The sequence below is a fragment of the Campylobacter mucosalis genome, from assembly GCF_013372205.1.
Classification (GTDB): Bacteria; Campylobacterota; Campylobacteria; order Campylobacterales; family Campylobacteraceae; genus Campylobacter_A; species Campylobacter_A mucosalis.
On sequence record NZ_CP053831.1, the window covers coordinates 1,384,116 to 1,441,786 of the forward strand.

59 protein-coding genes (2 of these 59 cut by a window edge) are annotated in these 57,671 nt (G+C 37.9%); 39 read left to right on the top strand and 20 right to left on the bottom strand.

The window, feature by feature from the left end; all coding sequences use genetic code 11:
* The 16 genes from atpA to ttdB form a co-directional block, all read left to right on the top strand.
* Nucleotides 1-1,331, top strand: partial view of a F0F1 ATP synthase subunit alpha gene (atpA, locus tag CMCT_RS07190; RefSeq protein ID WP_034968601.1) — the 3' portion only. 187 nt of this gene lie to the left of the window's left edge; 1,331 of the gene's 1,518 nt are visible here — the last part of the coding sequence; the start codon falls outside the window, past its left edge; its stop codon occupies nucleotides 1,329-1,331.
* 9 nt (nucleotides 1,332-1,340) lie between these two features.
* Complete coding sequence (gene atpG, locus CMCT_RS07195; protein ID WP_034968599.1) at nucleotides 1,341-2,228, top strand: ATP synthase F1 subunit gamma; 888 nt, start codon at nucleotides 1,341-1,343, stop codon at nucleotides 2,226-2,228.
* An 18-nt stretch (nucleotides 2,229-2,246) separates the two neighbouring features.
* Nucleotides 2,247-3,644, top strand: coding sequence for a F0F1 ATP synthase subunit beta (atpD, locus tag CMCT_RS07200; RefSeq protein WP_034968597.1), 1,398 nt, complete (start codon nucleotides 2,247-2,249; stop codon nucleotides 3,642-3,644).
* Nucleotides 3,645-3,655: 11 nt separating this feature from the next.
* Nucleotides 3,656-4,045, top strand: a complete 390-nt coding sequence (gene atpC, locus CMCT_RS07205; protein ID WP_034968595.1) for an ATP synthase F1 subunit epsilon — start codon at nucleotides 3,656-3,658, stop codon at nucleotides 4,043-4,045.
* Nucleotides 4,046-4,621: a MotA/TolQ/ExbB proton channel family protein gene (locus CMCT_RS07210; protein ID WP_082198650.1), complete on the top strand. Its 576-nt coding sequence runs from the start codon at nucleotides 4,046-4,048 to the stop codon at nucleotides 4,619-4,621.
* A 5-nt stretch (nucleotides 4,622-4,626) separates the two neighbouring features.
* The gene (locus CMCT_RS07215) at nucleotides 4,627-5,019 is read left to right on the top strand and encodes a biopolymer transporter ExbD (RefSeq protein ID WP_034968592.1); all 393 of its coding nucleotides are present in this window, start codon (nucleotides 4,627-4,629) and stop codon (nucleotides 5,017-5,019) included.
* A gap of 94 nt (nucleotides 5,020-5,113) precedes the next feature.
* Nucleotides 5,114-5,908 carry a TonB C-terminal domain-containing protein gene (locus CMCT_RS07220; RefSeq protein WP_244948641.1) on the top strand — a complete coding sequence of 265 codons (795 nt, stop codon included), beginning with the start codon at nucleotides 5,114-5,116 and terminating at the stop codon, nucleotides 5,906-5,908.
* A gap of 17 nt (nucleotides 5,909-5,925) precedes the next feature.
* The gene (gene tolB, locus CMCT_RS07225; RefSeq protein WP_176325087.1) at nucleotides 5,926-7,188 is read left to right on the top strand and encodes a Tol-Pal system protein TolB; all 1,263 of its coding nucleotides are present in this window, start codon (nucleotides 5,926-5,928) and stop codon (nucleotides 7,186-7,188) included.
* Between the two features lie 53 nt (nucleotides 7,189-7,241).
* Nucleotides 7,242-7,739, top strand: coding sequence for an OmpA family protein (locus tag CMCT_RS07230; protein WP_034968590.1), 498 nt, complete (start codon nucleotides 7,242-7,244; stop codon nucleotides 7,737-7,739).
* Nucleotides 7,740-7,742: 3 nt separating this feature from the next.
* Nucleotides 7,743-8,582, top strand: coding sequence for a tol-pal system YbgF family protein (locus tag CMCT_RS07235; RefSeq protein WP_171993460.1), 840 nt, complete (start codon nucleotides 7,743-7,745; stop codon nucleotides 8,580-8,582).
* Nucleotides 8,583-8,672: 90 nt separating this feature from the next.
* Nucleotides 8,673-9,299: an FKBP-type peptidyl-prolyl cis-trans isomerase gene (locus CMCT_RS07240; RefSeq protein ID WP_034968587.1), complete on the top strand. Its 627-nt coding sequence runs from the start codon at nucleotides 8,673-8,675 to the stop codon at nucleotides 9,297-9,299.
* Between the two features lie 9 nt (nucleotides 9,300-9,308).
* Nucleotides 9,309-10,235, top strand: coding sequence for an ACP S-malonyltransferase (gene fabD / locus CMCT_RS07245; protein ID WP_034968586.1), 927 nt, complete (start codon nucleotides 9,309-9,311; stop codon nucleotides 10,233-10,235).
* Nucleotides 10,232-10,915 (top strand): 5'-methylthioadenosine/adenosylhomocysteine nucleosidase, encoded by a 684-nt coding sequence (locus CMCT_RS07250; RefSeq protein ID WP_034968583.1) that lies wholly within the window; start codon nucleotides 10,232-10,234, stop codon nucleotides 10,913-10,915. The genes fabD and CMCT_RS07250 overlap by 4 nt, the downstream gene beginning before the upstream one ends.
* Nucleotides 10,912-11,673 carry a tRNA 2-thiocytidine biosynthesis TtcA family protein gene (locus CMCT_RS07255; protein WP_034968581.1) on the top strand — a complete coding sequence of 254 codons (762 nt, stop codon included), beginning with the start codon at nucleotides 10,912-10,914 and terminating at the stop codon, nucleotides 11,671-11,673. Before CMCT_RS07250 ends, CMCT_RS07255 begins: the two co-directional genes overlap by 4 nt.
* Nucleotides 11,674-11,755: 82 nt before the next feature.
* A complete protein-coding gene (gene ttdA / locus CMCT_RS07260; protein WP_034968578.1) occupies nucleotides 11,756-12,652 on the top strand; it encodes a L(+)-tartrate dehydratase subunit alpha in 897 nt (298 codons plus the stop codon).
* A complete protein-coding gene (gene ttdB / locus CMCT_RS07265; protein WP_034968575.1) occupies nucleotides 12,645-13,256 on the top strand; it encodes a L(+)-tartrate dehydratase subunit beta in 612 nt (203 codons plus the stop codon). Before ttdA ends, ttdB begins: the two co-directional genes overlap by 8 nt.
* Before the next feature lie 39 nt (nucleotides 13,257-13,295).
* Here the strand turns inward: ttdB and CMCT_RS07270 are convergent, their stop codons facing one another.
* From CMCT_RS07270 to dba, 5 genes are all read right to left on the bottom strand, one after another.
* A complete protein-coding gene (locus CMCT_RS07270) occupies nucleotides 13,296-13,958 on the bottom strand; it encodes a glycosyltransferase family 25 protein (RefSeq protein ID WP_034968573.1) in 663 nt (220 codons plus the stop codon).
* Nucleotides 13,942-14,064 carry a hypothetical protein gene (locus CMCT_RS09470; RefSeq protein ID WP_280525192.1) on the bottom strand — a complete coding sequence of 41 codons (123 nt, stop codon included), beginning with the start codon at nucleotides 14,062-14,064 and terminating at the stop codon, nucleotides 13,942-13,944. Before CMCT_RS09470 ends, CMCT_RS07270 begins: the two co-directional genes overlap by 17 nt.
* Nucleotides 14,061-16,877 carry an excinuclease ABC subunit UvrA gene (gene uvrA, locus CMCT_RS07275; protein WP_034968570.1) on the bottom strand — a complete coding sequence of 939 codons (2,817 nt, stop codon included), beginning with the start codon at nucleotides 16,875-16,877 and terminating at the stop codon, nucleotides 14,061-14,063. The genes CMCT_RS09470 and uvrA overlap by 4 nt, the downstream gene beginning before the upstream one ends.
* A gap of 82 nt (nucleotides 16,878-16,959) precedes the next feature.
* Nucleotides 16,960-18,474 (bottom strand): disulfide bond formation protein DsbI, encoded by a 1,515-nt coding sequence (gene dsbI / locus CMCT_RS07280; protein WP_034968567.1) that lies wholly within the window; start codon nucleotides 18,472-18,474, stop codon nucleotides 16,960-16,962.
* A 9-nt stretch (nucleotides 18,475-18,483) separates the two neighbouring features.
* The gene (gene dba, locus CMCT_RS07285; RefSeq protein ID WP_034968564.1) at nucleotides 18,484-18,651 is read right to left on the bottom strand and encodes a disulfide bond formation protein Dba; all 168 of its coding nucleotides are present in this window, start codon (nucleotides 18,649-18,651) and stop codon (nucleotides 18,484-18,486) included.
* A 160-nt stretch (nucleotides 18,652-18,811) separates the two neighbouring features.
* Between dba and CMCT_RS07290 the strand changes: the two genes are divergently transcribed.
* The 10 genes from CMCT_RS07290 to CMCT_RS07335 all read left to right on the top strand — a co-directional run bounded on the left by CMCT_RS07290 (nucleotide 18,812) and on the right by CMCT_RS07335 (nucleotide 25,944).
* Complete coding sequence (locus CMCT_RS07290) at nucleotides 18,812-20,395, top strand: class I SAM-dependent methyltransferase (protein WP_034968562.1); 1,584 nt, start codon at nucleotides 18,812-18,814, stop codon at nucleotides 20,393-20,395.
* 87 nt (nucleotides 20,396-20,482) lie between these two features.
* Nucleotides 20,483-20,767 carry a 4Fe-4S binding protein gene (locus CMCT_RS07295; RefSeq protein ID WP_034968559.1) on the top strand — a complete coding sequence of 95 codons (285 nt, stop codon included), beginning with the start codon at nucleotides 20,483-20,485 and terminating at the stop codon, nucleotides 20,765-20,767.
* 95 nt (nucleotides 20,768-20,862) lie between these two features.
* Nucleotides 20,863-21,276: a nucleoside-diphosphate kinase gene (gene ndk, locus CMCT_RS07300; RefSeq protein ID WP_034968557.1), complete on the top strand. Its 414-nt coding sequence runs from the start codon at nucleotides 20,863-20,865 to the stop codon at nucleotides 21,274-21,276.
* A gap of 16 nt (nucleotides 21,277-21,292) precedes the next feature.
* The gene (locus CMCT_RS07305) at nucleotides 21,293-21,649 is read left to right on the top strand and encodes a DUF177 domain-containing protein (RefSeq protein WP_034968554.1); all 357 of its coding nucleotides are present in this window, start codon (nucleotides 21,293-21,295) and stop codon (nucleotides 21,647-21,649) included.
* A gap of 11 nt (nucleotides 21,650-21,660) precedes the next feature.
* On the top strand, nucleotides 21,661-21,807 hold the full coding sequence (gene rpmF / locus CMCT_RS07310) for a 50S ribosomal protein L32 (protein ID WP_034968553.1): 147 nt from the start codon (nucleotides 21,661-21,663) through the stop codon (nucleotides 21,805-21,807).
* A complete protein-coding gene (gene plsX / locus CMCT_RS07315) occupies nucleotides 21,807-22,799 on the top strand; it encodes a phosphate acyltransferase PlsX (protein WP_034968550.1) in 993 nt (330 codons plus the stop codon). The genes rpmF and plsX overlap by 1 nt, the downstream gene beginning before the upstream one ends.
* A 1-nt stretch (nucleotide 22,800) precedes the next feature.
* A complete protein-coding gene (locus CMCT_RS07320; protein WP_176325088.1) occupies nucleotides 22,801-23,808 on the top strand; it encodes a beta-ketoacyl-ACP synthase III in 1,008 nt (335 codons plus the stop codon).
* Nucleotides 23,809-23,942: 134 nt separating this feature from the next.
* A complete protein-coding gene (locus tag CMCT_RS07325; RefSeq protein WP_034968549.1) occupies nucleotides 23,943-24,182 on the top strand; it encodes a DUF2470 domain-containing protein in 240 nt (79 codons plus the stop codon).
* Between the two features lie 41 nt (nucleotides 24,183-24,223).
* Nucleotides 24,224-25,447 (top strand): radical SAM protein, encoded by a 1,224-nt coding sequence (locus CMCT_RS07330; protein WP_034968546.1) that lies wholly within the window; start codon nucleotides 24,224-24,226, stop codon nucleotides 25,445-25,447.
* Nucleotides 25,444-25,944: a flavodoxin family protein gene (locus CMCT_RS07335; protein WP_034968543.1), complete on the top strand. Its 501-nt coding sequence runs from the start codon at nucleotides 25,444-25,446 to the stop codon at nucleotides 25,942-25,944. The genes CMCT_RS07330 and CMCT_RS07335 overlap by 4 nt, the downstream gene beginning before the upstream one ends.
* A 9-nt stretch (nucleotides 25,945-25,953) precedes the next feature.
* Here CMCT_RS07335 and recO read toward each other — a convergent pair whose 3' ends face one another.
* The 10 genes from recO to CMCT_RS07385 form a co-directional block, all read right to left on the bottom strand.
* Complete coding sequence (gene recO / locus CMCT_RS07340; protein WP_034968541.1) at nucleotides 25,954-26,568, bottom strand: recombination protein RecO; 615 nt, start codon at nucleotides 26,566-26,568, stop codon at nucleotides 25,954-25,956.
* The gene (locus CMCT_RS07345; RefSeq protein ID WP_034968539.1) at nucleotides 26,568-27,488 is read right to left on the bottom strand and encodes a tRNA dihydrouridine synthase; all 921 of its coding nucleotides are present in this window, start codon (nucleotides 27,486-27,488) and stop codon (nucleotides 26,568-26,570) included. Before CMCT_RS07345 ends, recO begins: the two co-directional genes overlap by 1 nt.
* Complete coding sequence (locus CMCT_RS07350) at nucleotides 27,485-28,486, bottom strand: hypothetical protein (RefSeq protein WP_034968537.1); 1,002 nt, start codon at nucleotides 28,484-28,486, stop codon at nucleotides 27,485-27,487. Before CMCT_RS07350 ends, CMCT_RS07345 begins: the two co-directional genes overlap by 4 nt.
* A 15-nt stretch (nucleotides 28,487-28,501) precedes the next feature.
* Complete coding sequence (gene dksA / locus CMCT_RS07355; protein ID WP_034968534.1) at nucleotides 28,502-28,858, bottom strand: RNA polymerase-binding protein DksA; 357 nt, start codon at nucleotides 28,856-28,858, stop codon at nucleotides 28,502-28,504.
* Between the two features lie 8 nt (nucleotides 28,859-28,866).
* Nucleotides 28,867-29,325: a 23S rRNA (pseudouridine(1915)-N(3))-methyltransferase RlmH gene (locus tag CMCT_RS07360; RefSeq protein WP_034968532.1), complete on the bottom strand. Its 459-nt coding sequence runs from the start codon at nucleotides 29,323-29,325 to the stop codon at nucleotides 28,867-28,869.
* Between the two features lie 4 nt (nucleotides 29,326-29,329).
* On the bottom strand, nucleotides 29,330-30,178 hold the full coding sequence (accD, locus tag CMCT_RS07365) for an acetyl-CoA carboxylase, carboxyltransferase subunit beta (protein WP_034968530.1): 849 nt from the start codon (nucleotides 30,176-30,178) through the stop codon (nucleotides 29,330-29,332).
* Nucleotides 30,179-30,246: 68 nt separating this feature from the next.
* On the bottom strand, nucleotides 30,247-31,587 hold the full coding sequence (locus tag CMCT_RS07370; protein WP_176325089.1) for a glutamate synthase subunit beta: 1,341 nt from the start codon (nucleotides 31,585-31,587) through the stop codon (nucleotides 30,247-30,249).
* Entirely contained in the window at nucleotides 31,588-36,000 is a 4,413-nt protein-coding gene (gene gltB, locus CMCT_RS07375) for a glutamate synthase large subunit (RefSeq protein ID WP_034968529.1), read from the bottom strand. It lies immediately after the preceding gene.
* Between the two features lie 190 nt (nucleotides 36,001-36,190).
* On the bottom strand, nucleotides 36,191-36,883 hold the full coding sequence (locus CMCT_RS07380; RefSeq protein WP_034968527.1) for a TorD/DmsD family molecular chaperone: 693 nt from the start codon (nucleotides 36,881-36,883) through the stop codon (nucleotides 36,191-36,193).
* A complete protein-coding gene (locus CMCT_RS07385; RefSeq protein ID WP_034968526.1) occupies nucleotides 36,876-38,546 on the bottom strand; it encodes a 4Fe-4S dicluster domain-containing protein in 1,671 nt (556 codons plus the stop codon). Before CMCT_RS07385 ends, CMCT_RS07380 begins: the two co-directional genes overlap by 8 nt.
* Nucleotides 38,547-38,670: 124 nt before the next feature.
* On the opposite strand from CMCT_RS07385, the gene selA reads away from it, so the two are divergent.
* Genes selA through nspC form a run of 4 tightly spaced genes read left to right on the top strand, consistent with a single transcriptional unit; the run spans nucleotide 38,671 to nucleotide 43,721 of the window.
* Nucleotides 38,671-39,996: an L-seryl-tRNA(Sec) selenium transferase gene (selA, locus tag CMCT_RS07390; protein WP_034968524.1), complete on the top strand. Its 1,326-nt coding sequence runs from the start codon at nucleotides 38,671-38,673 to the stop codon at nucleotides 39,994-39,996.
* A complete protein-coding gene (gene selB / locus CMCT_RS07395; RefSeq protein WP_171993445.1) occupies nucleotides 39,993-41,807 on the top strand; it encodes a selenocysteine-specific translation elongation factor in 1,815 nt (604 codons plus the stop codon). Before selA ends, selB begins: the two co-directional genes overlap by 4 nt.
* Before the next feature lie 52 nt (nucleotides 41,808-41,859).
* Complete coding sequence (locus CMCT_RS07400; protein ID WP_034968522.1) at nucleotides 41,860-42,573, top strand: thioredoxin fold domain-containing protein; 714 nt, start codon at nucleotides 41,860-41,862, stop codon at nucleotides 42,571-42,573.
* A gap of 14 nt (nucleotides 42,574-42,587) precedes the next feature.
* Nucleotides 42,588-43,721 carry a carboxynorspermidine decarboxylase gene (gene nspC / locus CMCT_RS07405; protein ID WP_034968520.1) on the top strand — a complete coding sequence of 378 codons (1,134 nt, stop codon included), beginning with the start codon at nucleotides 42,588-42,590 and terminating at the stop codon, nucleotides 43,719-43,721.
* 8 nt (nucleotides 43,722-43,729) lie between these two features.
* Here the strand turns inward: nspC and CMCT_RS07410 are convergent, their stop codons facing one another.
* Nucleotides 43,730-45,028: an MFS transporter gene (locus CMCT_RS07410; RefSeq protein WP_034968518.1), complete on the bottom strand. Its 1,299-nt coding sequence runs from the start codon at nucleotides 45,026-45,028 to the stop codon at nucleotides 43,730-43,732.
* An 87-nt stretch (nucleotides 45,029-45,115) separates the two neighbouring features.
* Here CMCT_RS07410 and CMCT_RS07415 point away from each other — a divergent pair, with 87 nt between their 5' ends.
* From CMCT_RS07415 to CMCT_RS07430, 4 genes are all read left to right on the top strand, one after another.
* Nucleotides 45,116-45,733: a non-canonical purine NTP pyrophosphatase gene (locus CMCT_RS07415; RefSeq protein ID WP_034968516.1), complete on the top strand. Its 618-nt coding sequence runs from the start codon at nucleotides 45,116-45,118 to the stop codon at nucleotides 45,731-45,733.
* Nucleotides 45,723-46,847: a BaiN/RdsA family NAD(P)/FAD-dependent oxidoreductase gene (locus CMCT_RS07420; RefSeq protein ID WP_034968514.1), complete on the top strand. Its 1,125-nt coding sequence runs from the start codon at nucleotides 45,723-45,725 to the stop codon at nucleotides 46,845-46,847. The genes CMCT_RS07415 and CMCT_RS07420 overlap by 11 nt, the downstream gene beginning before the upstream one ends.
* A gap of 120 nt (nucleotides 46,848-46,967) precedes the next feature.
* Nucleotides 46,968-49,457, top strand: coding sequence for a molybdopterin-dependent oxidoreductase (locus tag CMCT_RS07425; protein WP_176325090.1), 2,490 nt, complete (start codon nucleotides 46,968-46,970; stop codon nucleotides 49,455-49,457).
* A 44-nt stretch (nucleotides 49,458-49,501) separates the two neighbouring features.
* Nucleotides 49,502-50,056, top strand: a complete 555-nt coding sequence (locus tag CMCT_RS07430) for a hypothetical protein (protein ID WP_176325091.1) — start codon at nucleotides 49,502-49,504, stop codon at nucleotides 50,054-50,056.
* Nucleotides 50,057-50,094: 38 nt separating this feature from the next.
* Here CMCT_RS07430 and CMCT_RS07435 read toward each other — a convergent pair whose 3' ends face one another.
* Nucleotides 50,095-51,291 (bottom strand): molybdopterin molybdotransferase MoeA, encoded by a 1,197-nt coding sequence (locus CMCT_RS07435; protein WP_034968511.1) that lies wholly within the window; start codon nucleotides 51,289-51,291, stop codon nucleotides 50,095-50,097.
* A 139-nt stretch (nucleotides 51,292-51,430) separates the two neighbouring features.
* On the opposite strand from CMCT_RS07435, the gene yedE reads away from it, so the two are divergent.
* Nucleotides 51,431-52,492 carry a YedE family putative selenium transporter gene (gene yedE, locus CMCT_RS07440; protein ID WP_034968509.1) on the top strand — a complete coding sequence of 354 codons (1,062 nt, stop codon included), beginning with the start codon at nucleotides 51,431-51,433 and terminating at the stop codon, nucleotides 52,490-52,492.
* 33 nt (nucleotides 52,493-52,525) lie between these two features.
* On the opposite strand, the gene CMCT_RS07445 is transcribed toward yedE, so the two are convergent.
* The 3 genes from CMCT_RS07445 to CMCT_RS07455 are packed head-to-tail and all read right to left on the bottom strand — an operon-like array spanning nucleotide 52,526 to nucleotide 54,023.
* Nucleotides 52,526-52,960 (bottom strand): molybdopterin synthase catalytic subunit, encoded by a 435-nt coding sequence (locus tag CMCT_RS07445; protein ID WP_034968506.1) that lies wholly within the window; start codon nucleotides 52,958-52,960, stop codon nucleotides 52,526-52,528.
* Between the two features lie 2 nt (nucleotides 52,961-52,962).
* Nucleotides 52,963-53,190 carry a MoaD/ThiS family protein gene (locus CMCT_RS07450; RefSeq protein ID WP_034968503.1) on the bottom strand — a complete coding sequence of 76 codons (228 nt, stop codon included), beginning with the start codon at nucleotides 53,188-53,190 and terminating at the stop codon, nucleotides 52,963-52,965.
* Complete coding sequence (locus CMCT_RS07455) at nucleotides 53,187-54,023, bottom strand: peptidylprolyl isomerase (RefSeq protein ID WP_034968501.1); 837 nt, start codon at nucleotides 54,021-54,023, stop codon at nucleotides 53,187-53,189. The genes CMCT_RS07450 and CMCT_RS07455 overlap by 4 nt, the downstream gene beginning before the upstream one ends.
* Nucleotides 54,024-54,095: 72 nt before the next feature.
* Between CMCT_RS07455 and gltX the strand changes: the two genes are divergently transcribed.
* The 4 genes in view from gltX to CMCT_RS07475 are tightly spaced (at most 8 nt apart) and all read left to right on the top strand, a layout consistent with a single transcriptional unit that may run on beyond the window.
* Nucleotides 54,096-55,475 (top strand): glutamate--tRNA ligase, encoded by a 1,380-nt coding sequence (gene gltX, locus CMCT_RS07460; protein ID WP_034968498.1) that lies wholly within the window; start codon nucleotides 54,096-54,098, stop codon nucleotides 55,473-55,475.
* Nucleotides 55,472-56,725: a malic enzyme-like NAD(P)-binding protein gene (locus CMCT_RS07465; RefSeq protein ID WP_034968495.1), complete on the top strand. Its 1,254-nt coding sequence runs from the start codon at nucleotides 55,472-55,474 to the stop codon at nucleotides 56,723-56,725. Before gltX ends, CMCT_RS07465 begins: the two co-directional genes overlap by 4 nt.
* Complete coding sequence (upp, locus tag CMCT_RS07470) at nucleotides 56,725-57,348, top strand: uracil phosphoribosyltransferase (protein WP_034968493.1); 624 nt, start codon at nucleotides 56,725-56,727, stop codon at nucleotides 57,346-57,348. The genes CMCT_RS07465 and upp overlap by 1 nt, the downstream gene beginning before the upstream one ends.
* Nucleotides 57,349-57,356: 8 nt before the next feature.
* Nucleotides 57,357-57,671: the 5' end (the start) of a dihydrolipoyl dehydrogenase family protein gene (locus CMCT_RS07475; protein WP_034968490.1), read on the top strand. 996 nt of this gene lie beyond the right edge of the window; only the first 315 of its 1,311 coding nucleotides appear in the window; it begins with the start codon at nucleotides 57,357-57,359; its stop codon lies off the right edge, out of view.

Consider the following 57,671-nt stretch of genomic DNA (forward strand, 5'->3'; position numbering starts at 1 on the left):
GTATGGCTCTTAACCTTGAAGAGAGTAGTGTAGGTATCGTTATTCTTGGCAAAACAAGCAACATTACAGAGGGAAGCTCTGTTAAACGTCTTAAAAAACTACTTCGTGTGCCAGTAGGTGACGCACTTATCGGACGTGTTGTAAATGCACTTGGTGAGCCAATAGACGCAAAAGGGCCTATTGAGGCTACTGAAACTCGCTTCGTTGAGGAAAAAGCTAAAGGTATTATGGCTAGAAAATCTGTTCACGAGCCACTTCAAACTGGCATTAAAGCGATTGACGCACTTGTGCCAATCGGTAGAGGTCAGCGTGAGTTAATCATAGGCGACCGCCAAACAGGTAAAACAACTGTTGCTATAGATACTATCATCAATCAAAGAGGTCAAGATGTTGTTTGTATCTATGTTGCTATCGGTCAAAAACAATCAACAGTCGCTCAGGTTGTAAAAAAACTTGAAGAGTATGGTGCTATGGACTATACTATCGTTGTAAATGCTGGTGCGTCTGATACAGCAGCACTTCAGTATCTAGCACCTTACGCTGGTGTAACAATGGGTGAGTATTTCCGCGATAACTCACGCCACGCACTTATAATATATGATGATCTATCAAAACACGCTGTTGCATATCGTGAGATGTCGCTTATTCTTCGCCGCCCACCAGGTCGAGAGGCATATCCTGGTGACGTTTTCTACCTACACTCAAGACTACTTGAAAGAGCAAGTAAGCTAAATGACGAGCTAGGTGCTGGTTCTTTAACAGCTCTACCTATCATCGAAACACAAGCGGGTGACGTTTCAGCGTATATTCCAACAAACGTTATATCTATTACAGACGGACAAATTTTCCTTGAAACCGATCTATTTAACTCAGGTATTCGTCCAGCTATTAACGTTGGCCTTTCAGTATCTCGTGTTGGTGGTGCTGCACAAATTAAAGCTACAAAACAAGTTTCAGGTAACCTAAGACTTGACCTAGCTCAATACCGCGAACTTCAAGCGTTTGCTCAGTTTGCAAGCGACCTTGATGAAAGCTCAAGAAAACAACTAGAGCGTGGTCAGAAGATGGTTGAAGTTCTAAAACAGCCGCCATATAGCCCACTTGCAGTAGAAAATCAAGTATTAATAATATTTGCTGGTGCAAAAGGCTATTTAGACGATGTTCCAACAACGAGTGTTACGAAATTTGAGGCAGAGCTTTATCCTTACATAGAGGCTAAATACCCTGAAATTTTTGAGCAAATTAGAACAAAAAAAGCACTTGATAAAGAAGCTGAAGAGCTATTACATAAAGCATTGAAAGACTATAAAGCGACTTTTTCTGCTAACTAAGGGCTAAATATGTCAAATTTAAAAGATATAAAACGAAATATCAAGAGTGTCAAAAATACACAAAAGACCACTCGTGCCATGAAACTTGTCTCTACCGCAAAGCTTAGAAAAGCGGAAGAGGCAGCACGTAAATCTCGTGTGTATGCACTTAAGATAAACGAAGTCCTTTCAGAGATAGCATATAAAATCAACCAGTATGGCTCGGTAGCAAATGAGAGCAAATTTTTTGATACCAACAAAAACATAGAAAAGGTTGATATTATATTTGTTACTGCAGATAAGGGACTTTGTGGTGGATTTAACGTTCAAACTATCAAAAACGTAAGAAGAATGATAGAGGAATTTAAATCCAAAAAAATCAAGGTGCGTTTGCGCGCAGTTGGCAAAAAAGGGATTGAATTTTTCAATTTTCAAGGCATTGATCTGCTTGAGACATACATAGGCACAAGCTCATCGCCAACCTATGAAAAAGCTCAAAATATTATACAAGATGCCATAAATGATTTTGTAAATGGTGCAACAGATAAGATCATACTTATACACAATGGCTATAAAAATATGATTTCTCAAGAGATCAGAATAAACGATATAGCACCTATTGAGCCACCAAAAGTTGATCAAATTCAGACAAATTCCCTAATGGAATTTGAACCTGAAGATAACAATGCTCAAATTTTAGACGAACTTTTGAAGAAGTATTTTGAGTATAGTATGTACTATTCGCTTATTGACTCTCTTGCAGCTGAGCATAGCTCAAGAATGCAAGCGATGGATAATGCAACAAATAACGCAAAAGAACGTGTAAAACAACTAAATCTTGCTTACAACAAAGCAAGACAAGAATCTATCACCACTGAGCTTATCGAGATTATCAGTGGCGTTGAATCAATGAAGTAAGAAAACAAAGGAGTATAAATGAAAGGTATTATTAGCCAAGTTATGGGGCCTGTCGTTGATGTTGATTTTAACGACTATCTCCCTAAAATTAACGAAGCTATCGAAGTTTTTTTCGAAGTTGAGGGCAAAAAAAATAGACTAGTTCTTGAGGTTGCTGCCCACCTAGGAGACAACAGAGTTAGAACAATTGCTATGGATATGAGCGAAGGTTTAACTCGTGGTCTTGAAGCTAAAGCACTTGGAGCACCTATTAGTGTTCCAGTTGGCGAGAAGGTTTTGGGTAGAATTTTTAACGTCGTTGGTGAACTTATTGACGAGGGCGAAAATATCAATTTTGACAAACACTGGTCAATTCACAGAGATCCGCCAGCATTTGAAGAACAAAGCACAAAGAGCGAAATTTTTGAAACCGGCATTAAGGTTGTTGATCTTCTTGCACCTTATGCAAAGGGCGGTAAAGTTGGACTATTTGGCGGTGCTGGTGTTGGTAAAACGGTTATTATTATGGAGCTTATCCATAACGTTGCGTTTAAACATAGCGGTTATTCTGTATTTGCGGGTGTTGGCGAGAGAACACGCGAAGGTAATGACCTTTATCACGAGATGAAAGAGTCAAATGTTTTGGATAAAGTTGCCCTATGCTACGGACAAATGAACGAGCCACCAGGAGCAAGAAATCGTATCGCACTAACTGGTCTTACAATGGCTGAGTATTTTAGAGATGAAATGGGTCTTGACGTGCTTATGTTTATAGATAATATCTTTAGATTTTCACAATCAGGTGCCGAAATGTCAGCACTTTTAGGACGTATTCCATCAGCCGTTGGTTATCAGCCAACTCTAGCAAGTGAAATGGGTAAATTTCAAGAGAGAATCACATCAACTAAAAAAGGCTCAATTACATCAGTTCAAGCCGTTTATGTTCCAGCTGACGACCTTACCGACCCAGCACCAGCGACCGTTTTTGCTCACCTTGACGCAACAACCGTTCTAAACAGAGCTATTGCAGAAAAGGGTATTTATCCGGCGGTTGACCCACTTGATTCTACTTCACGTATGCTTGATCCGCAAATTTTAGGCGAAGATCACTACAAGGTAGCACGTGGCGTTCAAGCAGTTTTACAAAAGTATAAAGATTTGCAAGACATCATAGCAATTCTTGGTATGGACGAGCTTAGTGAAGAGGATAAAGTAACTGTTGATAGAGCTAGAAAGATCGAAAGATTCCTATCTCAGCCATTCTTCGTTGCAGAAGTATTTACAGGAAGCCCTGGCAAATACGTAACTCTTGAGGAGAGTATAGCTGGATTTAAGGGGATTTTAGAAGGCAAATATGACCACTTGCCAGAAGCAGCATTTTATATGGTTGGTGGCATAGACGAAGCGATAGCCAAGGCTGAAAAACTTAAAGCTTAAAAGGAAGCACAATGAATACAATGCATCTTGAAATAGTGACCCCTCAAGGTAAAATTTTTTCAGATGAAGTAAATAGCGTAGTGCTCCCAGGAAGTGATGGTGAGTTTGGCGTATTGCCAAACCACGCTTCGTTAATATCTCTACTTAGTTCAGGTATCATTGATATAGAAAATAAAGATAAAAAACACGACGTGGTTGCCATAAACTGGGGATACGCAAAGATAGACGAAGGCAAAGTGGTAGTTTTAGCCGATGGAGCCGTCTACGTAGCAGGGAATAGCGAGAGCGATCTTGCAAATTCTTTACAACAAGCTCGCGAACTTATAGAGAGCATGAGTAGCAATACAAGCGTTTTTGCAAACACTATTGCAAAAATGGAAAATATAGTGAAAGCAAGATAAGTGGGCGGAATAGATATATTTTTAAACTACATATCAAGAAGTAGTTTTATTACCATAGTTGTTTTAAGCTGGTTATCTATATATTTTATAATCAGCTTTACCATACTTTTCTCACGAACAGCCGGTCTTGGTGCTTGGCAAAAAATTGAGCAAACTGCACTAGAATCGCTTCTTATGGGGGCAAAAACACTCCCGCAAGATGCGTCCTTAAGAAAGTGCTTATCTGGAAAAATAACAAAAGAAAAGTTAAATGTCTGCATAAGTATAGCTGAAAAAAATGCGACAAGTGGGCTTGTGTGGTTAAGCATTATAGCTTCAACATCTCCTTTTATAGGTCTTTTTGGAACTGTTATATCGATTCTTGAAACGTTTTCAGGGCTTGGAAATGGCAGTAATGCCTCTCTTGGAGTGATAGCACCAGCCATATCAGAAGCATTAGTTGCTACTGGTGCTGGTATATTTGTGGCTATTCCGGCATATACTTTTAATCTTTTAATAAAACGAAAAGCTTACGAACTAATGGGAACAATAGAGCGAGAAGCTGATGTTTTACTTAGTATGAAAGAAGAAGCATAGTGTCTATGAAATTTGATAATGATGCTCCGGAGTTAAATATAACTCCGCTGGTTGATATTATGCTTGTTCTTCTGGCTATCCTTATGGTCACTATGCCAACCATAACATATCAAGAGGATATAAAACTCCCTGACGGCTCAAAAACAAAAGCCTCATCTGTTAAACAAAAAGATTTAGTTGTGTTAATCAACGAAAAAAGACAGGTCAGAATAGAGCAAAGCTTAATGAGCATAGAGGAATTCCCAGATAATGTCATTTTGATGAGCCAAAAGTATGACAAAGAGTCACCAATATACATAAAAGCTGATAAAAATTTAAAATATGATGATGTTATGTTTGTGCTAAAAAGCCTGAAAAATGCTGGTTTTAGCAAGGTAGCACTGCAAACAAACGGATAAAATGTTTAAAGCAAAATTCCCCACAATTAGCTCATTTTTTGTAGCTTTATCTATTTATACCTTTATCATTATAATATTATTTATAAATTTAACTATGTTTACAGAACCAGCAAAAAGATATACAGACGATAAAGACGCTTTTATAGATATTTTAGTCCCTGATCAAAAAGAGGAAAAAAATGAGCTAAAAGCACCAGAGCAAAAAGAAGAGATCAAAAAAGAAGAAAAACAGCAAGAGGAAAAAAAAGAGCAACCAAAGCCACAAACGACAAATAAGCCAGTCATACCAGATGAGCCGTTGCCAACTCCTACACTGCCACCAGAACCAAAAGAGCAAAAGCAACCTGAGCCAAAACCAATCCCACAAATAACAGAAGAAGCTCAAGAGATAGCAAAAGATGAGCCAAAAGAGCAAAAACCAGATATTAAAAATTTATTTAGCGATATAGATACAAGCAAATTAAAGCCAAGCGAAAAACCGAAAGAGCAAAAGACTCAGTCTAGACTTAAAAATGAACAAAGTGAGCAAAAGCCAAGCACAGCAGCAAGCGATATTATAAAAAGTCTAAAACTTGATAAAACAGCCTCCACACCAAAAGAGCAAAAAACGGGCATTTATAATCCGCTTCTTGGTGCTATAACAAAACAAATAGAACGCAGGTGGCGTAGCTACAAAGCAAATACCGCCGATGTTGCGGAAATTTCTGTAACTATCGACGGAAGCGGGAATTTTAGCTACAAAATTTTAAAACTTCCGTATAATGAAAATTTCAATAAAAAAGTCCAAGAGTGCCTAGAAATTTTAAGCAACGAGAAATTCCCGTTCTCGCCAAATGGCACACCTATTACTTTAAATTTAAAATTAGAAGATAAACTAGAAACACAATAAACCCAAACGGAGAAAAGATGAAAAAAATCATAGTTTTCATATCTTTCGCACTAGCTCTTTTTGCGACAGATGCGACTATTTCGGTCATAAACCAAGGAATAGCACTACCAAAAATAGTGCTTCAAGACGCTACAACGTTAATTAGCGACCCAGCATTTAAAGATAAATTTTTTAAAATTATGCTTGGCGATTTAAAGGTCAGCTCTGATTTTGAGATCATAGAAGATCACGTAAGCACGACATATGAGGGCGACTCTCAAACAAATACAATGAGCGATAAGGGTGCTGAGCTAATCTTTAGATATGTTCTTGAAGGCTCAGCAAATTCAGATCTATCTTTAAAAGTAAAGCTAATTGATGCAAAAAAGGCAAGTGTAAAATATGAGAAAATTTACACTATGACAGGCTCAAAATATCCATTTTTGGCACATAAAAGCATAGTTGAGCTAGTAAATGAGCTAAATTTACCACCAGTTGGCTGGATGGAAAAGTATATTATTTTCTCAAAATACACATCAGCCAAAGAGAGCGAAATAGCAGTAGCTGACTACACTTTAACATATCAAAAAACAATAGTAAGAGGCGGATTAAACATATTCCCAAAATGGGCTGGAGCTGAGCAAAACGCTTTTTACTACACAACATACATAAACAACAAACCAACACTTTTTAGATACGACCTAAATAGTGGGACAAAGGCAAAGATTATCGATAGTAACGGTATGCTAATAGCCTCTGACGTAAGCAAAGATGGAAGAAAAATTTTACTAACTATGGCTCCAAAAGATCAACCTGACATATATGTTTATAGTCTTGATAGCAAAAATTTAACTCAAGTCACAAACTACATTGGTATTGATGTTAATGGAAATTTCGTAGATGACGATCAACGCATAGTTTTCGTATCAGATAGACTTGGCTATCCAAATATATTTTCAGTAAGCTCTAGCGGCGGTAGCGTCGAGCAAATGGTATATCACGGCAAAAACAACAACTCAGTTAGCACCTATGGTAGCTACATAGTCTATTCTAGCCGTGAAAGCTCAGACGATCCAAGCAACTCATTTAACATATATCTAATCTCAACCCAAACCGATTTTATAAGACAGCTAACGGCTAGTGGTAAAAACAACTATCCAAGATTTTCAAGCGACGGGCAGAGTGTTGTATTTATAAAACAGCTTGGATCTCAAAGCTCACTTGGTGTTATTAGACTAAATGAAAATAGAAGTTTCCAATTTCCATTAAAAATAGGCAAAATTCAGTCAATAGATTGGTAATATTTTTTAAATTTTATGATATAATTGCACGAAATTTTTTAAAAAGGATTAGTATGAAAAAAATTGTTCTAGCAAGTGTTGCCGTTGCGGCGTTAGTTTTTAGTGGTTGTAGCTCAAAAGCCCCAGAGGTAGACACAAACGCAAATATGAATAGCTCATCAAACTCAATGAGCGATGATGACAGACTAAATGCTCTAATTGCAAGCATTCAAGGTCAAGTTAAAAATGTATATTTTGACTTTGACAAATTCAATGTTAAAGCAGATCAGCAAGGCGTAGTAAGCTCAAACGCTTCACTATTTAACCAAGCTGACGCTCAAGCTCTATCAGTAAAAGTAGAAGGTAACTGCGACGAGTGGGGTACAGATGAGTACAACTATGCTCTTGGACTTAAGCGTGCTAAAAGCGTAAAAGACGCTCTTGTAAGCAATGGCGTATCGGCTGATAGAATAGCTGTTGTAAGTTTTGGCGAAAGCAACCCTGTTTGCTCAGACAAATCAAAAGCTTGTGACGCTCAAAATAGACGTGTAGAATTTAAAGTTCTTCCATAATTTATGAAGAGAAAAATTCTTTTGGCTACCTTTATGGTAGCCTCTGCTATGTCGTTGTATGCTCAAGTTTCTGCGTTTGACGCCGGAAATTTAAATACCGAAAATCCTTATGGTCTTACAGAGAATGAAAAAGAGCTTTTAAAAAATAAACGTAATGTCCAAAGTTTGCAAGGCGATTTAAGTTCGGTTATTGAACAGATACAAGGATTACAAAGCGTTCTTGATGGTATAAATTCTCGTATGTCAAGGATAGAGCAACGCATTAGCGATCTTGAGCTTAGAGTAAATGGAGATGCTACTAGTGGCGGGAATTCCATTGCTGAGCTAAAAAAATATAGTTACGAAACAAGAGCTATCCAAGAGAAAAACTACCAAAAAATCACAAAAACATTAAATCAGTTGGGTGCATTGATAGATAAAAAATCAACACAAACGATAAATAACGCAAAACAAGATACAAAACCTACTAGCTCAAACGATCTATCAAAAAAAGACAACAAAACAGTTATGAGCGAAGCAGTAAAGCTATTTAACTCAAACAAAGACCAAGATGCAAAAGAGCATTTTGAGTATCTGCTAACAAAAAAGTATCAACCATCAGCGTCAAACTACTACCTAGGCGAAATAGCCTATAAAAAGAAGATGTATTCTGAAGCAATTGGCTACTATCAAAAGAGCGTTCAAGGCGATGATAAGGCTTCGTATATGCCAAGACTACTATATCACACAGCAATTAGCTTTGATAAAGTAGGCGATACCGCTAGTGCAAATCGCTTTTATAAGGCACTTAAAGTGGGCTATCCTGATACAAAAGAAGCACAAGCAGCGCCACAACGCGACTAAATAAATTAGCCGAATTTACAACACAAAAACACTATTTTAATCTTTTTTAGATATAATCAACCACCATAATATTTTAAACAAGGAGATTATATGAGCAAAGAACAAGTTGTAACAATGTTTTATGAACTAAAAGACGCAAATACAGGCGAAATTTTAGAGTCAAATATGCAAGGTGGGACACAAATTTCATTCCTTACTGGTCGTGGACACGTTATTGAAAAGCTAGAAGAAGAGGTTTTAAAGCTACAAACTGGAGATAGAAAAGAGATAAAAATCAAAGCAGCCGAGGCTTGTGGAGAATACAACAATGAGGCCGTACAAGCACTACCAAAAGAGCAATTTGCAGGTATCGAGCTAGTAACTGGTATGGAGCTTTTTGGACAAAATGAAGACGGCTCAAGCGTTAGAGTAATCGTAAAAGAGATAAAAGATGATGAAGTTGTAGTAGATTTTAACCACCCTTACGCTGGTAAAGACCTGCTTTTTAACGTTGAAATTTTAGAGATTAGAGAGGCAAGTGAGGATGAGAAAGCCACTGGTATGGTAGCCGGAGCTCACACTTGCGGATGTGGCGGAGGTGATCACGGACATCACCATCATCACGGCGGTGGCGGATGTTGTGGTGGACACGGCGGTGGCGGATGCGGATGTGCTGGAGAGGACGATGATGACGATCATCACCACCACGGCGGATGTTGTGGCGGACACCATCACTAAGAAATGCCAATGAAATACGCATTTATCTTTGCAGGACAGGGTTCTCAAAGTGTCGGTATGGGGCTTGAATTTTACGAAAATTTCGCCCCTTGCCGTGAGTTGCTTGGCGAGGCTAGTGAGTATTTAAAGATCGATTTTAAACACCTACTTTTTAGCCAAAACGAGCTTTTAAGCCAAAGTGAATTTACCCAACCAGCTATCGTTTTAAACGCACTTATGAGCTATCTTGCTTTAAACGAGAATATTTCGCCAGTCCAGAAATTTAGCCTAGGGCACTCTCTTGGCGAGTTTAGTGCTTTGGCTGTAAATGGTGCTTTTGATTTTAAAGACGCCATAAAGCTTGTAAATTTGCGTGGTAAGTTTATGCAAGAGGCTTGTGATGGCAAGGGTGCTGGTATGATGGTTTTGCTTGGGCTTGATGATAGCGTGGTTGAGAAAATTTGCAGTGAAGCTAGAAATGAAGGCAAAAGCGTCTATGCTGCAAACTACAACTGCGACGGACAAATCGTGGTAGCAGGGCTAAAAGATGATTTATCAAGCCTAGAAGCCACATTTAAAGGTGCTGGTGCAAAACGCGCTATGCTTCTTGATATGTCAGTGGCGTCTCATTGTCCGATTTTAAAACCAGCTAGCGACGCCCTGTTTAGCGAACTTGGCAAGTATTTAAATGATAGCTTTTTACCGGTTATCTCAAACGTAAATGCCAAATTTTACACCACAAAAGACGAAGCAAAAGAGCTTTTAAAAGACCAGCTAACAAGCCCAGTGCTTTATAAACAAAGCATTAAAAATCACGAAAACGATGTTGATTGTTTCATTGAGCTTGGATCAAAAATTTTAAGCGGTATGAATAAAAAAATTACGCAAAAACCAACTTTAAGCATTACAGATTTGGCTTCACTTGATGAAGCTGTGAAATTTTTGGAGGGCAAATGATAGCGATTTTAGGCGCAATGAATGAAGAGATCACACCGATTTTAGAGCGTGTAGGCGAGTATAAAACTATCAACTACGCAAACAACTCATTTTACAAAGCAAACTACAAAGGCAAGGATTTAATCATCGCCTACTCAAAAATAGGCAAGGTAAATTCAAGCCTAACCGCAACCCTGCTTATAGAAAAATTTGGGGCAAAAACGCTACTTTTTAGCGGTGTAGCAGGTGCGTTAAATGAAAATTTAAAGATTGGCGAATTAATTTACGCTACAAGTCTAGCTCAGCACGACCTTGATATAACGGCGTTTGGACACCCATACGGATATGTGCCGGGGGTTGAAATTTTTGCTAAAACTGATGAGGGTTTAAATGCCCTAGCTCTTAAAATTGCACAAAAAAGAGGGCTAAAACTAACAGGCGGTATCATCGCAACAGGCGATCAGTTTGTGTGTAGCAGTGAGAAAAAATCGTGGATAAAAGCAATGTTTAAAGCAGACGCCGTTGAGATGGAAGGAGCTAGTGTAGCTCAGGTTTGTGCTCAGCTAAACGTGCCATTTTTCGTGCTTCGTGCGATTAGTGACGAGGCAAATGGCTCGGCTGAGTTTGATTTTGATGAGTTTTTGCACAGCTCGGCTAAAATTTCAGCCGATTTTGTGCTAGAAATGGTAGAAAATTTATGATAGATTTAAGCAAAAAGCTTTTAAGTATCGTTGGGCGAACGAACGCAAAATACAAAATGGTTTGCGGTGGCGATAAAATTTTGCTAGGTCTTAGTGGCGGCAAAGACAGCCTTGCTCTTGCTTTTGTGCTAAAACATATGCAAAATGTAACGCCAGAGAAATTTGAGTTTAAAGCTGTAACTTTAAGCTATGGTATGGGCGAGGATTACGGGTATTTGACAAAATTTTGCAATGAACACGGCATAGAACACGAGGTCATTGATAGCTCAATTTTTGAAATTTCAAAGGATAAAATCCGTAAGAATTCTAGCTTTTGTAGCTTTTTTAGTCGTATGAGGCGTGGGTATCTTTACACATACGCCCAAAAACACGGCTTTAATAAACTAGCCATAGCTCATCATCTTGATGATGCAGCTGAGAGCTTTTTTATGAACTTTACCTACAACGGCGCGTTAAGAACCCTTGCACCAAAATATACAGCTAAAAACGGCATTGAAGTTATTCGTCCATTTATCTATGTGCGTGAGCGGGCTTTGCGTGAAAATGCCATTCGCAACGAGCTTTTTGTCATCGGCGATGAGGCTTGTCCGGCGATGAGATTTGATGTAAAAATGCCACACGCAAGAAGTGAAACAAAAGAGCTTTTAGCACAGCTTGAAAAGCAAAATCCAAAGCTATTTACAAGCTTAAAAGCAGCCTTTGAAAATATCCACTTAAACACATTTTTTGACCCAAAAAATAGCTGTGATGATGAGTAGTGGGATAGCCCCCTACTCTACCACTTTATCTAAATTTATGAAAATTTCAGTAGTATAACAAAAATCCAAAATAGGAGTAAAAATGCAAAAATCCATACAAAAAATGACTGATGTAATGGCAAAATTTGTAGGATATAGTGGCAAGGTTTTACCTGATGACATAACTGCAAAGCTAGAAGAACTCAGCAAAAAAGAGAGTAGTGAACTGGCAAAAACCATATATAAAACGATGTTTGAAAATCAAAAACTAGCAAAACAGCTAGATCGTCCGTCGTGTCAGGATACTGGGGTTATTCAGTTTTTTCTAAAGTGTGGAGCAAATTTCCCACTCATTGGCGAACTTGAGCAAATACTCATAAACTCGGTACTAAAAGCGACAAAAGAGGCTCCATTAAGGCACAACAGCGTCGAAACATTTGATGAGTATAACACAGGTAAAAATGTCGGCAAAGATACTCCGTCTATATTTTGGGAGATTGAGCCAAACAGCGATAAATGCGAGATTTACACCTATATGGCGGGCGGGGGTTGTAGTCTGCCTGGTAAAGCTACGGTCTTAATGCCTGGAATGGGCTATGAAGGCGTGATTAAATTTGTAATGGATATAATGACAAGCTACGGCATAAACGCCTGTCCTCCGCTACTTGTTGGCGTTGGCGTTGGAACTTCTATCGATGTTGCGTCACTTTTGTCAAAAAAGGCACTCCTACGACCGATTGGGACACAAAATCCAAATGAACGTGCTGCAAAAACCGAAAAACTGCTTGAAGATGGTATAAACTCAATAGGCTTAGGACCACAAGGGATGAGTGGTTCTAGCTCCGTAATGGGCGTTCATATCGAAAATTCTGCACGTCATCCGTCAGTTATAGCAGTTGCTGTAAATGTGGGCTGTTGGTCGCATAGAAAGGGGCATATCATCTGGGATAGCAACCTAAATTTTAGCATTAAATCGCACAAGGAGTTTAGCTATGAGTAAGAAAATTTTAAAAACACCAATAAAGGCTGAGGATTTAGCAGACATAAAAGCTGGAGACATTATATATCTAAGCGGAAATATCGTAACCTGTCGCGACGTGGCACATAGACGCGTGGTAGAAGAGGGGCGAGAGTTGCCACTTGATATAAATGGTGGTGCAATACTTCACGCTGGTCCTATCATACGAAAATTAGGCGAAGATAGCTACGAAATCGTATCTGTGGGGCCCACAACAAGCATGAGAATGGAAAAATTTGAGTATGAGCTTATCAAAAAAACAGGCGTAAGGCTCATCGTAGGTAAAGGCGGAATGGGCGATGAAACTATGCGTGGATGTGCGGAATTTAAGGCACTTCACTGCGTATTTCCAGCAGGATGTGCGGTCATAGCAGCAACTCAGGTCGAGGAGATACAGAGTGCTGATTGGATGGAGCTTGGTATGCCAGAAACCCTTTGGAACTGCAAAGTTAAAGAATTTGGACCACTTATAGTATCAATCGACACTCACGGCAACAACCTCTTTGAGCAAAATAAAGTAGATTTTAACAAGAAAAAAGACAAAGCTCTAAGCGAAATCACAAAACAGGTTGGATTTATAAAATAAAAAATGGCACAAATTTATTGTGCCATAGCTATTTTAAAATCATCGTTTTGTAAAAATCCTTGTAAAAATTTTATTTTTTAAACGCTGTAAAATCCGCCTAAAACGATATGAAACGCCACCGATTTTTTTCATTTTTTGCTTTCTTACGACTGCCTTTTGCTCTGCAAAATTTAGTCTTTCTTGTGTGCCAATTGATGAGTTTGCCCCGTCTTTATCAGTTGTTAAAATCACATCTTTGTTTAAGGTGTAAATTTTTAAACCACTTAACTCGTAAAATTGTAGCCACATATCAGCTTCTAGGATTATTGGCGTATTTAGCTTTAAAAGCTTAGCTGCAGCCATTTTTGTGATGATATAGCCGTGTGTTCTAGAGCCTGATGAGAATTTATAAAGGCGTAAATTTTCATCAATTTTGAGTATTAGATTTTTAAAACAAGCACCATCAAGTTGCATTAAGCAAACTAGCTCAAAGTCATCTTTTTTTGATAAAAACTTATCAATTTTGGCTAAAATTTCACAAAATTCATCGCTAAAACCAGCATCATCTTCAAGGATTAGGGCATAAGGGATGTTCTCATCTATCATTTTTTGATAGATTTTTAAATGACTTAATGCACAACCTATTTCACCCTTTGTTAAAAAGCAGTTTTTATAATCATATACGAGCTTAAAAAGCTCACTTTCACTAATACCCCCCCCCATAGACGCCATTTATAAACTCATAGTCAAGGCTAAAACAGCTAAAATTTTTAACAAAATCATCTCTTTTTTGAGTGTCTTTTTCTAAATTTATGACAAAAATTTTCATTTTTTTAGCTCCTCTTCTAAAAATTTACCAGTGTATGAGCCAGTTTTTTTGTGATTTTTAGCAAGCTCTTTTACGCTTCCTGTTGCGATGATACGACCGCCTTTTGCACCGCCTTCTGGTCCCATATCTACGATATAATCGCAGTTTTTAATAATATCCATATTATGCTCAATCACAAAAACAGAGTTACCCAAATCAACCAAGTGTTCAAGCACCAAACAAAGGCGATTTACATCTGCAAAGTGAAGTCCGGTCGTAGGCTCATCAAGGATATAAAGGGTCTTGCCAGTGTCGCTTCTACTTAGCTCTTTTGCCAGTTTTACACGCTGTGCCTCGCCTCCGCTTAAAGTCGTAGCATTTTGCCCAAGCGTGATATAGCCAAGCCCAACATCAACAAGGGTTTTAAGTTTAGCATAAATTTTTGGCACCGCTTTAAAAAACTCTAACGCATCATCAATACTCATATCTAGCACATCGGCGATTGACTTGCCTTTATACGTTATTTCAAGCGTTTGAGCGTTGTAGCGTGTGCCTTTACAAGCGTCACAAATGACCATTACATCAGGCAAAAAGTGCATCTCTATCTTTATCTCGCCCTCGCCACCGCACTTCTCGCAACGCCCACCTTTGACGTTAAAACTAAATCTGCCGATTTTATACCCACGAAGCTTTGCCTCTTTTGTGTTAGCAAAAAGTGTGCGAATTTCATCCATTACGCCGGTATAAGTGGCTGGATTTGAGCGTGGCGTGCGACCTATTGGGCTTTGATCAAGATAAATTACTTTATCTAGTTTTTCAAGTCCAGTGATACTTGCCCCTGCGACCTTTTTTACCTTTCTAGCACGATTTAACTCCTCTTGTGCGACTGGCAAAAGTGTTTGAAGTATGAGTGAGCTTTTGCCAGAGCCTGAAACGCCAGTTATGCCGACTAGATTTTTAAGTGGGAATTTTGCACTTAAATTTTTTATGTTGTTGATATTTACGTTTGAAATTTCTATCCAACTTTCTTGTTTTCGGTTTTTTTGGTAGTTTATATCAGCTTCGCCGTTTAGGTATTTTGCCGTTTGCGTGTGAGTTTTAAGCAGTTCATCATAAGTGCCAGAAAATATAACTGAGCCTCCAAACTTACCAGCCCCCTCACCGATATCAACGATAAAATCGGCTTCTTTGATGGTCTTTTTATCGTGCTCTACGACTATTACAGAGTTGCCTTTAAGTTGCAGATTTCGCAAGGTTTTAATAAGTTTTAGCGTGTCCCTTTCGTGAAGTCCGATACTTGGCTCATCAAGCACATACATAACCCCACTTAGACCGCTACCTATCTGACTTGCGATGCGAATTCTCTGAGCCTCGCCACCACTAATCGTCCTTGCATCACGCCCCAAAGAGAGATAACCAAGCCCAACATCAAATAAAAAATAAAGCCTTTCGTTTATCTCCTTTAAAATCGGCGTTGCTATCATCATCTCTTGTGAATTTAAGTAGCTAAAATTTTTCTCATTTGAAAAAAACGCCACGCAATCTTCAATACTCATATCTAAAATTTCGCCAAGTCCAAGCCCTGCTACTTTTACAGCCAAACTTTGCGGTTTTAAGCGGTGTCCGTTGCAATTTGAGCAAATTTTCTCGCTCATATATTCATCTAAATATTTTTCGCTGTTTAAAAGCTCGTAAGAAATTTTAACCGCGCCCTCAAAAGTGCGAGTTAATCGGTGTCTTTTCCATAAAAACTCAACTGGCTTTGCGTTGCCATAAAGCACTAAGCGTCTTTCATCATCGCTTAAATCATAAAACGCCGTTTTGGTATTTATGTCGTTTTGTTCGCAAAATGCTAGTAAAAATTTGTTGTAATAGCTCATATTATAGCCGTGCATAGTTTTTACAGCACCAGCTTCAATGCTCTTATCCTCGTCTAAAATTTTACTCATATCAAGGCTGTAACGAATACCTAAGCCGTCACAATGCTCACACGCACCTTTTGGGCTGTTAAAGCTAAAACTAAGCGGTTCAAGCGGAGTAAATGAAATTTTGCAGTCAAAACAGGCCAAATGTTCGCTGTAATGAATAAATTTTTGCGTAAGTCCAAGCTCATCGGCATTTGAAATTTCAACTTCAACTTCGCCGTAGCTCTCATTTAACGCCTTTTCAACATCTTGTGCTAATCTAACGCTATTTTCATCGCTAATTACAAGGCGGTCAATGACAACTTTTATCGTGTGTTTTTTAGTCTTTGCAAGCTCTATCTCTTCATCCAAACGCACCATAACGCCATCAATTAACGCCCTAACAAAGCCCTTTGCTCTTAAATTTTCAATCAAATCAGCAAATGTGCCTTTTTTTTCGCGAATCAAAGGTGCATAAATAACAACTTTTGCGTCATTTGGTAACTTTGAAATTTCATTTATAATGTCTTGCGAACTCATTTTTGAGATAGGCTTACCACATTGGTGGCAGTGCTGAGTGCCGATTCTTGCGTATAAAAGTCGCAAATAATCATAAATTTCAGTTATCGTACCAACCGTTGAGCGTGGGTTTTTTGAAGTCGTCTTTTGATCAATGGCAATAGCAGGAGTAAGACCTTCAATCTTATCAACATCAGGCTTACCAACCCTATCTAAAAACTGCCTAGCATAGCTACTAAGACTCTCAATATAACGCCTTTGCCCCTCTGCATAAAGCGTATCAAACGCCAAAGTGCTTTTGCCAGAGCCAGAAAGCCCCGTAAAAACCACGAGTTTGTTTTTTGGAATTTCTAAATTGATATCTTTTAGGTTATGCTCACGTGCACCAAAAATTTTAATTGTATCATTCATTATTTTGCCTTGTAAATTTCAAATCTGATATTTTAATACAAAAGCGGTAAATATTTTATAAGGCGGATCTAACCGCCTTATTTTATTTTAGAGTGTAAAGTATGTTTTTGCTGTTTTCGTATGAGAGAATTTCTAAATTTTGCCCATTTATCACGAGTCCTCTTGCGTTTTTAATCTCGCTAGGAAAAGCTATCGTTTTTACAACACTTTCGCTTGCTAAATCTATAAGCACAATTACGTTGTGATTTTTACTCATAGCATATAAAACGCCGTCTTTATGCACCATAGATGTTATATAAAGATCGCCTAAATTCTTACTCTCTTTTAAATTCGCGCTTGGGCTAAACTCGCCTGAAAGCTGTCTATCTTTGGCTAAAATTTTTGATATCACTAGGCTTTTTTGATCCTTGTTATTTGGTAGAGTTGCTGTGTAGATATATTTTCCATCAGTTGCAACGGCTCCAATATGAAAGAATTTAGCCCTAACCGTATCAATCCTACCTCTGCCAAGACCCTTGCCTTGACCCTCAAATTTATCATTACCACGCACAAAATCAGCATATTGTAAAGCATCGTCAGCTTTGTCATTTTTAGCAAATCTTAGATAGCTTTTATTTGAGCCCATAAGCATAAATTTATCGTCCATAAACGGCACAATGCCAATTATTGGATCAATTGTAGCTGAAAAATAAGGGTCTATCTCAAAGTCGCTTTTTACGCTTAAATTTTCATCAGCAAAAAACACTTCCCACTTTGAGCTTACAACGTACTCTCCATTTATTAGGCTTAATGAATTTAGCGGTTTTTGTATGTTAAATTCACGTTTTGATACAATTTGCAAATTCTCATCTATATTTAGTGGAGCATTTGCGTGTTCGTTATCAAATTTCACACCAAGTTTTTCACTCGCAGGAGCAAACGCATAGTCTGGATTTCTTACATCTCTTTTACCTAAAAATGAGATCGTGCTCCAATGTTTTTTATATCCACTATCATCCCAAATGATATACTTTTTATCAAGTGTAAAACGCACCGGATCGCCCTGTCCGTAGTATGGCGGAATGCCTGTACTAACAAAGGCTTGGAATACGTTTGAAGCAATTATTAGTGCAACAACTACAAATCCCAAACGCACTGGTGTGCAAAATTCTCTGACACTCTTATCACCCTGCTCTGCTTCAAATGCACTAAATTTTGGTGCAAAGAAAAACATAATACCAAGCAACAACACAACAGCCCAAAAAACTATCTCAGCCCAAAAATATGTATGTATGCCAAAAACTGCCAGTCCAAACCCTTGATCAAGGTCGCGTCCAGCGTGGTTGCCAAAGTGTGCTAACGACTGCCAAAGACCAAAAGCAGTCATAACCAAAAGAGTTGCTAGGTATTTTGCTTTCATGCCATAGCGAACGATAAAAAGTGCCATAACACCTATAAATATCATCGCTTCACGTTGCCCCCAACAAAGCGTGCAAGGGCTATCTTTAAGCACGTAGCCAAAGTATAAATTTGCGATCCCAACTGGAAGTAAGATTATTAAAAATCCAGCAAGAAACATCAAGCCGTAGAAAAATTTCGCTTTTTTAATCTCGTTCATCTTTGCTCCTTACAGATTCATATGTGTTAAAAGGTTGCTTGATTTAGCACCTATATACATAATGAGCATGAATAGCCATGAGGCTACAACTAGACCGAATGCAAGTTTTTCTTTTTCTGGCTTAATGATAACTAGTATCACTGCAATAAGCACTAATAAAAGCTGTAAAAACTCCATTATTTCCCCTTAATTGTAAAATTTTGTTGTTCGAAGGTCAGCATTATACTTTAAATTCCTTAAATATCTATTTGATAAATAGTATTATTTACCCACTTTATCACCAAATGATAGTTTAATTTTTATTTTTATAAAATAGCGAAAATTTCAAGGATCTAAAATGCAAGACATACAAGAAAGCTACGACAAACTCCCCTATTTTTCAAATGCGTTTGTTGAAACATCGCCATTTAGACTAGAAGCCATAGGTAAATTTTTAACCCTAAATCCAGCAAAAACCGACAACGCAAGAGTGTTAGAGATCGGTTGTAGCTATGGTGGAAATCTACTTCCATTTGCAGCACAAAACCCAAATGCTAAAATTCTAGGTATAGATCTAAGCCAGACACAGATACAAACCGCAAATGAATTAGCAGATAAAATGGGGCTAAAAAATATAAAATTTATGCAAAAAGATATCTGTGAGCTATCTCCGCAAGATGTCAAAGGGTTTGAGAAATTTGACTACATCGTATGTCACGGCGTGTATAGCTGGGTTCCTGACTTTGTAAGGGACGCGATACTAAAGGTCATAAAAAACTTTTTAGATCCAAACGGGATAGCCTACATCTCATACAACACCTATCCTGGCTGGAAAACCAAAGAGGTTATAAGGGAATTTTTAAAATTTGGAACACAAAATTCTAACACTCCAACGCAAAAGTGCGAAAGGGCAAATGAGCTTTTAGACACCTTTGGATTATATCTAGAATTTATGGAGCAAAACGAAACAGATATCCCGCATTTTCAAGCACTAAACAGATATATAAAAGACCTAAATGGACGTAGCGACACATATATATTTCACGAATTTTTAGAGAGTTTTAACAGACCGCTTTGGTTTAAGGAATTTGCACAAGCACTCGATCAAAACGGACTTTCATATCTAACGGATACGAATTTAGATGATATCTTTCATCAAAATGTAGGGATAAAAGAGTTTGATGAATGGGTAGATATAAATTTCACAGATAGAATAGAAAAAGAGCAAGCTTTGGACTTTTTTACAAACAAAACCTTTAGAAAAAGTCTAGTCGTGCATAAAGAGTCAATGGGGGGGGGTAGCGGAGAATTTCACGCTGAGATCGGCGTAAATGAGCTTAGCTTGATAAACCTAAGTGCCACATTTAAAAAGCAAAGTGATGGAAGCTATAAGGGTATAAACGACAAATTGATGAAACCCGAATACAACTGGCTTTATGACGTCTTTAATAAAGTGTGTCCTGAAAGTATAAATTTTGCCTCTCTAGCCTCACTTTTGGATAATGAAAATGCGGTGCAAACGGCATATCTTGGGTTTTTAGAAATTTTAAGCAAGGATTGTGCGATTTTAAGCACATTTAAAACCGAAAATATCAAATACGAAGTCGGTAAAACTAGACTCAAAGAGAATTTAAGAGGGTATTTTCAGTATTTTGCAAATAACAAAAAGCCAGTCATTGGTTTTTCAAATATGTTTAACGTAAAAGTGAAATTTTCGCACATAGACGCAGCTATGGCGCTAAATTTTGACGGCAAAAAAAGTATAGATGACATAGTGACCATCGCTGGAAATTTACTAAAAACCAACAAACTAACCTTAAGCGTATATGAAACAAATGTCAAACCAAGCGATAAAAAAGAGAGTAAAAAGCTACTTTTAGAATATGTAAAAAATATCGAAGCTATGCTTAGTGATAACTATTTTTTAGAAAATTTTAGCTAGGTAGTTTTGCAAAAATTAAAATATGGATTTTATATCATTTTCAGTTTTTTTTGATATTCTACGCAAAATTTTACCCAAGGAGAAAATATGTCAGTAAAGATAACAGATATTTGCATTAGCTGTGGCTCTTGCATTGATGAGTGTCCAGTAGAAGCTATCGTAGATGATAGCGATAACCCAACAGGAGCAGACACATACTATGTTTATGCAGACAAATGCGTTGAGTGTGTTGGACACAACGACGAACCAGCCTGTGCTTCAGCCTGTCCGACCGATGGCTGTATCGTTTGGGACGCTCCATTTGAAGGTCAGCCATCTCGCGATAATATAGGTGCTAATCTAAGAACAGGAACAACGCCAGTTATAGGCTGACTTTAGGCTCGATTTGAGCCTAAATTTTGTTTTTTTCTTTTTTTTTGGTATAATTGCCGACTTTTAAAACAGAATTGAGCAATTAAGGAAAACTTATGCAACAAACACTTTCTATCATCAAACCAGATGCGGTTAAAAAGGGCGTTATCGGTAAAATTATCGACAGATTCGAGTCAAATGGCTTAAGAATTGCTGCCATGAAAAAGGTAAAACTTAGCAAATGCGACGCAAAAGCTTTTTACGCTGTCCATAGCGAAAGACCATTTTTTGGCGATTTAGTTGATTTTATGGTTAGCGGACCAGTTGTTGTTATGGTGCTTGAGGGCGAAAACGCAGTGGCTAAAAACCGCGATCTAATGGGTGCAACAAACCCAAAAGAAGCAGCACCTGGCACTATTAGAGCAGACTTTGCAGATAGCATAGACGCAAACGCTGTTCACGGAAGCGATAGCCTAGAAAATGCCAAAAATGAGATAGCATTTTTCTTTTCAAATAGAGAAATTTGCTAGTATTTTGGGTTAAACTTTGAAACTATCTTTTTTAAAAGTTACAAAACAGCCTAGCGACTTTAAACTAGAAAAAGATGGTTTAAATTTTAGTGGTTTTGTTGTCAGACAAGATCCTAAAATAGTAAAATGTCAAGGTAAAATTCTTGGCAATACGCCACATATTTGCGATAGATGTGGAGATGAAATTTCGCTTCAGATAGATCAAGATGTTGATCTTTTGCTAAGTGACGGCGTCTATAAAGACGAACCTGATGAGCTTAGCGATATTTTTGAGTTTTTTGACGGCGAGATTAATTTTGACGATATTTTTGTAAGTGAGATTGAAGCTTACAAAAGTGATTATTTTTATTGTGAAAATTGTAAAAATTTATAAAGGAGAATAAAATGGCAGTACCAAAGCGAAGAGTGAGTCATACTCGTGCAGCAAAACGTAGAACACACTACAAGGTAACACTTCCGGTTCCTGTTAAAGACAAAGATGGCTCTTGGAAGATGCCACACCGCGTCAATAAAGTAACTGGCGAATATTAATGATACGCGTTGCTATTGACGCTATGGGTGGGGACTTTGGTCCCGAACCTCTTGTTGCTGGTATCGTTGCAGCATTAGAGAGTAAAAAATTTTCAGCACTTCTTGTTGGCAACAGTAAAATCATAAAACCACTAATACCAACAAACCTACTAAAATATATCGAATTTATTGAGGCATCAGAAGCAATATCTATGGAAGATGGTGCAACAGAGGCATTAAAACGCAAAGAAAGCACTATTTTTAAAGCTGTTGATTTAGTCAAAAATTGCTTAGCTGACGCTGTTGTTTCAGCTGGACACAGTGGAGCGACAATGAGCCTAGCCACGCTAAGACTTGGCAGATTAAAAGGCGTTTCGCGTCCAGCCATAGCAACACTTATGCCAAATTCAAAATCCAGTAGCACACTTGTTTTAGACGTTGGAGCAAATGTCGATTGTAAATCCGAACACCTATTTCAGTTTGCTGTAATGGGCGAAGCTTACGCTAAAGAAATTTTAAAGAGAAACACGCCTAAAATAGGGCTACTCTCAAATGGCGAAGAAAAGAGTAAAGGCAACGAAGTAAGCAAAGAGGCATACGAACTCATATCAAAACTTGATAATTTTACAGGCAATGCCGAGGGCGGTCAGGTATTTGACGGCAGCGTTGATGTAGTCGTATGTGACGGTTTTATAGGTAATATCCTTTTAAAAACAAGCGAGGGTGTAGCCGAAGCGATAACAAAAATTATTAAACAAGAGGTCAAAAGATCTCCTATGGCAATAGCTGGTTCAGTACTTATGAAAAAGGTTTTTTCAAGACTTAAAAAACAGATAAGTTACGATGAGTATGGCGGAGCTCCACTACTTGGCGTTAATGGTTGTGTCATCATAAGTCACGGAAAAAGCAATGCAAAAGCTATGAAAAATGCGATATTTCAGGCTATAAATTTTGCGGACTCTAATATCAATAAAGTCATAGAACAAGAACTTTCAAAACATATAAAGTCATAAAATGCCAAAAGCCTCACTAATATCGATAGCGTCATATGTCCCAGAAAAAATTTTAACAAATTTCGACCTTGAAAATATGGTCGAAACTAGCGATGAGTGGATTGTAAAACGCACAGGTATTAAAGAGCGACACATCGCCACAGATGAGATTACAAGCGACCTTGGCACAAAGGCTGCCAAATTAGCCATAAAACGTGCTGGACTAAATCCAAGCGACATAGACGCTATCATCTGTGCAACAATCAGCCCAGATCATCTTTGTATGCCATCAACAGCGTGTAAAATTGCTTCAAATTTGGGATTAAGATACGGAGTAACGGCATTTGATATTAGTGCTGCTTGCACGGGTTTTATATATCTTTTAGAACTTGCCAAAGCCCTTATTGAAAGTGGAGCTAAGAAAAATGTGCTAATCATAGGTGCTGAAAAATTAAGCTCGATAGTTGACTACACAGATAGAGGAACTTGCATACTATTTGGAGATGGCGCTGGAGCAGCCGTGGTATCAGCCAGTTCTGAGAATGAAATTTTAGACGTTCATACCGCAAGTGACGGCTCTCAAGGGGAGCTTTTAATAACTCCTGGTTGCGGTAGCGCATATCCAGCAAATCACGAAACAATAAACAAAGGGCTAAATTTCATCCATATGTCTGGTAATGAAGTATTTAAAGTGGCCGTTCAAACACTTACAAAAAGCGTTATAGATACGCTTGAACAAAATAAACTTACAAGTGAAGACATAGACTTTTTCATACCGCACCAAGCAAACATAAGAATAATTGAAGCGGTCAAGCAAAGACTAAATTTTACAGATGAACAATGCGTATTGACCGTTCATAAATATGGCAATACAAGCTCTGCGTCAATACCAATGGCGATAAACGACGCTTATGAAGATGGACGCATTAAAAATGGCTCGGTTTTACTACTTGACGCATTTGGTGGCGGTTTTACCTGGGGTTCAGCCATCTTAAAATTTGGTGGCAAAAACTTTAACGAACTAGCTTAAAAAATCCAAAATTCTACTCTATTTTTAAAATATCAATGGCTTTAAAATTTATAAATAGAATATTGATATTTTAAATCATTTTTAAATAATTCGTGTTATAATTAAGATATTTTTAACAAAAAAGAGGTAGTAAAATGAAACAAAGAGCAATAAACCATATGAATGCAGATCACTTAGACATCGTAGAGGCGTTTTGCATAAAATTTGGAGATATAGCAAACCCAACAAATGTAAGAATGACAGATATAGATGAAAATGGCATGGAGATAACTTGCGATGAAAAAGTTATTTTTGTGCCATTTTTAAGTAAAGCAAACCAAAATGGAGAGGGTTTTAGAAACGCGATTATCGAGCTTTATACAAAAATAAGCTAATTTTTAAGGAGGAGGAGGGACTAAAATGAAGGGGAATAACAATGTTCTTACAACGCATAAAAGGGCACCACTCCGGACACCCTAAGCGCGTAAAACCAGCAAGTAAAGAGTTGCTTGAAGAGTATTTAAGCCAAACATCACCAGATCAAGCGGACGGTGCAATCTACTTTCACGTGCCATTTTGCGATAATATCTGCTCGTTTTGTTCCATGAATAGGACAAAACTTGACGATGAGATTGACGAATATGCGAACTATCTAATATCTCAAATAGAACACTACGCAAAATTTGAGTATATTAAACAAAAAGAGTTTAGCAGTGTATATTTTGGTGGAGGCACACCCACAACACTAAAAGAGCGTCACTTGGAACGCATTATAACAGCCATAAATCAAAATTTCAAACTCACAAAAAATGTCGAGTTTAGTTTTGAAAGCACACTTCACAACCTTAGCATTTCAAAGCTTAGACTTATGCAAAATTTGGGCGTTAATCGATTTAGTATAGGTATTCAAACGCTATCTGATAGGGGTAGAAAAATTCTAAATCGCATAAACGACGGTATAAAAGCTAGTGAGCATTTAGCTAAGCTAAGAAGTGAATTTAGCGGTATCTTGTGTGCTGACATAATTTACAACTATCCAGAACAAAGCATACATGAGTGTCAAAAAGACGCCGAAATTTTAAAACAAATAGGCGTTGATAGCGTGAGTTTTTACTCACTTCAGTTTCTTGATGGCTCAGAATTTTGCAAAAATTATGACACCAACTACTACAAACTAGAGCAAGATATAATCTTGCACCATACATTTTTAGAAAGTATGATAGATGATAATCACTATCTTTTAGAATTAACAAAAATAGCCAAAAAAGATAGAGATAGCTACCACTATATAGCTATGACCCACAAAGGTGCAGACATCTTGCCAATAGGCATAGGAGCTGGTGGAGCGATTGGCAAGTATGGGGTATTTAACTACAAAAAAGAGCAACAGATGATTGGAATTTTAGCCGATGAAGAGATAGAGTATAAAAAATTTATAGCACTATTTCAATATCAAAATGTATTGTTTGATGATATAAAAAAATACAATTTAGGCAAAAAAACAATATCTACACTAAATGATTTTTTTAAAAAATGCGAGGAAAATTCCCTACTAAGCTTTAATAAAAATGGCTATACGCTAACTCGTGATGGCATTTTTTGGGGAAATAACATAGCAACAGAAGTTGGCAAAATAGCACAAAAGGAGTTTTATAAATGAAAAAAATCGTCATCTACTCATCAAAAACAGGCAATACTAAAATGGTAGCACAAGCTATTGCTGACGAGCTTAGTTGCGACGCATTAAGCTACGAAAACGCACCAAATTTAAACGATTTTGATCTTATAATTTTGGGCTATTATATAGATAAAGGCGGAGCTGATAGCGGTTTTTATAAATTTGTCAAAGAGCAGATAATTAATAAAAAAGTCGGATATTTTATCACTATGGGGGCTGAGCCTGAGGAAGAAATTTTGGAAAAAACAATGCAAAATGCGAGAGAATTTCTAAAAGGGAATGAAATTTTACGCGAATTTGTATGTCAAGGCAAAATAGACCCGCAAATCATCGAGCAAATGAAGCAAATTGCACAAAAAATGGGCGATAAAGCAATGCATCAAATCACGCCAGAGCGTATAGCAAGGTGGGAAGCTGCAAAGACTCATCCTGATAAAACGGATCTGCTTAATGCAAAAAATGCGTTTAGTGGGCTTTAATCTAACCAACTAAAATCCCTCAAGTATGATTAAATAGAGCCTATCAACCTCATCATCATCTAGCCAAATGGCACTTTTTGTATCAAAAAGTTGCTCGATTTTTTTAAAATCAAAGCTATTTTGCGACAAACAGTGCCTATGTGCTGGTAAAAATCCCCTAACCAAGCACAAATCCTCCAAAATCGGCTCATCACAGACAAAACACTCAAGCTCACTATGCAAACGACCCTCATATTCAAGTATCCTTAAATAGCTTTCAATTATCAAGCGTTTTGGATTTTGTTTTGCAAATTTCTTAGCACACTGCTCAAGCTCATCAAAATATATCTCATCTATGCTATCGACATCTTTTAAGTGATAGTAGAACAATCTCATCAAATTTTGCCATATAAAAAGTCTTTCACGCTCAAGTTGCCAACTAAACCCAAGGTGCATTACATTTCTTAAATGGGGTAGAAAATTTATGTTGTTATTTAACTCAAAATCAATTTTATTACCAAGCATTACACTTGGATGTCTGGCTCCATAAAAGCGGTATGATTTGATTAAATTTTCATTTGTTAGGATAAAAACGAGCAAATCCTCGTCTTTTACCTTTTGAACCCTGACGATAAATCCCTGCATTAAGCAAAAAAATTCTCTATCTTATCTCGCATTAAATCCACATTTTCAATGCGATTTATCTCATCTCTAAAGGCGCTAGCCTCGCTCATACCCTTGCTGTATTGGTGCAGGTGCTTCCTAAAAATATAAGCACCTTGTAAACCATAGTGTTTAAGCATAGCGTCAAAGTGGGCTAGGATTATCTCTTGCTTTAGCTGGGCTGTTACGCTGGTGCCACTTTTGATCTCGCTAAATATCCAAGGCTTACCGATACTTGCTCTGCCTATCATAAGGGCGTCTGCTTTTGTGATTTTTAAAACATCATTTGCGTTTTTGGCATCTATATCGCCATTTGCTATGACTGGAATTTTAACGCTCTGTTTTACAGATAAAATAGCCTCATAATCAACACTAGCACTATATCCACCAGCCCTCGTACGACCGTGCACCGCTAAATAATCAACGCCTGAGCTTTCACAAGCCTTAGCGATCAAAACTTGATTTTTTTCATCAAAACCAAGCCTAATCTTTGCACTTAACATCTTTTTATTTGATACGTTTTTTATCGTTTCTAAAATTCTCTTTAGCTGTTCTAAATCTTTTAGTAAAGCAGATCCGGCACTTTGTCTAACAACCTTTGGGACAGGGCAGCCGCAGTTTAAATCAATGCCGTCAATGCCGTCAAATTTGTTGATTATCAAAACAGCCTTTTTGATATTTTCTACATCATTTCCAGCTATTTGGACAATGTATGGTATCTCTTCAGGCGATTTTTGTAGCATTTCAACACTCTTTGCACTATCATAAACGAGTGCATTTGCGCTAATCATCTCACTTATAGTAACATCGCAACCAAAACGCTTAACAACGCTACGCAAAGGCAGGTCAGAAAAACCTGCCAATGGAGCTAAAAATAGGGGTTTTTTACTAAAGTCTATCATTTAAAAAATAGTGATGATGGCACATTTTTGCCATTATCACGCAAAAATAGTAGAGTTTTTATCTGTATGTACTCATCAGAGTCGCTATTTGCTATCATATCTCTAACCTCATCTAGTAAAACAAGCTCGTAAAGAACATAAACATACGCCTCTTCTGCGTCTTGATGAGTGTTTTTTAACTTTTCAAACATAGCTTTGTAGCTATCAGGTTTTAGCTTATTTTTAAGCATTATGGCAGACTGCAAATACTGCTCACGGCTTATCTTATCATCATTTAGCAGATCATAAATTTCATCTACGCTCATACTAATGGTATCTTGAGTATATCTTTTTATAATTTCCATCACATCTTGTGAGCTAAGCTTGTTTATACCATATCGCTTAATCTCAACAAATTCCCCCACACAAACAAGCTTTTTAAAGGCACTAGCCTTAAGCTCATCAACAGATGTCTGATCCTTTAAAATTTCAAGGTAGTAAAGCTCTTGTTTTGAAATTTTATTTAGCTCATTTGCTACAAACAGTGGATTATCCTTTGGCAGTTTAAATTTCTTAAGTTCAACCAACTCGCCGTCTTTTACAGCTCTTAAGATACCAATGACACTTGCTATGCTCTCATCATCTACGTTTCTATCTTTGTATAAATTCCAAGGAGAGAGAATTTTGGTTATATCCGAGGGCGTTTTAAAAAAATCGGTTTTAAATTCTTTATTACTAGGAAGTCCTAAAAAAATCTCTCTAGATAGCTCAGCATACAAATGTGAGTCACGCTTTAGATTTCTTTTAAATTTATAAACCCCAAAGCTGTGATAAAATATATGTGCTACAGCAAGTAGAGCAAATATCGCTACCGGCAGAGCAAACCATATCGCTATTGGAAACTCCAATGAGTATCCTAACAACTCAAATTTATAAAGGCTGTTGTTTACCATATAAACAGCCATAACAACAAGAGCAATGTAGATGATAGAATATACAACAAATCGTCTAGTCTTCATCAAAAACCTCCATATTTAGCTTTTTGCAGTTTTTTCAACTATCTCGCGACACGCTATGCAATACCTTGCGTGTGGCTTGACCTTTAGTCTTGCAGTAGCGATCTCTTCTTCGCACATTTCGCATATTCCATAAGTTTTATTTTTTATCTTGCTTAAAGATAGCTCTATCTCATTTAGCTCTGCTCTTTGCTGTGCGGATATCGACTGCTCGATGAGCTGATCTGAGTTTATGGACGCTATATCTATATCATCACTAGCACCACTATCTCGCAATGCATTTACCTCTTCTAGTGCGTCAGCAATGTTTTTTGTTATCTGAATTTTTCTCTCTTCGAGCAACTTTTTAAAATAAGCCAAATCGTTTTCGTTCATATTCTACCTTACTTGTGATATGGGTGACCAGCGTTTATGCAAAGTCCCCTAAAAATTTGTTCAAATAGCACGAGTTTTGCTATCTTATGAGCCATAGTCATAGCAGATAAGCTAACTAGCATATCAGCCTTTTGTTTTAAATTTTGGCTAATGCCATAAGCTCCGCCTATAAAAAAATTAATACGGCTATTTTTACTAAAAATTTTTGCAAATTCCTTGCTATCTAAACTCTTGCCATTTTCATCTAAAATGACATTGTATCCGCTATTCATCTTTGGGATATACACATCATCGTATGCGTTAAGTGCATCATTTCTACTTAAATTTTGAGCCTTTGCTATCTTGTCGTTAAAGATTATAGTATCATTTAAACTAGCAAATTTAGATGACATTTTTATGTAGCTTTTTATCTCGTTTTCAAAGCTATCAGCCGATGATTTTTGTATGCTAAAAACATTTATATCCAAAAAATTACCTAGATTTATTCATTAAAATTTTTAACATATCGCCAATGAACTTCTTATGCTCATTTCTTGGCACAATAGCGTCGATAAGTCCGTGCTCTAGCAAAAACTCAGCCCTTTGAAATCCCTCTGGTAAATCAGAGCCGATAGTCTGCTTGATGACACGTTGTCCAGCAAAACCTATAAGTGCCCCAGGCTCAGCAATGATAATATCTCCAAGCCAAGCAAAACTCGCACTAACGCCACCCATTGTAGGGTCTGTAAGTACCGAAATATAAGGGAGTTTTGCTTCATCTAGCAGTTTAAGTGCCGCTGATGTTTTTGACATTTGCATTAAAGAAAATGTGCTCTCTTGCATTCTAGCTCCACCACTAGCACTCACTATGACTACTGGCTGACGTTTTTCTATGGCACGTTTTATAGAACGGACAATCTTTTCGCCCTCAACAGAAGCCAAAGATCCACCCATAAAGCCAAAATCAAATACTACAAGCTGGATATCAACCCCGTCACATCTACCCTCACCACATATTACAGAGCTTGTTCTGCCGGTCTTTTCTTCGCTTTCGCTTATGCGTTTTTTATAAGATTTTTTATCTACAAATTTTAGTGGATCAACCGGTCTTAAACTAGCGTCAAATTCCACAAAAGTGCCATCATCGCAAATCAAATTTATACGATCAGTTGGCTTAAGACGCATATGGTAGTCACACTTTGGACACACGCTAAAATTTGCCTCAACCTCTTTATAATACATCAAAGAGTGACAGCTGTCGCACTTAACCCAGTGAGATGGTGCTTCGTTTGGAGCTGGTTGTGCCTTTCTTATCTTTGAAAATATGTCAATAAAACTCATATTTAAACCTATCTTTTAAAGAAAATTGGCTGATTATACCCAAAATATCCTTGCGTTTTCTTATGAAACTACAAAAACGATGATATTATTGCTTTAGCTGCCATTTTACCATCGTTTGCGGCACTTACAACCAAATCAGCACCACTTACACAATCTCCTCCAGCATATATGCCACAACTCTTGCTTTGAAATTGTCTATCCACAACTATTTGCCCATTTTCACTTAGTTCAACTCCATTTTCTACTAAAAATTTTGGTGCTAAAACGCTAAAACCAAGTGCAAAAACCACAATATCACAGGCGATATTAAACTCGCTATTTTTTATAATATCTAGTTTTTTGGCATTTAAAGATGTCTTTTGAGCGATAACGCCTACAACTTCGCCATTATCATTTACTCTAACCTCTTTTGGAGAGGCATTAAAGATAAATTTCACACCCTCCTCATCGGCATTTATGAACTCCTTTTTGCTACCGCCCATACTTGACTTATCTCTACGGTACGCACATAAGACCTCTTTAGCACCGCAACGAACAGCACTTCTAACGCAGTCCATAGCCGTATCACCACCGCCGATGACTAGAATTTTTTTATCCTTTAAGCCAATATCTACACCTTTTTGTATCGCTGTTAAAAAATCAAGAGCTTCAAAGCAACCAAGCGCATCTTCGTTTAAAATATTTGCCTTTTTAGCCTTTCTAGCACCAATAGCCACAAACAAAGCGTCGTGCGAATTAGCAACATCATCAAACTCAATATCCTTGCCAACTTCGCAATTTGTAAAAATTTTAAGCCCTGCCTCTTTTAAAATTTCAAATCTTCTATCAACGATACTTTTATCAAGTTTAAAGCCAGGGATACCATATCTTAAAAGTCCGCCTGGCAGGTCATCTGCCTCATACATACTCACATCAACTCCAGCTCTTAAAAGATAGGTCGCAGCAGAAATTCCAGCCGGTCCAGAGCCTATAATGGCTACCTTCTTGTCCATTTTTGGCGTATCACAAATTAGTTTATAACCCCTTTTTAAGCCCTCTTCGGTTATAAATGTCTCAATAGGGCCTATCATAACAGCACCATATCCGTCATTTAGCGTACAAGCTCCCTCGCAAAGCCTATCTTGCGGACAAACGCGACCAGTAATCTCTGGAAAAGGATTTGTTTCGTTGCTTATTTTAAACGCCTGTTCTAAATTCTCACTCGCATTTGACCTAAGCCAAAAAGGTATGAAATTTCCAAGTGGGCACTTTGAATGGCAAAATGGATTTGCACAACCTATACAACGGCTTGATTGCTCTTTTGCAACGTCCTTATCTAAAAGCTCATAAATCTCTTTAAAATCGCAAATTCTAACAAAAGCGTCTCTTTTTAGGGCTTCGCCTCTTCCCAAATTTACAAACTCTTGCATTTAAGCCCCCTCATCAGGATTTAGTGGAAGTTTTGTCATATCTTTTGGTTTTACAAGCCAAAAATCTCTAACAGCGTATCTGAAATTTTCTAAAATTTCATTTGCTTTTTGACTTCTAGTTTCGTTTGCGTAAGATATCAAAAGACGCTTTAAAAAGTGTCTAACCTCGTCCATCTCATCAGTATCTATACGCATAGCTACGACCAGTTCGCCGTTTAACTTATCTACAAATTCTCGCTCCTCATCGTAAATAAATGCAAGTCCACCAGTCATACCTGCACCAAAATTCACTCCAGTCGCACCAAGAATCGCCACTATACCGCCGGTCATATACTCACAAGCATGATCTCCAGCCCCCTCAACAACAGCCGTAGCACCTGAGTTTCTCACGCAAAATCTCTCACCAACAGCCCCAGCGACAAACAACTTACCGCCAGTCGCACCATAAAGGCAGGTATTTCCAGCACAAGCAAAGCCTTTTGCTCCGATTTTTGGGGTTATGACTATGCGACCACCGCTCATACCTTTTCCAACATAGTCGTTTGCTGTGCCAGTTAAATAAAGTGCCATACCGCCGACCAAAAATGCACCAAAACTCTGACCAGCTACGCCGTTTAAATTTATACGTATGGTCTGACTAGCAAGTGCATTATCTCCGTAAAATTTGGCTATTTCGCCTGATATTAAGGCTCCAAAGCTTCTGTTTTGATTGCAAATTTGTCTATCTATGACGATTTTTTCGCTTGGGTTTTGTATGGTTTTGTAAATTTCTTTTAAAATTTTACGCTCAAATTCATTTTTATCAAACGGCTCGTTGCTTGGCTTTTGACAGGTGTTTACGCCTCTTACGTGATAGGTTAGCAAACTTGTATCAAATTTCAAGGCAAACTCGCTATCTTTTTGCACCAAAAGGTCGTTTCTGCCGACTATATCGCTAAGTTTTTTATAACCCATAGAGGCTAGCTCAGCCCTAATATCCTCAGCTAAAAGCCTTAAATAATTTACAATCCTATCGCTTGAGCCAACAAAGTGTTTTCTAAGCTCACTATCTTGCGTAGCTACGCCAACTGAGCAACGATTTAAATGGCAAATTCTAAGAACCTTACAGCCTAAAATAATAAGCATAAGCGTTCCAAAAGCATAGCTTTCAGCCCCTAGGAGTGCTGCTTTTATAATATCTCTGCCTATTTTTAAACCGCCGTCGGTTTGTAGTTCTACGCTTGTTCTAAGCTTATTGATTTTTAGCGCATTGTGGGCTTCAATAAGTCCAAGCTCCCAAGGGTTTCCTGCAAATTTTATACTTCCCCAACCAGCAGCGCCAGTTCCGCCGTCAGCACCTGAGATGATTATCTTATCAGCATACGCCTTTGCAACACCAGCAGCTATCGTGCCTACACCTGCGCTTGAAACTAATTTAACTGAAATTTTCGCGCTAGGATTTACCTGCTTTAAGTCAAAAATGAGTTGCGCTAAATCCTCGATCGAGTAAATATCGTGATGAGGCGGTGGCGATATGAGCGTGACACCAGGCGTAGTGTAACGCAAACTAGCGATTAACGGCGTAACCTTATGACCAGGGAGCTGACCGCCCTCGCCTGGTTTTGCGCCTTGAGCCAGTTTTATCTGTATCTCTTTTGCACTAGCTAGATACTGCGCACTAACGCCAAAACGCCCTGAAGCGATCTGCTTTATCTTAGAATTTAACGGGCCTTTCATACGCTCTTTTAGCTCACCACCCTCGCCTGAGTTACTCATACCGCCTATTTTGGCCATAGCTTCTGCCATAGCTTCGTGTGCTTCTGGGCTTATCGAGCCAAGACTCATAGCAGCGGTGTTAAAGCGTTTGAAAATTTCATCAACACTCTCAACTTCACTTAGCTTAATCGGCTTTTTATCGCTTCTAATCTCAAGCAAATCACGCACCATTTTATTATTTCTGCTTAAAACCATTTGTCTGACTTTTGCGTAGTCATCGCTATCTGCAGTTATAGATGTTTTGTGAATTTGGTTGATTAAATCTGGCGTATAGTCGTGATACTCATCATCTTTTAAATATCTATAATACCCGCCCAAATTTAGAGCAAACAGCCTATCTTGCGTATCATACGCGTCATCGTGAGCCTTAGCTATACGAGCCTCTATGTCATCATAACTAAGACCTTTAAGCAAACTAATGCTTTGAGCAAAGCAGTCTTTTACAATCTCATCGCCAAGCCCGATGATGTCAAAAAGAGCCGTATTTTTATACGAGCCAACGGTTGAGATACCCATTTTTGACATTATCTTTAAAATTCCAGCATTTAGCGCGTGATGAGTATTTTTTAAAGCCTGTTTTATCTGTTCTGGTCTGTCTTTAAACTCATCATAAACACTGGCATAAAGCATATACGGATACACCGCTCCTGCGCCGTAGCTAAGCATAGCAGATATAGCGTGAGCATCAAGCGCCTCAGAGCTAATAGGCACGATAGATACCAAATGCCTAAGTCCAGCTTTTATAAGCTCTTGATGAACTTTGCCAATAGCAAGTAGCATAGGTATAAATTTTCGCTCCTTACTCTGAGCTCTATCATCTAAAAATACAATATGAATGCTTTCGTTTTTAACGGCGTTTATCACGCTATCAGATAAATCTTGCAAACTCTGTTTTAAATTTTGACTAAAAGTCGTATCAAAAATTTTATGCTTAAACGCACTATTGTAGCGTGGACTATTTTCGTCACCAAACGATTTTAAAACATTGACTTTTTCTTGCATTAAAACCGGAGAAATAGTCTTTATCCTTAAGGCGTGAGAGGCGTCTTCGGCTAGGAAATTTCTAAACTCGCCAAACGTAACATTTAAACTCATTACTATCATCTCTCTTAATGGATCGATTGGCGGATTTGTCACTTGAGCAAATTTCTGTCTAAAAAAGTCGCTAAATCTACGCTGAACGCTTGAAAACGCAGCAAGTGGAGTGTCATCTCCCATAGAGCCAGTTGCTTCTTTACCACTTTGATACATAGGCGCGATAATACTCTCTTTAAATTCCTGCGTCACACAGGCATTGCGTTGCATATTAATCAAATTTGGCAACTTATAATCATCATACTCTTCAAAGCTAAGATGAGCAAATTCCTCAAGATGTATCATATTTTCATTTAGCCATTTTGTATAGTTTTGAGAATTTTTAATGTAGTCGTTTATCTCGTTATTTTTGATGATTTTGCCGTATTTTAGGTCTATGCCTATCATCTGTCCGCTCTGTAATCTACCACGCTCTAGCAAATTTTCCTCATCTATATCAAGGACTCCATATTCGCTAGAGATTAAAATTTGTCTATCTTTTGTGATGACATACTTTGCTGGGCGAAGTCCGTTTCTATCAAGCACACAGGCTATAAAGCGTCCATTTGTAAAGCTAACCGCAGCAGGTCCGTCCCAAGGCTCAAACGTCACGCTTGAATACTCGTAAAAAGAGCGAATTTTAGCGTCCGTGTGTGGGCTGTTTTGCCAAGGGGCTGGGATTAGACAGCGAACCGCTTTAAAAAAGTCAAAACCATTTTCTATCAAAAACTCAAACGCATTATCAAGGCTTGAGCTATCGCTTCTATTTGTGTCGCTTATAGGAAATAGCCTTTTTAGCTCCTCATCGCTAAAAACTTCGCTTTTTAGAGAATTTTGCTTGATTTTTAAATTTATCCTGTTTGAGCTTATCGAGTTTATCTCGCCATTGTGAGCTAGAGTTCTTAGAGGCTGAGCTAATCGCCATTTTGGCAAGGTGTTTGTTGAAAATCTTTGATGAAAAAGTGCAAATGACGTTTTAAAATTTTCATCATTTAAATCCTTAAAGAAGCTTTTAATGTGGGTTGGCATTACAAGCCCTTTATATACAATGACATTGTGTGAAAAGGACGCCACATAAAAGTCCTCATCATCTCTAAATGTTCCCTGAATTTCACGCCTAGCAAGATACAAAAGTGAGCCAAAACGCTTTTTTGAGATTATGGAGTTTGGAACGACAAAAAACTGAAGAATGCGTGGCAGACTGCTTAAGGCAAGTTCGCCAAGAACGCTTGAGTCCACAGGAACATCTCTAATTAGTAAAATTTTTAGATCGTTTTTATCGCAAATTTCTTGGATTTTTTCTATTTGAGAGTTGTCTTTTAAAAACACCATAGCAACAGCAAAAAGCTCTGGCAGATCGACGCCCTCGCTCTTTGCGACTATACGCATAAAGTCCTTTGGCATACTAAATAAAAATCCGCAACCATCGCCACTCTTGCCGTCACTGGCTATCGCGCCTCTATGCATCATACGCTCAAGAGCGATGATGGCGTTGTTTGTTATATCGTAGCTTTGGATATTGTCTATGTTTGCAAGTAGCCCAAAACCGCAATTATCTTTGTCCAAATAAAGAAGATCTTTCATACCAAACCCCTTTTTAAACATAAGTAAAAACTTTGCCATTTTATCTATAAAAAGCTTAAGAAAATATAACTGCCTAAAATACGATATTTTAAAATTTTACATATCTTTTTTTAACTTAATGTTTAATAAAATAATTTTTGGACAAATAAAAAAGCCGAGTATAAACTCGGCTTTAGCGCAAAAAGCAAATTTAAAGCGTTATCTCGTCCATATTTATTTTTGACTTCATAGTTGGCATTTTGCTTTGATATGGCTTTTTATTAAGCGCTATTCTAGCAGGGCTTAACTCGCTTTTATCTCTAAACGGAGCATTAATCGCTAAAAACGCTCTTTCAAGCTCAAAAAAGCCACTCATAATATCCTTAATCGCAAGATAAAATTTCGCCCTGCTATGCTCATCAAACATTTCGCAAAGCTCGTCTATGAAGCCATTTATGACGCTTTTAAAAAGCTCGTTTGCCAACTCCGCCTTTTCATCGCCTAAAAGCTTTGCCATAGCAGAAAATATAAAACCAACGTAATCCTCGCTAACCTTACACTCATCAACATCCCTAACATAACCAGCTTTTTTAAGTATCTCTATGACACGAATTCTAGCAACTCCGTCATCTCTGCCCTCTTCGTAAAAACTAGCAGTTAGTGGCACATTTGCGTAGCTTAAGTTAAAAAGCACATCATTTTGCTCGGCTTTAAAAGCCTTAAAATCAAATTTCATAAGCTCATCAAAAGCCTTTTTTGCGCTTTCGTTTATTGGATTTTGGCTTAAAAATTTCATCTGCTCTTGCCAAATTTTAAAGCTCTCATCGCTCTCGCTAAAGAAAAATGGCGTCGCAAAAAATTCGTAGTAGTAAGCCCTAGCCCTATTCATATCGCTATTATTCATAACTCTCTCCCATATTTTGTGCGGCAAGTTGGGCTTTTATCATAACTTTTGCCTTGCAGTCAGAACAGCAATAAAGTGTCCTTATCTTATCAGGTTGCCCAGCAAATCGTGGCGTCATAATCGTCGCTATCTTTTCAACCGCCTTTTTAGTGGCAAATTCTTTCCCGCACTCAACGCACTTAAACAGCTCATCACGCGCTAACTCATAATATGTAAATGTCTGCGGTTTTAACTCTATCTTGCCACGTTTTAGGGATATAGTGTCCTTCTCAGCACAGCTAAGCTCACAATATCCACAGGCGGTGCAAATGCTTGGGTTAAATTTTATCGAGTTGTCGCTCTTATCGGCTATTAACGCATTTACGTTACAGGCTCCGACACAGCTTAAGCAAAGCGTGCAAGTATCGCGGTTTATCTCGACTTTGCCGTATTCTACAATGCCCTCAGCAAAAACAACGCCAAGATCATCATCGCCAACTAAAAAGCTAAGGCGATTTGCAAAAATTTCACGCTTTGGCAGAGCGTATGAGCTTATTGATTTTTGCGAACCCTCTATCAAACTAGCTTTTAGCAAGGCGTCTTTTAACTCGGCTTCATTTTTTACTACAAAAATGGCAGGTTTTTTAAACTTAAGCTCATAAATTTGATTTATCATATCAATCGCCGCCATAGTCCCGCGAGAGCGAGTGGCTGGGTATATGATGAGATTTGCACCGCTTTCTTGAAGTAGCGATAAAAGATGAGTTTCGTTTAAAAATTTCTCACTCCTCACGCCAAAAGGTAGGACGTTTAGTGGCAACTCTACATTTAAATTTTCAAGCTCATCGGTTAATAAAATTAGTGGAATTTTACCTTTATAAAGCTTAGCACTATTAAAAAATGTATCTCTAGGCATAAGCGAACTATCAAGCGCACCGCTAGGACAAACGCTAATGCACTCGCCACAATTTATACAATCAATATGCGAAAACACAAGGTGCTTTTTCTCATCATCCTTTAGTATAGAAACGCTTGGGCAAACCTCGGCACACTTAGCGCATACCTCTTGTCTACGCTCGTGATATTGGCAAATGCTTTGATCGTAGGTTATAAAGCTTTTGTATGCGTAGTTTGGAGAGTGTGAATTTAAAAACGCTAAAACCTCATCATCGCTTTTTGATGAAATTTCAACACAACCACTCTGCCTAAGCATATAATCACGTGCATTTTCTATCAGCACAAAATCAGCCTCAAGCTCAAATTCCCCCTGCTCGTTTAGAACTATTATAGTTAGCTCTCCAACGGCTCCATAGATAAATTTTATCTCAAAGTGATTTAAAGTTATGACTTTATATTCTTGCTGTTTTAAAATTTCACTAAGACTATCGCGACCAGCATTACTTACAATAACAACGTTTTTGCCGACCTTTTTTTCATAATCTATATCTTTTGCTCCGTCAAAAACACTCGCTCTAGCCTCATAAAGCAAAAGTGTGTTTTTGGATTTATCAAGGACACTATCTTTTGAATTTCTAAGATAAAAGCTTATCTCAGGTGCGTAAATTTCAGCCTTTAGTTTTTTAGAATTTGCGACTAAAAACTGAATATTTTCATCAGAACTAACCTCAATCTGCTCATTTAGCATAACTCCGCCGACATTATCATAAAAGCCAAATTCTTTCATATCTTTCCTTTTTGATTATCAAAAAGAGCATATTACTCTTAAACTTATTAAAAGCCCTTTAAGGCTTAAATTTAATTTATTTGCTAAAATAAGCACCAGTAAAACAAACTTACTTGGAGAAAAAATGAGCCTAAACAAACTACCACAAGTGGATAAAATTTTAAACCTTGAGTGTTTTAAAACAGCGATAAAACCGATACTAGCAAACATCGTAAGAGATGAGCTAGAAAAGCAAAGAGAGCTTTTAAAGCAAGGCAAGGATATGCTAGAGTTTGACAAACTAACTCAGCTAATCTTACAAAAATATGAAAATTTTATAAACAAGGGTTTAAAACGCCTAATAAACGCAACTGGCGTCGTAATGCACACAAATTTAGCAAGAAGCGTGATAGATGAGCAAATTTTATCTAGGGCAAAGGACGTCATCACATCATATTCAAATTTAGAATACAACCTAAACAGTGGACAAAGAGGCAACAGATACGATTATATCGGCTCTTTACTCTCATCTCTTTTTGGCTTTGAGGACGCACTTGTGGTAAATAACAACGCAAGTGCCGTGTTTTTAATCCTAAACACATTTGCAAAAGGTGGCGAAACTATAGTTAGCAGAGGCGAACTAGTTGAGATAGGTGGTAGTTTTCGTGTGCCCGACGTTATGAGTGCTTCAGGAAGTATCCTAAAAGAGGTCGGCACAACAAACAAAACTCATCTCTATGACTACGAAAACGCCATAAATGAAAGCACAAAAATGCTTTTAAAGGTTCATCGCTCAAATTTTGACATCGTTGGCTTTACACGAAGTGTCGATATAAGCGAAATTTCAAAACTGGCAAAAGACAGAAATTTAATAGAGTATTACGATCTTGGTAGCGGTTATGTTGGCGAGTTAAATTACAACCTTGGCAAAGATGAGCCTAGCATAGCAAAATTTAGCAAAGTTAGCCTTGTAAGCTTTAGTGGCGATAAGCTTTTTGGTAGCGTTCAAGCAGGGATAATCCTTGGCAAAAGGGAGTTAATCGTAAAACTACGCAAAAACGCGCTTTTAAGAATGCTTAGGGTGGACAAGGTGACTCTAGCGATTTTATCTGAGAGCGTAAAGGCTTATTTAAACAAGGAATTTGAGCTTATAACTACGATAAAACACATAAACAAAGAGCTTTCTAGTCTAGAAAATTTAGCAAATTTAATAAATCAAAATTTAAAAACTCCACTTGAGATAGTAAAAACAAACACCTTTGTAGGTGGCGGTAGTCTGCCTAATAAAACCTATCCAAGCATAGCATTAAAAGTAGCTGGAGAAGCTATTTTAAACGAGAGCATTTACAGAGCAGAGGGCATTATAGGACGGATAGAAAACGAGGCTTTTTTACTTGATTTAAGAAGCATTTTAGATAAAGATGTAAAAGAGCTAATAGAAAAAATTAACAAAATAGAGAGTGCAAAATGAACCTAATAGTAGGCACAGCAGGACACATAGATCACGGCAAAACAGCTCTTATTAAGGCACTAAACGGCTTTGAGGGTGATAACTTAGAGCAAGAAAAAGAGCGTGGTATCACGATAGATTTAAGCTTTTCAAATTTAAAAAGAGGCGATGAAAATATCTCTTTTATAGATGTTCCAGGTCACGAAAATTTGGTTAAAACTATGATATCTGGGGCGTTTGGATTTGACGTTTGTATGCTAGTCGTGGCTGCAAATGACGGAATTATGCCACAAACAAAAGAGCATATTGAAATTTTATCCTTGCTTGATGTAAAAAGCATTATTTTAGTCATCTCAAAGTCCGATTTAGTCAGCAAGGATAGACTTTTAGAAGTTCAAAAAGAGCTTAGCGAGTATATAGAAAATTTTAAAAATTTAAGCATACTTCAGAGCTTTTTTGTAAGCATAAAAGATGAGCAAAGTGTGACAAACTTACGCGATTATCTTTTTAACCTAAAACCTAAAAAACGCGACGAAGAGGGGCTTTTTCGCTACTATATCGATAGGGCTTTTAGTATAAAAGGTATAGGCTCTGTCGTAACTGGTAGCGTATTAAGTGGCTCGGTTAGGGTTGGTGAGAAGCTTTATAACTACGACCTTGCAAAGGAAGTTTTAGTAAGAAACATACAAACTCACGACCAAAACACACAAAATGCAGGAACTAGCTCAAGGGTGGCTCTAAATCTAACAGGCGTTGAGTTAAGTGAGCTAAAAAAAGGGCAACTTCTAAGCAAAAAAGGCTTTTTTAGAGGTTTTAAAGAGATCGACGCTGTCGTATTTGCAGCAATATCTCACAACCAAAACGTTACATTTTGTGTGGGTTCAAAACAAGCACCAGCAAAATCCCTAATACTAAGCGAACAAAACCAGAGTAAATTTGTAACATTTAAATTTGAAAAAGATATGTTTTTAAAATTTAACGAACCATTTATATTAATCGCAAATGGACGTGTAGTAGGTGGCGGACGAGTGCTAAATCCAATTAGCGAACCGCTAAAAAAACAATCTAAAATAAATTTCTTAAACGCACTAAATCACAAGGATTTTAAAGCGGTATTTGCGATATTAAAAGAGCTTCACAAAAATGGCTTTGGGCTTATAAGTTCGTTTCAACGATTTGATTTAAGCCACGATGACGCCCTGCAAATCGCAAAAACTCTGCCAAATACCTTCATAGATGAAGCCGTGCTAAATGTCTATGATTTAAGTGCTATAAGCAGGATAAAAGATTTTATAAATTTTATTATCCAAAAAAACAAATTTGCTATTTTTTCTGCAAATTCTATTAGTTTAAAGCTTACTTGGGCTAGTCAAAATCTAGTTCAAATCGCATTAAATGAGCTTGAAGATACTAAAATAATTAGCAAAAATGACGGAGTTTATACAAAAACTGGAGTTGATTTAAGCGAACTTAAGGTGCGTCTTGAAGATGAAATTTATAAAATTCTCTCAAATGCAAACCTATCCCCAGAGGCTCCATATAATATCTATGATGAGCTTGAGATAGATAGAGTAAGTGGCGATAATGCCCTTAAAAAGCTAACAGCACAAGGCAGAGTCGTGCGTCTAGCTCACAACCTTTTTGTAACCACAAAAGCCCTAGATGAAGCCATAAGTAGCCTAAAAAATATCATCAAAACGCAAGGGTTTGTAAATGTTCAAAACGCAAAAGACGTCCTAAATTTAAGCAGAAAGTATGTAATCGCATATCTTGAAACGCTAGATAAAGATGCAAATATTATCAAAGACGGGCAGGATAGAAAATTTAAATGATATTAACAAAGATAAACTATAATCAACAAAAATTCCAAAACAAAGGTAAAAAATGAAAAAAACACTACTTTTTAGCGTTGCTCTAGCAAACATAGCATTTGGTGTCTCAAACGAAGAGATCATAAAATTTTATCAACAAATCGTGCCAGAGGGTATAAAAGTTGAAGTAACTTCAAGAGAGAAAATAGCGCAATTTCCAGAGTATGAAAGCATTCTTATAAACATCTCTGACGGACAAAATAGCGATACAGAAGTTGTTTTTGCAAACAAAGATCTAATCTTCCCTGATATGTTTGACCTTAAAAATCAAAAGAGTTTTAAGGGTGAGATAATGGAAAATATAATGAATAAAAAACTCGCTGACACATACAAAAAAGAGGACAGCAAAAACATCATCTCTTTAGGTAACGACCCTAAAAAACCAACCGTTGTTATATTTAGTGACCCTGAATGTCCATATTGTAGAGCGGAGTTAAAAAACACCGAAAAACGCCTACAAACACAAAATATCAAGATCATCTTAACTTCAGTTCACGACACAAGCGCACTTGAAAAAAGCTATCTAATCTACAAAGAGGTCGCAACAGCAAAAAGCGATAGCGATAAGGTTAAAATTTTACGCAAATACTTTGCAGAAGACGCAAAAGTACCTGAAAAAGCTGTAACCGAGCAACAAATAGAGCAGATGAACGCACTTAGAACTAAATACTTTAGTGCAGGCGTAAAAAGTGTGCCAAAAATCGTAGAAGAAGCAAAACTTAAATAGCAAAAGGATATAAAATGACTTTAGAGCAACTAAAAACACCAGCTTACGTCTGCGAAGAAGCCAAGGTTCGTAAAAATTTAGAACTTTTAAAATACGTAAAAGATCAAAGCGGAGCCAAAATTTTAGTTGCCCTTAAAGGTTTTGCATTTAGCGGAGTTATGCCATTAGTTAGCCAGTATCTTGATGGTGCAACTTGCAGTGGCTTATATGAAGCAAAATTTGCTAAAAAATACGTCGGTGGCGAAATTTGCACCTACTCTCCAGCTTACAAAGATGATGAGATAGATGAAATTTTATCTATCTCAAGCGATGTTATCTTTAACAGCTTTAACCAGTGGGTAAAATTTAAAGATAAAGCACTATCATCTGGCATATCTTGCGGACTTAGAGTAAATCCTGAAATTTCAGTATCTCCCGTAGAAGCCTACAACCCTTGTGGTCGTTTTAGTCGCCTTGGAGTAACAAGGGCAAACTTTAACCCTGAGCTACTTGATGGCATAAGCGGACTTCACTTTCACGCACTTTGCGAAGAGAGTGCAAAGAGTCTAGAGCTTGTCTTGGCTGAGTTTGAGCGAAAATTTGGAGAGTTTATACCAAAAATGAAGTGGATAAACTTTGGTGGCGGACACCATATCACACGCGAGGGATATGACGTTGAGTTGCTTATTGCTCTTATTAAAAATTTCAAACAAAAATACAATGTAGATGTTTTACTTGAACCAGGAGAGGCTGTTGGTTGGCAAACTGGATTTTTAATATCTAGCGTCCTTGATATAGTGCAAAATGAAAAAAATATAGCTATCCTAGACGTTTCAGCCGAAGCACATATGCCAGATACCGTGCTTATGCCGTATCGTCCAGCTGTAGAAAATGAGAGCAAAAACGGAAAATTTGAGTATCTTTTAGGTAGTCACACCTGTCTTGCTGGAGATATCGTAGGTCTTGAAGCCGGAGATAGCGAGTATAGATTTGATAACGAGCTAAAGATAGGCGATAAGGTTATTTTTAAAGATCAAATTCACTACACAATTGTAAAAAATACAACGTTTAATGGAGTAAAACTCCCAAATTTAGCACTCTTAAAAGAAGATGGCGATATCAAAATCATACGTGAGTTTGGTTTTAACGAGTATGAGAGCAGAAACTAAAATTTCTGCTATTTTATGTTTAAAATTTCTCTTATCTTTTCTTCGCTGATTATACTTTGATCGATTTTTACAATCTTTGCTTTATCATTTAAAACTCTATCAAAAACCCCACTTACTCCATCAAGTGCTGATATATCAGTATCTTTGCTAAATTTTAAGCTCTTAAAAACACGCGGATCTTTTAGTCTTAAAAGTCCCAAAAGCCAAATACAGCAAAGCACCACGCAAACTACACCCAGCTCAAACATAGAGTGTTTGTGAAGCACATACCCACCAAAAATTCCGCCTACAAAACTGCCAAAATAACCAAACGCGTTAAACACTCCAAGTGCTGCACCTTTTTGTTTTGATTTTACAAATTTTGTAGCACAAGATTGCATTATTGGCTCGTGTAGATTAAAACCTATAAAAAATACAACAACGCCGATTATAAACACAAACGAACTACTAGCAACGCTAAAAAACGAATACGCACCGATAAATAGCCCTACCCCAACTAGCAAAATAGCCTTGCTAAGCCCTTTACCATCGCCTAAAAACCCGCCAAGCCCCATAGCTATAAAACCAAAAACCGTGCTAATGGCATAAACTTGCCAAAGGCTATCTTTTAAAAACCCAAGCTCATTTACCAATATAATAGGAATAGCCAAAAATGCGATACTTGTAAGCATTTTTTGCATTAAATTTGTAATGCTAATTATTAAAAAATCCTTTTGCAAAATGAGCTTTGAAAATGGAACTTTCTCCTCGATATGAACTACTTTTACATCTTTAGGCACAGCCGTAAAAAGCAAAACAAGACATAAAATACTAAGTCCTCCGCTTAGATAAAAAAGCCCAGAAAGTCCCCAGCTCTTGCTTAAAATTGGGCTTAAAATCATCGATAACGAAAACGCAAGTCCGATAAAAACCCCCATTATTGCCATAGCTTTTGAGCGATTATCCTCGCTTGTGTAGTCGCTTATCATCGCCGTTGCAACCGCACCTATAGCACCCACGCCTTGAAGCAACCTGCCAAAAATCATCATGTAAATATCAGCAGACACCGCACATATAAACGATCCCGCAATAAATATCAATAGCCCTATTGCTATGCTTTTTTTGCGTCCGATTTTATCAGAAAGCACACCAAATGGCACCTGAAAAATCATCTGTGTTATCGCATAACCGCCTATTAAAACACCTACTAAAAATTCGTTCGCACCCTCTAAATTTAACGCATAAAGACTAAGAACTGGAAGCACTATAAAAATACCAAAAAATCTATTGCCAATGATAAAACTAAGCGGTAAAACACTTTTTAACATCAAATTTCCTTTCAAAAAAGTTAGATTTTAACACAAAATTTTAAATATTTTGATAAAATCACAGCCAAAATGATAAAAGGAAAAGTCGTGAAAATCGTCCTTGCAACCTCAAATAAAGACAAAGTAAAAGAGATAAAAGAGTATCTAAAAGAGTATGAAATTTTCGCACTTAGTGAAATTTTAGAGCCTTTTGAGATAGTTGAGAATGGCTCTAGCTTTAAACAAAATGCACTCATAAAAGCAAAAGCCGTTTATGAAAAACTAAAGCAGATGAAACTAGAAAATGAATTTATCGTTCTAAGCGATGATAGCGGTATTAGCGTTGATGTGCTTGGAGGCAGACCAGGGATTTTTTCTGCTCGTTTTAGCGGAGAAAACGCAACCGATAAGACAAACAGAGCAAAACTTAAAGATGAGCTAAACGCACTAAAAGCAAAAAACTCAAAAGCACACTACACAGCCTGTATAGCCATAGTATCGAAATTTGGGGATTTTAGCACACACGGCTTTATGCACGGAGTAGCAATAGACGAAGAACGCGGAAACAACGGCTTTGGATATGATTTTATGTTTATCCCAAACGGCTTTAATAAGACCATAGGCGAACTTGACGAGAGCATAAAGCTTGAAATTTCACACCGCTCACGAGGACTAGAGCTATCAAAACACATTCTAAAAATGCTAAAGAGAAAATTTGATATATGATATTTTAATTATTGGTGGTGGTGCTAGTGGGCTATTTTTGGCGGCGAATTTAAAAGGCAAAAATGTCGCCATTTTAGAAAAAAATAGCTCAGCAGGTAAGAAAATCTTAGCTAGTGGTGGCGGAAGATGTAACATCACAAACAGGCACATAAACCCCAAAAACTACCTAGCAGATGAAAATTTTATAAAACAAGCTTTAGATGATTTAAGTTTTAAAGATATTTTGGATTTTTTTAGCCAGGTAAAATTTAAAGAGCAAAAAAACTCACAATTTTTTAGCGATAGCTCGTCAAAAGCCGTTTTAAACGCACTTTTAAGCAAAATAAGAGCCGAAATTTTTTACAACGCAGATGTCATAAAGGCAGATAAAATCGGTGATATTTTTGAAATTTCAACCAAAGATGATAAAAAATTTATGGCTAAAAATTTAGTCATAGCCACGGGCGGGGCTAGTTACAAAGCGTTAGGGGCTAGTGATATCGGCTTAAAAATCGCTAGTGATTTTGGTCTAAAGATTAACAAATTTGAACCAGCGCTTGTAGGATTTACGGTGCAAAAAGATGAGTTTTGGTTTAAAAATCTAAGCGGAGTTTGCTTTGAAGCTGAAATTTTACTAGGAGAGAGAAAATTTAGCGGCGATATACTTTTTACACACAAAGGCATAAGCGGTCCAGCCATTTTAAACACTTCGCTCTTTTGGAAAAAGGGGCAAATGTCTATAAATTTTCTACCAAATTTTAATAAAAGCGGTCTAGTTTGCGGTAAAAAACAGCTATCAAGTGTTTTAAATTTACCAAAGAGTTTTGTGGTCGAGTTTTTAAAGTCGCAAGGGCTAAAAGATATGGCATTTAACAACTACGATAACACGCAAAAAGAGCTTGTATATAGGCTTTTTAAATATGACTTCGCTCCTGCTGGAACATTTGGTTTTGAACGTGCAGAAGTAAGCCGTGGTGGAGTTTGCACGACAGAACTAAATGAAAATTTCCAAAGCAAAAATGTAAAAAATCTCTACTTTATCGGCGAAGTTTTAGACGTTACTGGTATGCTTGGCGGATATAATTTGCACTTTGCATTTGCCAGTGCAAAACAGATTTTAAAGGCTCTAGCCTAATAAATTTTAAATAAATATTAATATAAAAAACTAACTTTACAATATAACATAATTTTTCAGTATTTTTTAAAATCTACCCCTATATAATGCTCATTAGTACTTTTTTCAAAGGGAGAAAAAATGAAAAGACGAGATTTTTTAAAAGGTGTAGGAGCAGGAGCTGTCGGTGTTAGCAGTTTAAATGCTGGTTCATTTATCAGCGATGAGCTAATGAACGATGAAGCCAAAAAAGTAAGTGCAAGTCACTTTGGAGCGTTTAAAGCCTTTAGTAAAAATGGTAAATTTGAGGGCATTGACCACATTGACGAGCTAGACTTTTTCCCAGTTAGCCTAACGCAAGGCGTAGTTGCAAGGACTTATGACGAAACTCGCATTGCAAAACCAGCCGTCAGAAAAGGTTACCTAGAAAAAGGATATAAAAGCGACAAGTCAAAACGCGGTAAAGACGAGTGGGTCGAGATAAGCTGGGATGAGGCGTATAAACTAGTGGCTGATGAGCTAAAAAGAGTTTATAAAGAGTATGGAGCCCAAAGCATTTATGGCGGAAGCTATGGCTGGTACTGCGTAGGTAGCGTAAATAACCCACAAGCCTTGCTTGGCAGAATGCTAAATATATTAGGTGGCTACACGACAAGAACACTAAACTACTCTCAACACGCAATAAGTGCCATAACTCCGCACATAACTGGCGTTGATGAAGGCAACGCAGCTGTTACAGCTTGGCCTGTAGTTTTAGAGCATTCAGAAGTTGTAGTACTTTGGGGAGCTGATCCGCTAAATACAAACCAAATCGCTTGGGGTGTGCCAGATCACGAAAGTTATATCTACTTTAAAAAGCTAAAAGAGCAGATGAAAAAGCGTGGTCTAAAGGTTATAAACATTGACCCAGTCTATAACAACACAGCAAAATATCTAAATGCCGAGCATATAGCGGTAAATCCGACAACTGACGTGCCTTTAATGATGGCTATTTGCTATGAGATGATAAAAAACGGCACAGCCGATGAAAATTTCTTAAAAAAATACACAAGCGGAGCAGAAGCATTTAAAAAATACCTGCTTGGCGAAGCTGAAGATAAAGTCGTAAAAGACGCAAAATGGGCAGCTAAAATTTGTGGCATAAGCGAAGATGAGATTAAAAATTTAGCTAAGATTTTTGGCTCAAAACGTACAATGATAATGGGTGGCTGGGGACCACAACGTGCTAGACACGGAGAGCAATTCCACTGGATGGCAATCACTCTTGCCTCATTTATAGGTCAAATCGGACTACCTGGCGGTGGATTTGGCTTTGCCTACCACTACTCAGACGGCGGTACTCCAAGCCCAGCTATGCCTGTTGGCTCAGCCTTAAGCCTAGCAAGTGGCAAAGCAACCACATCATCAGCATTCCCTGGACTTGGTCAGATAGGTATCACTCCAAGCGTTGAAGGTGAGTGGAAAAATAGATCAAATATCGCTATTCCAGTATCTCGCATACTTGATTGCATAAATAATCCAGGCCTTGAGATAGACTTTAACTGCAAAAAATTAACGTTTCCACAGATAAAAATGGCTTACTGGGCTGGAGGAAATCCGTTCCATCACCACCCTGATACAAATTTAATGGCAAAAACATTTGAAAAACTTGATACATTTATCGTTCAAGACTGCTTCTGGACGGCAAGTGCAAGAATGGCAGATATCGTTTTACCAGCTTCAACCGAGCAAGAGAGAAACGACATAACAAAAATTCACACAAATAAGAAAATTCTAGCTATGCACAAAATCGCAGAGCCTTACGGCGAGGCAAAAAGCGACTATGAAATTTACAGCGGAATTTTAGCTCAGTTTGGAGAAACAGAAGTTAAAGCCTTTACAGAGGGTCGCGATACTATGGGTTGGATTAAGCACTTTTACGAAGCTTCAAAGAAAAAAGCCGATGAGAGCGGACTAAAAATGCCAAGTTTTGATGAGTTTTGGGCAAAAGGATATGCTGAGTTTAAGGTGCCAGAAAGTGCAAAAGAGTATGTAAAAATGGCTGATTTTAGAAAAAATCCTATCACAAACAGACTTGGCACTCCATCAGGAAAGATTGAAATTTTCTCTAAAAAGATAGAAAAAGCAGGCTATGATGACTGCAAGGCACACCCTACTTGGATGGAGCCTGAGGAGTGGCTAGGAAGCAAAAAGGCAGAGAAATATCCACTAAATTTAGTAACTCCACACCCAAAATATCGCCTACACTCACAGCTAAACAATACTTGGCTTAGGGATCTTGAAGAGATCAAAGGAAGGGAACCTGTGTGGATACACCCAGATGACGCAAAAGATAGAAAGCTACAAAACGGCGATATTGTGCGTGTGTTTAACGATAGGGGTGAGCTTTTAGCAGGTGTAGTTGTAACCGAAAATGTCAAAAAAGGCGTCATTCGTATGCAAGAGGGTGCTTGGTGGGATCCTGATAAAGACGGGCTTTGCGTTCACGGAAACGTAAATGTCTTAGTGCCAAACGATAAAACATCAAGCCTTGCGTGCGGAAATCAAGCTACGGCATTGGTGCAGATTGAAAAATTTAAAGATGATTTGCCAACAATTAAGGTCTTTTCAAAGCCAAAATTTAAAGCCTAAATATAAAAAAGTCCCCTTTTTAGGGGGCTTATTAAAGGAAAAGTATGAGAAAAATTGTAATTTGTTTAGCGTTAGCTTCACTACTTTTAGGAGCTGAAAATTTCATAGGAAGCAACACTGAAATTTTAGATAAAGTCGGCGGAAAACCACTAGCTACGTTACTTGTCGGAGCAAAGGTGGAAATTTTAAAAGACGACAAAGAGTATGTTTTAGCCCAGTATCAAGGCTACTTGCCAGAAGGAAGTGATGTCAGCTACGCAAGGCTTGGGGTGCTTGAAGCCGATCTGAAAACCACAAATTTAAAAGCACTAAAACAGGTAGAAAAAGTAAAAGACGACTACGATAACGATTGGCTTAAAGTAAGCATAAAAGGCTTTGTTAAAAAAGATAGCCTAAAGTCTCTTGCTACTCTTCAAACAGAGGGGGAAGAGCTGTTTAAAACACGCTGTGGAGGCTGTCATGCACTGCACCACTATGATGAGTACAATGCAAACGTATGGCCTAGTGTGGTTGAGTCTATGAGAGCAAACTCGGCACTTGATGATACGGAGTTTGCAACGCTTGTGAGGTTTTTACAAAGCAAAGCACCAACTGAGTAGTAAGCTAAATTTTGTATCCTTGCTAAAAGGATACAAAATCAAACCATAAGCAAAATATCAACCACTTCGCCACGAGCTATAAACTCAGTCTCTTTTGGCACAACAAGCAGTGCAGCGTTGTTTGTAAGGTTATTTACGATAGCCGAGCTACCAAGCTTCTTGCCACTTAGATTTGCATAAACAAAGCCGTCTTTAAACTCCAAATTTACAGCCGTAAATTCCAAAAATGGCGAACGCTTCGCATAATCTTCGCTAATAACCGCCTTTATATAAGGCTCATTTGCCCCAAACCACGAGTTTAAAAGCACCCTGACATAAAGTACACACATAACCATCGCCGAATACGGAAAACCCGGCAAAGCAAAGATATATTTATCGCCAGATTTTGCGACCTTTATGTGCCTACCCGGTTTTATACAAGCTCCGTCTATGATAATGCTAAAATTTTCATTTAACGCACCCTTTACAAAGTCATAATCCCCCATACTAACGCCACCGGTGGTTATTAGCACGTCAGCACTCTTTAATGCACTAACAATAGCCTCTTTTACAAGATCAGCCCTATCTTTTACTATTTGGCAAATTATCGGCTCACCTCCCATTTTGTGCACCATTTGAGCGATTGCGATGTGATTTGAGCTGTGAATTTGAGCCTTATTTTCTATCGGTTCGCCAAGATCTTTTATCTCGCTTCCAGTAGCCAGTATAGCCACTCTAGGACGGATAAATACGCTTACGTGAAACACCCCAAGCTCAGCAAGCAACGCAACCTCTGCGTAGCCTATTTTCGTTCCTTTTTTTATAAGCAGTTCGCCTTTTTTATAGCTCTCGCCTATCTCACGCACGGCAAAACCCTTTGGCACCGGCTTTTTAATTAAAATTTTACCACCCACAACCTCAACATTTTCAACCGGTATAAGCGTATCAGTACCCTCGCTCATAAGCGATCCTGTAAATGTTTTTACACATTTTACGCCACTTACTGCTATGCCTTTATCGCTTCCAGCAGGAAGATCAGTGATAAGCTCTAACTCACTTAAGCCCTGCTCCCACTTAAACGCATATCCATCCATAGCACTTAACTCGCGAGACGGATAGTTTTGCTCTGCTATGATATCTGTTGCAATATGCCTGTCTAACGCCTGTGTTATCGCTACTTTTTGAACTCTATCCCAAGGTGTTATCGTTGATTTTAAAATTTCTAAACTCTGTTTATAGGGCATCCACTCTTTCATACTGCGTCCTTTATTAAATTTTAGCATATTCTATCATTTTGTATTAAATAGCCGATTAAATTTTATTAATTTTTTATTTTATTATGTGTAGAATTTCGCCCTAGAAGCTAGTTAGCTTAAATTTTCATCTAGGATTTTTATGAATAATTTAAAATGGTACATCATCGCAGGTGCAACACTTGGGATACTTGGTGCGGTTCTGGTAAAGCTTGGCAATCCTGGCAATATGGGGATTTGTGCCGCTTGTTTCTTACGCGATACGACTGGGGCTCTTGGCTTTCATAATGTGGCAACTTTACAATACGTTCGTCCTGAGATTATAGGGCTTATTTTGGGTGGATTTTGTGCTAGTATGTTTTGGACGAAAGAATTTAGCCCAACCACTGGCTCATCGCCATTTGTTAGATTTTTTCTTGGCGTTTTTGCGATGATAGGTTGTCTTGTATTTTTAGGTTGTCCTTGGAGAGCATTTTTGCGACTCGGAGGTGGCGATCTTAGTGCGATAGCTGGAATTTTGGGACTCATAACTGGTGTTTTTGGTGGTTTTATGTTTAAAAAACAAGGCTACGCACTAACCGAGGGCGTTAAAATTTCAAAAGCAGTTGGAATTTTGCCGACAATAATCTCCATTTTGTTACTCTTAGCAGTCATTTTTGACCTAAAAGTGAGTGAAAATGGTGCGATTTTTAGCTCCATAAAAGGTCCAGGCTCAATGCACGCTAGTATCGCAGTTTCACTCATTTGTGCGGTAGTAGTTGGCATTTTTATGCAAAAAAGCAAATTTTGTAGCACCGGTGCTTTTGGTAGTGCATTTAGAGGCGACTTTTCTATGCTTAGTGGGGTGGCTAGTATCGTAGTTTTTGCAAGTATCACAAACGCTCTATTTGGGCAGTATAAATTCGGCTTTGAAGCACAACCGATCGCACACAATGAGTGGTTGTGGAACTTTTTAGGTATGGCTTTAGCTGGGCTTTGCTTTAGTCTAAGTGAGGGTTGCCCTGGTAAACATCTTGTTCAAATGGGCACCGGAAATTTAAGCTCGGTTATATTTGTCATAGGTATGATGACAGGAGCAGCATTCTCGCATAATTTTATCTTAGCAAGCTCTCCAAAAGGCATAACGGATATCGCCCCATATGCTTTAGCGATTGGATTTGTGTTTGCTATTTATGTTGGAATTTTTAATAAAAAAGTAGCTTAGTAGTAAAGGACGCAAAACTGCGTCCAAATTTAATTATGCTAGTAATCCAGCTCCATTTATGGCTTGGCTTCTCTCTTTGGCATAAATTCGCTTACCATTTATCACGTCATATTTCCAAATCGGAGCATTTGCTTTAAAGTCCTCGACAAATTCGTTTATAAGACGTAGTGCAACTTTACGCTGAGGGCTTAAAACCCCCGCTATATACGAGCTAGTATGCACCGCCACGTCGCCTTTTGAATGAGCAAAAAGCACCCTAGCATTTTGCTCATTTGCTCGTTTTTGCCACTCGTCAAGCCATTTTTTAAGCAAAGGCTCATATATGTCAAAGCTTAGGGCACTTATGCCATTTTCTTCACGTACAATGCCTACAAATGTTATTAACGCACCACAATTTTTATCTTTTACATCGTTATACCAGCGATTTTGTATCTGGCAAACATCAAGGCTTCCGTCATAAATTTCCACTCTCATCCTCCACAAACAGGCGGTAATATACACACCACATCGCCGTCACGCAAAGGCGTATTTAATTCAGTAACTATCTCATCATTTACCGAAACAGCACAAATTTTAAGCCACTCTTTTAATTCTAGTTCGTTATATTCGCTAAGTTTTTGCTTTAATTCATCAAGTGTCTTAACATCAAGCTTCATATCATCAAATTCAATTGGTCCAAGAAATTTTACTGTTATCATTGTGGTTGCCTTATCATATTTATTTTTGCTTTTGCACGAAGTTTATCAAAATAATCCTGAGCCACCCTCTCTTGCTCGGACGTATAAAGTGCGTTTAAAACCTCATCTTTTATATCTTCAAATTCTGGAGTATATGAGCCATTTTTAGAATTTACATAAAACATATCAAAGCTATTTTGCCCTTGAAGTGGTTGGGTAAAGCTCTGTTCTGGCGTAGCTGAAAGCAACACTGCCAAACGTGGACTTATGTTTTCATAGCTTAAGTTTAAAACCTTTGTCTTAACACCAGCAATGGGCTTAATCCCAGCATTTTTTTGGGCAACTAAAAGGTTTGGATCATCAGCGCTAAAGAGCACAACAGATATGCTTTTAAACGTGCTAAATTCCGCACGATTGTTTAAAAAATACCGCCTTGCTGTATCTTCATTTATATTTTTGCCTACATTTGCAAAGATATTTTTATAAAGCTTTTCTTGCAATAAATTTTTTTCAATATCGCTTTTAAAATCGCTAAATTTCACACCTTTCTGCTCGATTTGCGATCTAAATTCTGAGTTAGTAAGTCCATTATTTTTAGCCAAACTCTCAACTCTTTCATTGACCTCAAATGGAGTTACGCTAATTCCAAGTGCCTTTATTTGGGCTTGTTCTAGCCTATCACGCACAAGCAAATCAAGTGCTTTTTGCTCACTAATTTTAAGTTGCTCTTTTACCTTTGAGACCTCAAATAGCGTTATAGGCTCATTTTCAACGATAGCGGCTATACCATTTACCATTTGTGCATTCAGGCAAATTCCACACACTAACGACGCAAAAATAGCTTTTTTAACCATCATAAAACCTTTGTTTAAGTAATTTGTAAATATAATTTGCCAAATTATAACATAAAAATTTAAGGTTAAAATATGATAGTTACTAGATTTGCACCTTCACCAACGGGATACTTACATATCGGCGGACTTAGGACGGCACTTTATAGCTATCTTTATGCTAGGGCAAATGGCGGTAAATTCCTGCTTCGTATCGAAGATACGGATTTAAAACGCAACTCAGAAGAGGCGACAATAGCGATAAGAGAGGCGTTTAAGTGGTGCGGGCTTGATTATGACGGCGAGGTTGAGTATCAGTCAAAACGCTTTGATATTTACGCAAAATTCGTCCAAAAGCTACTTGATGAGGGCAAGGCATATAAGTGCTATATGAGCAAAGAGGAGCTTGACGCACTTAGGGCCGAGCAAGAAGCTAGGAAAGAACGCCCAAAATATGACGGCAGATATAGGGATTTTAAAGGCACCCCACCAGCTGACATTGAGCCAGTTATTCGCATAAAAGCACCACGTGCTGGCGAGATAGCCTTTAAAGACGGCATAAAAGGCGATGTAAAATTTAACGTAGCTGACATTTTAGACGACTTTATTATCGCAAGGTCTGACGGCACTCCGACTTATAATTTTGTTGTTGTCGTTGATGACGCTTTAATGGGCATTACGCACGTTATTAGAGGCGATGATCACCTTTCAAACACGCCAAAACAGATAGTTTTATATGAGGCTTTGGGATTTAAAATTCCAGAGTTTTTTCACGTTGCTATGATAAACGGCGAAGACGGCAAGAAGCTTAGCAAAAGACACGGTGCAACCGATGTAATGGAGTATAAGCGTATGGGTTATCTGCCAGAAGCCTTGCTAAATTTCTTGGTGCGTCTTGGCTGGAGCCACGGCGATGATGAAATTTTTGGTATGGCCGATATGCTTAAATACTTTGACCCGCACGATATAAACAAAAGTGCAAGCACATACAATGCCCAAAAGCTTGACTGGCTAAACGCACACTACATTAAAACCTTGCCGTATGAGCGTTTGGCTCGCGATATGCTTGAATTTGATGTAGATTTTAAAGCACATAAAAAGGGCGAACTGCTTTTAAACATTTTAAGAGAGCGCTCAAAAACGCTAATTGATATGAAAAACGCAGCACTTGCGATAATAAACGCACCACAAAGCTATGATGAGAAGGCGTATGAGAAATTTATAACGCCAAATAGCCTTGAAATTTTAGCCAAATTTAAAGAGATTTTAACGCTAAATTTAGACGCAAACGGCTACGAAACGCTGACAAATGAATTCTTAGCACAAAACGACTTAAAGCTAAAAGATTTAGCACAAGCACTTCGTGTAAGTCTAACAGGCTCAAGCGTAAGTCCGTCAATTTTTGAAGTGCTTGAAGTACTTGGTAGTGATGAGATTAAAAACAGAATAGAAAAAATACTAAAGGAGAGAAAATGAGTAAAGTAACAAAAGAAGAGGCACTAGAATATCACATAGGTGGTAAAATAGGCATAAACGTAAAAACTCCGTGCGAAACTGCACGTGACCTTTCTATGGCTTATACGCCTGGCGTTGCTGAGCCTTGCAAAGCGATAGAGGCGGACAATGAACTAGCATACACCTACACAAATAAGGCTAACCTAGTTGCGGTCATCACAGATGGCACAGCGGTACTTGGGCTTGGCGATATCGGCGCAGTTGCTGGTAAGCCAGTTATGGAGGGCAAGGCGGTTTTATTTAAGAAATTTGCAAATGTAGATGCCTTTGATATAGAGCTTGACGAGCACGATCCTGATAAGATAGTAGAAATTTGCAAAGCTTTATCGCCGACATTTGGTGGTATAAATTTAGAAGATATCCGTGCTCCAAAATGCTTTGAGATAGAACGCAAACTTCAAGAAGCAGTAGATATCCCTGTAATGCACGACGATCAGCACGGCACAGCTATCATCACAACCGCTGGTATGATAAACGCTATGGAAATTTCAGGCAAAGATATTAGCAAGATAAAAATTGTCGTAAGCGGTGCTGGAGCTGCTGGTATTGCGTGTGCGAAGATGTATAAAGCACTTGGTGCAAGACACATCGTGATGATAGATAGTAAGGGTGTTATACACGCAGGTCGCACTGATTTAACACCTGAAAAAGTTGAGTTCGCACTAGAAACTAGTGATAGAACGTTAGCTGACGCTATGCGTGGAGCTGATATGTTTTTAGGACTTTCAAAACCAGGCGTTGTGACAAAAGATATGGTAAAATCGATGAACGCAGAGCCTATTATATTTGCACTTGCAAATCCAGTACCTGAAATTTACCCAGAAGAGGTCGCTGAGGTTAGAAGTGATGTGATGATGGGAACAGGCAGAAGCGACTATCCAAACCAAGTAAATAACGTTCTTGGCTTTCCATTTATATTCCGTGGAGCACTAGATGTTAGGGCTAAAAAAATCACTGAAAATATGAAAATGGCTGCGGCAAAAGCACTTGCAAACCTTGCTAAAGAGCCAGTTCCTGCCGAAGTTTGCAAAGCATTTGGCGTGAGTGAGCTAAAATTTGGCAAAGACTATATCATACCAAAACCATTTGACAAACGCGTCCTAACAGCAGTCGCACCTGCTGTGGCACAAGCTGCAGTGGAAGACGGCGTCGCAAGGGTTAAAAATTTTGACATAAAGGCTTATACACAAAAACTCGCAAAGGGATTTTAATGCAAAACATAAAGCTAATCTCTCATCCGCTCATAGAGCATAAACTTGCGATTTTAAGGGATGTAAAAACTGAGCCATTTCAGTTTCGTATGGTGGTTGATGAGATTAGCCACCTTATGATATTTGAGGCTACAAGAGATTTGTCACTTAGAGAGGTCGAGGTGCAAACTCCAGTGGCTAAAACAAAGGCTAAAAAACTAGCCACAAAAATAATGATATGCCCTATTTTACGTGCTGCTCTTGGTATGCTTGATAGCGTGTTTACCATTATCCCAGACGCTAGTGTTGGATTTTTAGGATTTCAGCGTAATGAAGCCACCGCACAAGCTGAGTTTTTTTACGCCAAGCTCCCGCCTGATGCGTCCGCTAGAACAGCCATAATAATCGACCCAATGTTTGCCACAGGCGGAACAGCCATTGATGCTGTGAAATTTTTGCGTGAAAAAGGCGTTAAAAATATTAAGTTTATCTCAATAATCGCAGCGCCTGAGGGGCTTAAAAGATTTAGCGAAATTTATCCTGATGTCGAGGTCTATACAGCAGCGATTGATGAGAAGCTAAATGAGAAAAACTACATCGTTCCAGGGCTTGGAGATGCCGGGGACCGCGTATTTAACACATAAGGTCAAAGATGAAGCATTTTGATATTTTAATAATAGGATTTGGAAAAGCTGGAAAGACTTTAGCTGCAAAAGCGGCTGCAATTGGCAAAAAAGTGGCACTAATCGAAAAGTCATCAAAAATGTATGGGGGCACTTGCATAAATGTAGGTTGTATCCCCACAAAACGCCTTATCACGCTTAGCAAAGAGGCAAAATTTCACTCTGATAAAAAGCAGTTTTTTAAAGAAGCGATGAGCAAAAAAGAGGCATTAATTACCACTTTAAGAGCAAAAAATTACGCAATGCTTGAAAAAAATGTAGAAATTTTTACAGATACAGCTACA

Coding starts and splice junctions, on each gene's coding strand:
- atpG (WP_034968599.1), top strand. CDS start 1,341: ATGTCAAATTTAAAAGATATAAAACGAAATATCAAGAGTGTCAAAAAT.
- atpD (WP_034968597.1), top strand. CDS start 2,247: ATGAAAGGTATTATTAGCCAAGTTATGGGGCCTGTCGTTGATGTTGAT.
- atpC (WP_034968595.1), top strand. CDS start 3,656: ATGAATACAATGCATCTTGAAATAGTGACCCCTCAAGGTAAAATTTTT.
- CMCT_RS07215 (WP_034968592.1), top strand. CDS start 4,627: ATGAAATTTGATAATGATGCTCCGGAGTTAAATATAACTCCGCTGGTT.
- CMCT_RS07220 (WP_244948641.1), top strand. CDS start 5,114: ATGTTTACAGAACCAGCAAAAAGATATACAGACGATAAAGACGCTTTT.
- tolB (WP_176325087.1), top strand. CDS start 5,926: ATGAAAAAAATCATAGTTTTCATATCTTTCGCACTAGCTCTTTTTGCG.
- CMCT_RS07230 (WP_034968590.1), top strand. CDS start 7,242: ATGAAAAAAATTGTTCTAGCAAGTGTTGCCGTTGCGGCGTTAGTTTTT.
- CMCT_RS07235 (WP_171993460.1), top strand. CDS start 7,743: ATGAAGAGAAAAATTCTTTTGGCTACCTTTATGGTAGCCTCTGCTATG.
- CMCT_RS07240 (WP_034968587.1), top strand. CDS start 8,673: ATGAGCAAAGAACAAGTTGTAACAATGTTTTATGAACTAAAAGACGCA.
- fabD (WP_034968586.1), top strand. CDS start 9,309: ATGAAATACGCATTTATCTTTGCAGGACAGGGTTCTCAAAGTGTCGGT.
- CMCT_RS07250 (WP_034968583.1), top strand. CDS start 10,232: ATGATAGCGATTTTAGGCGCAATGAATGAAGAGATCACACCGATTTTA.
- CMCT_RS07255 (WP_034968581.1), top strand. CDS start 10,912: ATGATAGATTTAAGCAAAAAGCTTTTAAGTATCGTTGGGCGAACGAAC.
- ttdA (WP_034968578.1), top strand. CDS start 11,756: ATGCAAAAATCCATACAAAAAATGACTGATGTAATGGCAAAATTTGTA.
- ttdB (WP_034968575.1), top strand. CDS start 12,645: ATGAGTAAGAAAATTTTAAAAACACCAATAAAGGCTGAGGATTTAGCA.
- CMCT_RS07270 (WP_034968573.1), bottom strand. CDS start 13,958: ATGGGGGGGGGTATTAGTGAAAGTGAGCTTTTTAAGCTCGTATATGAT.
- CMCT_RS09470 (WP_280525192.1), bottom strand. CDS start 14,064: ATGAAAATTTTTGTCATAAATTTAGAAAAAGACACTCAAAAAAGAGAT.
- uvrA (WP_034968570.1), bottom strand. CDS start 16,877: ATGAATGATACAATTAAAATTTTTGGTGCACGTGAGCATAACCTAAAA.
- dsbI (WP_034968567.1), bottom strand. CDS start 18,474: ATGAACGAGATTAAAAAAGCGAAATTTTTCTACGGCTTGATGTTTCTT.
- dba (WP_034968564.1), bottom strand. CDS start 18,651: ATGGAGTTTTTACAGCTTTTATTAGTGCTTATTGCAGTGATACTAGTT.
- CMCT_RS07290 (WP_034968562.1), top strand. CDS start 18,812: ATGCAAGACATACAAGAAAGCTACGACAAACTCCCCTATTTTTCAAAT.
- CMCT_RS07295 (WP_034968559.1), top strand. CDS start 20,483: ATGTCAGTAAAGATAACAGATATTTGCATTAGCTGTGGCTCTTGCATT.
- ndk (WP_034968557.1), top strand. CDS start 20,863: ATGCAACAAACACTTTCTATCATCAAACCAGATGCGGTTAAAAAGGGC.
- rpmF (WP_034968553.1), top strand. CDS start 21,661: ATGGCAGTACCAAAGCGAAGAGTGAGTCATACTCGTGCAGCAAAACGT.
- plsX (WP_034968550.1), top strand. CDS start 21,807: ATGATACGCGTTGCTATTGACGCTATGGGTGGGGACTTTGGTCCCGAA.
- CMCT_RS07320 (WP_176325088.1), top strand. CDS start 22,801: ATGCCAAAAGCCTCACTAATATCGATAGCGTCATATGTCCCAGAAAAA.
- CMCT_RS07325 (WP_034968549.1), top strand. CDS start 23,943: ATGAAACAAAGAGCAATAAACCATATGAATGCAGATCACTTAGACATC.
- CMCT_RS07330 (WP_034968546.1), top strand. CDS start 24,224: ATGTTCTTACAACGCATAAAAGGGCACCACTCCGGACACCCTAAGCGC.
- CMCT_RS07335 (WP_034968543.1), top strand. CDS start 25,444: ATGAAAAAAATCGTCATCTACTCATCAAAAACAGGCAATACTAAAATG.
- recO (WP_034968541.1), bottom strand. CDS start 26,568: ATGCAGGGATTTATCGTCAGGGTTCAAAAGGTAAAAGACGAGGATTTG.
- CMCT_RS07345 (WP_034968539.1), bottom strand. CDS start 27,488: ATGATAGACTTTAGTAAAAAACCCCTATTTTTAGCTCCATTGGCAGGT.
- CMCT_RS07350 (WP_034968537.1), bottom strand. CDS start 28,486: ATGAAGACTAGACGATTTGTTGTATATTCTATCATCTACATTGCTCTT.
- dksA (WP_034968534.1), bottom strand. CDS start 28,858: ATGAACGAAAACGATTTGGCTTATTTTAAAAAGTTGCTCGAAGAGAGA.
- accD (WP_034968530.1), bottom strand. CDS start 30,178: ATGAGTTTTATTGACATATTTTCAAAGATAAGAAAGGCACAACCAGCT.
- CMCT_RS07370 (WP_176325089.1), bottom strand. CDS start 31,587: ATGCAAGAGTTTGTAAATTTGGGAAGAGGCGAAGCCCTAAAAAGAGAC.
- gltB (WP_034968529.1), bottom strand. CDS start 36,000: ATGAAAGATCTTCTTTATTTGGACAAAGATAATTGCGGTTTTGGGCTA.
- CMCT_RS07380 (WP_034968527.1), bottom strand. CDS start 36,883: ATGAATAATAGCGATATGAATAGGGCTAGGGCTTACTACTACGAATTT.
- CMCT_RS07385 (WP_034968526.1), bottom strand. CDS start 38,546: ATGAAAGAATTTGGCTTTTATGATAATGTCGGCGGAGTTATGCTAAAT.
- selA (WP_034968524.1), top strand. CDS start 38,671: ATGAGCCTAAACAAACTACCACAAGTGGATAAAATTTTAAACCTTGAG.
- selB (WP_171993445.1), top strand. CDS start 39,993: ATGAACCTAATAGTAGGCACAGCAGGACACATAGATCACGGCAAAACA.
- CMCT_RS07400 (WP_034968522.1), top strand. CDS start 41,860: ATGAAAAAAACACTACTTTTTAGCGTTGCTCTAGCAAACATAGCATTT.
- nspC (WP_034968520.1), top strand. CDS start 42,588: ATGACTTTAGAGCAACTAAAAACACCAGCTTACGTCTGCGAAGAAGCC.
- CMCT_RS07410 (WP_034968518.1), bottom strand. CDS start 45,028: ATGTTAAAAAGTGTTTTACCGCTTAGTTTTATCATTGGCAATAGATTT.
- CMCT_RS07425 (WP_176325090.1), top strand. CDS start 46,968: ATGAAAAGACGAGATTTTTTAAAAGGTGTAGGAGCAGGAGCTGTCGGT.
- CMCT_RS07430 (WP_176325091.1), top strand. CDS start 49,502: ATGAGAAAAATTGTAATTTGTTTAGCGTTAGCTTCACTACTTTTAGGA.
- CMCT_RS07435 (WP_034968511.1), bottom strand. CDS start 51,291: ATGAAAGAGTGGATGCCCTATAAACAGAGTTTAGAAATTTTAAAATCA.
- yedE (WP_034968509.1), top strand. CDS start 51,431: ATGAATAATTTAAAATGGTACATCATCGCAGGTGCAACACTTGGGATA.
- CMCT_RS07450 (WP_034968503.1), bottom strand. CDS start 53,190: ATGATAACAGTAAAATTTCTTGGACCAATTGAATTTGATGATATGAAG.
- CMCT_RS07455 (WP_034968501.1), bottom strand. CDS start 54,023: ATGGTTAAAAAAGCTATTTTTGCGTCGTTAGTGTGTGGAATTTGCCTG.
- gltX (WP_034968498.1), top strand. CDS start 54,096: ATGATAGTTACTAGATTTGCACCTTCACCAACGGGATACTTACATATC.
- CMCT_RS07465 (WP_034968495.1), top strand. CDS start 55,472: ATGAGTAAAGTAACAAAAGAAGAGGCACTAGAATATCACATAGGTGGT.
- upp (WP_034968493.1), top strand. CDS start 56,725: ATGCAAAACATAAAGCTAATCTCTCATCCGCTCATAGAGCATAAACTT.